The sequence below is a fragment of the Paracoccus lichenicola genome (genome assembly GCF_009708075.1).
GTDB lineage: Bacteria > Pseudomonadota > Alphaproteobacteria > Rhodobacterales > Rhodobacteraceae > Paracoccus > Paracoccus lichenicola.
Map to the genome: position 1 here is coordinate 55,197 of NZ_WMBT01000007.1, position 57,671 is coordinate 112,867.

At 69.9% G+C, this 57,671-nt stretch carries 42 protein-coding genes and 2 pseudogenes (1 of these 44 only partly in view); 25 read left to right on the top strand and 19 right to left on the bottom strand.

Annotation, left to right across the window (positions count from 1 at the left end; all coding sequences use genetic code 11):
* The 5 genes from GIY56_RS12255 to GIY56_RS12275 form a co-directional block, all read right to left on the bottom strand.
* Positions 1–780, bottom strand: the 5' portion of a protein-coding gene (locus tag GIY56_RS12255; RefSeq protein ID WP_154765222.1) for a PQQ-dependent sugar dehydrogenase. 510 nt of this gene lie to the left of the window's left edge; the window shows 780 of its 1,290 coding nt (coding positions 1–780); the start codon lies at positions 778–780; its stop codon lies off the left edge, out of view.
* A gap of 74 nt (positions 781–854) precedes the next feature.
* A complete protein-coding gene (locus GIY56_RS12260) occupies positions 855–2,681 on the bottom strand; it encodes a response regulator (RefSeq protein WP_154765140.1) in 1,827 nt (608 codons plus the stop codon).
* On the bottom strand, positions 2,674–3,534 hold the full coding sequence (locus GIY56_RS12265) for a CheR family methyltransferase (RefSeq protein WP_154765141.1): 861 nt from the start codon (positions 3,532–3,534) through the stop codon (positions 2,674–2,676). The genes GIY56_RS12260 and GIY56_RS12265 overlap by 8 nt, the downstream gene beginning before the upstream one ends.
* Positions 3,531–6,608 carry a response regulator gene (locus GIY56_RS12270; RefSeq protein WP_328288536.1) on the bottom strand — a complete coding sequence of 1,026 codons (3,078 nt, stop codon included), beginning with the start codon at positions 6,606–6,608 and terminating at the stop codon, positions 3,531–3,533. The genes GIY56_RS12265 and GIY56_RS12270 overlap by 4 nt, the downstream gene beginning before the upstream one ends.
* Before the next feature lie 94 nt (positions 6,609–6,702).
* Entirely contained in the window at positions 6,703–7,452 is a 750-nt protein-coding gene (locus GIY56_RS12275) for an SDR family oxidoreductase (protein ID WP_154765224.1), read from the bottom strand.
* A gap of 193 nt (positions 7,453–7,645) precedes the next feature.
* On the opposite strand from GIY56_RS12275, the gene GIY56_RS18770 reads away from it, so the two are divergent.
* A complete protein-coding gene (locus GIY56_RS18770) occupies positions 7,646–9,226 on the top strand; it encodes a calcium-binding protein (RefSeq protein ID WP_196053616.1) in 1,581 nt (526 codons plus the stop codon).
* 35 nt (positions 9,227–9,261) lie between these two features.
* Here the strand turns inward: GIY56_RS18770 and GIY56_RS12285 are convergent, their stop codons facing one another.
* Both GIY56_RS12285 and GIY56_RS12290 read right to left on the bottom strand, forming a co-directional pair.
* Positions 9,262–9,984, bottom strand: coding sequence for a gamma-glutamylcyclotransferase (locus GIY56_RS12285; protein ID WP_154765143.1), 723 nt, complete (start codon positions 9,982–9,984; stop codon positions 9,262–9,264).
* Between the two features lie 239 nt (positions 9,985–10,223).
* Entirely contained in the window at positions 10,224–10,538 is a 315-nt protein-coding gene (locus GIY56_RS12290; protein ID WP_230312471.1) for a hypothetical protein, read from the bottom strand.
* A 458-nt stretch (positions 10,539–10,996) separates the two neighbouring features.
* Between GIY56_RS12290 and GIY56_RS12295 the strand changes: the two genes are divergently transcribed.
* From GIY56_RS12295 to GIY56_RS12305, 3 genes are all read left to right on the top strand, one after another.
* A complete protein-coding gene (locus GIY56_RS12295; RefSeq protein WP_230312472.1) occupies positions 10,997–11,281 on the top strand; it encodes a DUF6522 family protein in 285 nt (94 codons plus the stop codon).
* Positions 11,282–11,468: 187 nt separating this feature from the next.
* Positions 11,469–12,170 carry a VIT1/CCC1 transporter family protein gene (locus tag GIY56_RS12300; protein WP_154765144.1) on the top strand — a complete coding sequence of 234 codons (702 nt, stop codon included), beginning with the start codon at positions 11,469–11,471 and terminating at the stop codon, positions 12,168–12,170.
* A 343-nt stretch (positions 12,171–12,513) separates the two neighbouring features.
* Positions 12,514–14,421 (top strand): calcium-binding protein, encoded by a 1,908-nt coding sequence (locus GIY56_RS12305; RefSeq protein WP_154765145.1) that lies wholly within the window; start codon positions 12,514–12,516, stop codon positions 14,419–14,421.
* A gap of 56 nt (positions 14,422–14,477) precedes the next feature.
* On the opposite strand, the gene GIY56_RS12310 is transcribed toward GIY56_RS12305, so the two are convergent.
* The 4 genes from GIY56_RS12310 to GIY56_RS12325 all read right to left on the bottom strand — a co-directional run bounded on the left by GIY56_RS12310 (position 14,478) and on the right by GIY56_RS12325 (position 26,004).
* On the bottom strand, positions 14,478–17,402 hold the full coding sequence (locus GIY56_RS12310; protein ID WP_154765146.1) for a calcium-binding protein: 2,925 nt from the start codon (positions 17,400–17,402) through the stop codon (positions 14,478–14,480).
* A gap of 307 nt (positions 17,403–17,709) precedes the next feature.
* Positions 17,710–22,260 (bottom strand): polysaccharide pyruvyl transferase family protein, encoded by a 4,551-nt coding sequence (locus tag GIY56_RS12315; RefSeq protein ID WP_154765147.1) that lies wholly within the window; start codon positions 22,258–22,260, stop codon positions 17,710–17,712.
* 410 nt (positions 22,261–22,670) lie between these two features.
* Positions 22,671–23,120, bottom strand: coding sequence for a hypothetical protein (locus GIY56_RS12320; protein WP_154765148.1), 450 nt, complete (start codon positions 23,118–23,120; stop codon positions 22,671–22,673).
* 58 nt (positions 23,121–23,178) lie between these two features.
* Positions 23,179–26,004, bottom strand: a complete 2,826-nt coding sequence (locus GIY56_RS12325; protein WP_154765149.1) for a M10 family metallopeptidase C-terminal domain-containing protein — start codon at positions 26,002–26,004, stop codon at positions 23,179–23,181.
* Between the two features lie 485 nt (positions 26,005–26,489).
* Between GIY56_RS12325 and GIY56_RS12330 the strand changes: the two genes are divergently transcribed.
* The 10 genes from GIY56_RS12330 to GIY56_RS12375 are packed head-to-tail and all read left to right on the top strand — an operon-like array spanning position 26,490 to position 40,449.
* Complete coding sequence (locus GIY56_RS12330; protein ID WP_154765150.1) at positions 26,490–27,704, top strand: PP2C family protein-serine/threonine phosphatase; 1,215 nt, start codon at positions 26,490–26,492, stop codon at positions 27,702–27,704.
* Positions 27,701–28,039 carry an STAS domain-containing protein gene (locus GIY56_RS12335; RefSeq protein WP_154765151.1) on the top strand — a complete coding sequence of 113 codons (339 nt, stop codon included), beginning with the start codon at positions 27,701–27,703 and terminating at the stop codon, positions 28,037–28,039. Before GIY56_RS12330 ends, GIY56_RS12335 begins: the two co-directional genes overlap by 4 nt.
* A 2-nt stretch (positions 28,040–28,041) precedes the next feature.
* Complete coding sequence (locus GIY56_RS12340; protein WP_154765152.1) at positions 28,042–28,455, top strand: ATP-binding protein; 414 nt, start codon at positions 28,042–28,044, stop codon at positions 28,453–28,455.
* Entirely contained in the window at positions 28,455–31,457 is a 3,003-nt protein-coding gene (locus tag GIY56_RS12345) for a hybrid sensor histidine kinase/response regulator (protein WP_154765153.1), read from the top strand. The genes GIY56_RS12340 and GIY56_RS12345 overlap by 1 nt, the downstream gene beginning before the upstream one ends.
* 10 nt (positions 31,458–31,467) lie before the next feature.
* Positions 31,468–33,165 carry a DUF3131 domain-containing protein gene (locus GIY56_RS12350; RefSeq protein WP_230312473.1) on the top strand — a complete coding sequence of 566 codons (1,698 nt, stop codon included), beginning with the start codon at positions 31,468–31,470 and terminating at the stop codon, positions 33,163–33,165.
* Positions 33,162–34,313: an acyltransferase gene (locus tag GIY56_RS12355; protein WP_230312475.1), complete on the top strand. Its 1,152-nt coding sequence runs from the start codon at positions 33,162–33,164 to the stop codon at positions 34,311–34,313. The genes GIY56_RS12350 and GIY56_RS12355 overlap by 4 nt, the downstream gene beginning before the upstream one ends.
* A gap of 2 nt (positions 34,314–34,315) precedes the next feature.
* Positions 34,316–36,145, top strand: a complete 1,830-nt coding sequence (locus GIY56_RS12360) for a glycosyltransferase family 2 protein (RefSeq protein ID WP_154765154.1) — start codon at positions 34,316–34,318, stop codon at positions 36,143–36,145.
* Positions 36,142–37,458, top strand: a complete 1,317-nt coding sequence (locus GIY56_RS12365; protein ID WP_154765155.1) for a DUF3131 domain-containing protein — start codon at positions 36,142–36,144, stop codon at positions 37,456–37,458. Before GIY56_RS12360 ends, GIY56_RS12365 begins: the two co-directional genes overlap by 4 nt.
* A complete protein-coding gene (locus GIY56_RS12370; protein ID WP_154765156.1) occupies positions 37,455–39,497 on the top strand; it encodes a hypothetical protein in 2,043 nt (680 codons plus the stop codon). Before GIY56_RS12365 ends, GIY56_RS12370 begins: the two co-directional genes overlap by 4 nt.
* Positions 39,498–39,522: 25 nt before the next feature.
* Positions 39,523–40,449: an alpha/beta hydrolase gene (locus GIY56_RS12375; protein ID WP_196053617.1), complete on the top strand. Its 927-nt coding sequence runs from the start codon at positions 39,523–39,525 to the stop codon at positions 40,447–40,449.
* Between the two features lie 17 nt (positions 40,450–40,466).
* Here the strand turns inward: GIY56_RS12375 and GIY56_RS12380 are convergent, their stop codons facing one another.
* Entirely contained in the window at positions 40,467–40,937 is a 471-nt protein-coding gene (locus tag GIY56_RS12380) for a hypothetical protein (protein WP_230312477.1), read from the bottom strand.
* 218 nt (positions 40,938–41,155) lie between these two features.
* Here GIY56_RS12380 and GIY56_RS12385 point away from each other — a divergent pair, with 218 nt between their 5' ends.
* A complete protein-coding gene (locus GIY56_RS12385; RefSeq protein ID WP_154765159.1) occupies positions 41,156–41,788 on the top strand; it encodes a FecR family protein in 633 nt (210 codons plus the stop codon).
* Here GIY56_RS12385 and GIY56_RS12390 read toward each other — a convergent pair.
* From GIY56_RS12390 to GIY56_RS12405, 4 genes are all read right to left on the bottom strand, one after another.
* Complete coding sequence (locus GIY56_RS12390) at positions 41,746–43,623, bottom strand: CHASE2 domain-containing protein (protein WP_154765160.1); 1,878 nt, start codon at positions 43,621–43,623, stop codon at positions 41,746–41,748. The two genes, GIY56_RS12385 and GIY56_RS12390, sit on opposite strands and share 43 nt — an antisense overlap.
* Positions 43,624–43,626: 3 nt before the next feature.
* Positions 43,627–44,343 (bottom strand): Crp/Fnr family transcriptional regulator, encoded by a 717-nt coding sequence (locus GIY56_RS12395; protein ID WP_154765161.1) that lies wholly within the window; start codon positions 44,341–44,343, stop codon positions 43,627–43,629.
* Between the two features lie 49 nt (positions 44,344–44,392).
* Positions 44,393–44,833 (bottom strand): PACE efflux transporter, encoded by a 441-nt coding sequence (locus tag GIY56_RS12400; RefSeq protein ID WP_154765162.1) that lies wholly within the window; start codon positions 44,831–44,833, stop codon positions 44,393–44,395.
* 120 nt (positions 44,834–44,953) lie between these two features.
* Positions 44,954–46,219: a calcium-binding protein gene (locus tag GIY56_RS12405; protein WP_154765163.1), complete on the bottom strand. Its 1,266-nt coding sequence runs from the start codon at positions 46,217–46,219 to the stop codon at positions 44,954–44,956.
* Positions 46,220–46,734: 515 nt separating this feature from the next.
* On the opposite strand from GIY56_RS12405, the gene GIY56_RS12410 reads away from it, so the two are divergent.
* The 6 genes and pseudogenes from GIY56_RS12410 to GIY56_RS12435 all read left to right on the top strand — a co-directional run bounded on the left by GIY56_RS12410 (position 46,735) and on the right by GIY56_RS12435 (position 51,239).
* Positions 46,735–47,010: a lipid-A-disaccharide synthase N-terminal domain-containing protein gene (locus GIY56_RS12410; RefSeq protein WP_154765164.1), complete on the top strand. Its 276-nt coding sequence runs from the start codon at positions 46,735–46,737 to the stop codon at positions 47,008–47,010.
* Positions 47,007–48,557, top strand: coding sequence for an ArnT family glycosyltransferase (locus GIY56_RS12415; protein ID WP_154765165.1), 1,551 nt, complete (start codon positions 47,007–47,009; stop codon positions 48,555–48,557). Before GIY56_RS12410 ends, GIY56_RS12415 begins: the two co-directional genes overlap by 4 nt.
* Positions 48,554–49,312, top strand: a complete 759-nt coding sequence (locus GIY56_RS12420) for a glycosyltransferase family 2 protein (RefSeq protein ID WP_154765166.1) — start codon at positions 48,554–48,556, stop codon at positions 49,310–49,312. Before GIY56_RS12415 ends, GIY56_RS12420 begins: the two co-directional genes overlap by 4 nt.
* The gene (locus GIY56_RS12425; RefSeq protein WP_154765167.1) at positions 49,309–50,343 is read left to right on the top strand and encodes an NAD-dependent epimerase/dehydratase family protein; all 1,035 of its coding nucleotides are present in this window, start codon (positions 49,309–49,311) and stop codon (positions 50,341–50,343) included. Before GIY56_RS12420 ends, GIY56_RS12425 begins: the two co-directional genes overlap by 4 nt.
* Positions 50,344–50,444: 101 nt before the next feature.
* Complete coding sequence (locus tag GIY56_RS12430) at positions 50,445–50,708, top strand: PepSY domain-containing protein (protein WP_154765168.1); 264 nt, start codon at positions 50,445–50,447, stop codon at positions 50,706–50,708.
* A pseudogene (locus GIY56_RS12435) lies at positions 50,701–51,239 on the top strand (cytochrome b/b6 domain-containing protein). The gene GIY56_RS12430 and the pseudogene GIY56_RS12435 overlap by 8 nt, the downstream one beginning before the upstream one ends.
* A 28-nt stretch (positions 51,240–51,267) precedes the next feature.
* Here GIY56_RS12435 and GIY56_RS18880 read toward each other — a convergent pair.
* Both GIY56_RS18880 and GIY56_RS12445 read right to left on the bottom strand, forming a co-directional pair.
* A complete protein-coding gene (locus tag GIY56_RS18880; protein ID WP_154765169.1) occupies positions 51,268–52,509 on the bottom strand; it encodes a histidine kinase dimerization/phospho-acceptor domain-containing protein in 1,242 nt (413 codons plus the stop codon).
* Complete coding sequence (locus GIY56_RS12445; protein ID WP_154765170.1) at positions 52,506–53,159, bottom strand: response regulator transcription factor; 654 nt, start codon at positions 53,157–53,159, stop codon at positions 52,506–52,508. Before GIY56_RS12445 ends, GIY56_RS18880 begins: the two co-directional genes overlap by 4 nt.
* A 147-nt stretch (positions 53,160–53,306) precedes the next feature.
* Here GIY56_RS12445 and GIY56_RS12450 point away from each other — a divergent pair, with 147 nt between their 5' ends.
* The 4 genes and pseudogenes from GIY56_RS12450 (at position 53,307) to GIY56_RS12465 (ending at position 56,032) form a co-directional block, all read left to right on the top strand.
* On the top strand, positions 53,307–53,600 hold the full coding sequence (locus tag GIY56_RS12450) for a DUF2934 domain-containing protein (protein WP_154765171.1): 294 nt from the start codon (positions 53,307–53,309) through the stop codon (positions 53,598–53,600).
* Between the two features lie 66 nt (positions 53,601–53,666).
* Positions 53,667–54,614, top strand: a pseudogene (locus tag GIY56_RS12455) (LLM class flavin-dependent oxidoreductase); the annotation flags it as partial.
* A gap of 5 nt (positions 54,615–54,619) precedes the next feature.
* Positions 54,620–55,414: an alpha/beta fold hydrolase gene (locus tag GIY56_RS12460; RefSeq protein ID WP_154765229.1), complete on the top strand. Its 795-nt coding sequence runs from the start codon at positions 54,620–54,622 to the stop codon at positions 55,412–55,414.
* 51 nt (positions 55,415–55,465) lie between these two features.
* Positions 55,466–56,032: a flavin reductase family protein gene (locus GIY56_RS12465; protein WP_154765173.1), complete on the top strand. Its 567-nt coding sequence runs from the start codon at positions 55,466–55,468 to the stop codon at positions 56,030–56,032.
* A gap of 39 nt (positions 56,033–56,071) precedes the next feature.
* Here GIY56_RS12465 and cls read toward each other — a convergent pair whose 3' ends face one another.
* A complete protein-coding gene (cls, locus tag GIY56_RS12470; protein WP_154765174.1) occupies positions 56,072–57,514 on the bottom strand; it encodes a cardiolipin synthase in 1,443 nt (480 codons plus the stop codon).
* Positions 57,515–57,671 lie beyond the last annotated feature (157 nt).

The following is a 57,671-nucleotide window of genomic DNA, read 5'->3' on the forward strand; positions in this document are numbered from 1 at the left end:
TTCCCAGGCCATGCCCACGGCATTGCGCAGCCCGGACGCGAAGACGCGCGCCTGCCCGCTGGCAAGGTCCAGTTCCCAGATGGCCGCGCGGCCATCCTCGGCCTCCATCCCCTTGTCGCCGATATTGCTGAGCGACCCCACGCCCGCGTAAAGACGCGTTCCGTCGGGCGAGGCGAGCAGGCTGCGCGTCCAGTGCCCCCCGGGCTTGAAGTCCACCAGCCTGCGCCCCGGTCCCGTCAGCCGCGTCTGGCCCTCCTGATAGGGGAAGGCGACGATGCCGTCGGTGTTGCCCAGGTAGAAGGTGCCGCCCGCCAGCGCCATGCCGAAGGGCTGGTTCTGTCCCTCCACGAAGACCTCGCGGATCTCGGCCACCCCGTCCCCGTCCCCGTCGCGCCACAGTGTGACGCGGTTGGCGCTGGTGCCGATGGCATGGGCGCGGCGCATGGTGGCCTGGGCGGCGCGGTCCATCAGCGTCCTGGCGGGTCCCGGCTGTTCCTTGGCCTCGGCCACCAGCACGTCGCCGTTGGGCAGCACCTCGATCCAGCGCGGATGGTCCAGGTTTGACGCGAAGGCGTTGACCGCCAGCCCCGGGGCGGCATCGGGCACATGCCCGGGCGCCCAGCCTTTCGCCGAGGGCATCTTCAGCGTCATGATGCCCTGCCTGCGGGCCGGGGGAATGGCGGGGACCAGACCCACGGCCTGCGTCCGGGGCGCGCCAAAGCGCCGCAGCGCCACCATGGTGCCGCCGACAAGGGCCGTCGCCTTGGCCAGGAAATCCATCATCCGCCCCCGCATCGTTGCCGCGCCACGCTACAGCAGCGCCGCCCGCAGTCAAACCCCAAGCGTCGGCGCCGTCACTCGGCCGCGCGGGCGGAGGGGGGAAACAGAAGGTCCGCCAGGACCCGGCGCAGGGCGGCGGGGGCGAAGGGCTTCTGGATCAGCGGCGCGTCCTCGAACCCGCCGGGCAGATGTTCCCGGCCATAGCCCGACACGAAGCAGAACGGGATGCGGGACCGGCGCAGCCGCTCCGCGACGGCATCGACGGCTTGCCCCTTGAGGTTTCCGTCCAGCAGCGCAAGGTCGAACCGGTCCCCGTCCAGCGCCGCCAGGGCGGCATCGACCGTGCGGGCGACGCGGACCGGGCCTGCGCCCGCGTCCTCAAGCTCGGACCGGATGTCCATGGCGACCAGGGGTTCGTCCTCGACCACGAGGATGGTGCATCCCTCCAGGGCCGCCGCGGGGACCAGGGCGGGTTCCGCCGGGCCGATGCCGGAACCGGTCCCGGCCTTCAGGGGGGTGACGCCTTCGCGCAACCGGATGGTCCAGACGACGCCGCCGGGCTGCCAGTCCACGGTGACGGCGCCGTCCTCGCCCCCCGCCACCGCCGCGATCAGGTCCGACCCGAAGCCGCCCTTGGCGGGCGGGGTGACGGGCGGCCCGCCGGTTTCGCGCCAGGTCAGGCGGATGCCCTTGCCTTGCAGCGACCAGTCCAGGTGGACCATCCCGTCGGGGACAGACAGCGCGCCGTACTTGGCGGCGTTGGTGCCCAGTTCGTGCAGCGCCAGCGCCATGCGCAGCATCGTGTCGGGGGTCAGTTCCACCGGCGGACCGCTGCGGCGCAACCGGTCGCCGTCCAGGGTGCCCCCGCGGATCTGGTCGTCGATCATCCGGTCCAGGGGCGCGCTGGACCAGGTCGAATCCGACAGGATCGAATGGGCGCGGGACAGGGCCTGCAAGCGGCCGTTGAAGCTTTGCTCGAAATCCTGCAGCCCGGCGGACCGGCGCAGGCCCTGGCGGGCGATGGCCTGGACATTGGCCAGGGTGTTCTTGATGCGGTGGTTCAATTCGCCCACCAGCAGCGCGCGGACCTCCTCGGCGCGCTTGCGCTCGGTGATGTCCAGGATTTGCAGCGACAGCGTGCGCTGTTCCCCCTCCACCAGGATCGAGCCGTAGATCGCGCAGGAGATCGGTCCCCGCCCCCCATGGCCCAGGGGGATTTCGGCCGAATGGCGGGGCGCTGCCCCGTCGCCGGGGCGCAGCCAGGCGCGCAGCGTGGCCGCACCCGCCGGATCCAGCCAGCCGCCGTCCAGCGCGGGGCGTCCCATCATCCGCGCCGCCGGAACGCCGAACATGCGTTCGGCCCCCTGCGACCAGTCGCGGACCGTCAGGTCCTGGTCCAGCGTCACGAAGGCCAGGGGCGAATTGTCGGTATGGGCGCGCAGCCGGTTGGCGGCGCGGTCGCGGTCGCGCGCGATCCGCTCCATCTCGTCGCGCTGGCGTTGCAGGTCGCGGGCCTGCTGGCCGATGCGGAAGAACACCTCGGCCTTGGATTTCAGCACCACCGGGTCGATGGGCTTGAAGATGTAATCCACGGCGCCCGCCTCGTAGCCCCGGAAGCGGCGCGTTTCGTCCCGTTCGGCGGCGGTGACGAAGATGATCGGCACGCCGCGCGTGCGTTCGATGGACCGCATCATTTCGGCCAGGTCATAGCCGTCGGTGCCCGGCATGTGCACGTCCAGGAAGGCCAGCGCGTAATCGTGGACCAGCATCAGTTCCAGCGCCTCGTTGGCGGAGCGGGCGTGATCGACGGCCAGCCCGTCGCGGCGCAGCAGCGCGTCCAGCGCGACGATGTTTTCGGCGATGTCATCGACGATCAGGAAGCGGATGGGGCTGTCAGGCATGTGCATCCGCAAGGCTTGCCACGCGGCGCCAGATCCGGCAAGGCTCGTCGAAGGGGGCGAAGGCCTTGGCATGGGACGAAAACCGCAGGGTTTCGTGCGACCCGAGGCCCAGAAAGCCGCCCCGCGCCAGGCCTTCGGCAAACAGGCCCAGGGCACGATCCTGCAAGGGGCTGTCGAAATAGATCAGCACGTTGCGGCAGGACACCAGATGCACCTCGGAAAAGACCTGGTCGGTGGCTAGGCTGTGTTCGGTGAAGACCGTGCGCGCCCGCAAGCCGCGGTCAAAGGCCACCCGGCCATAGGCGGCGGTATAGTGATCGGCCAGCGTCCCCGTGCCGCCGGCGCGCTGATAGTTCTGGGAAAACGCGGGCAGGCGGTCGATGGGATAGACGCCCGCCTCGGCCCGGGCCAAGGCGCGGCGGTTGATCTCGGTCGCGTAGAAGATGGTGCGCTCCAGCAGCCCTTCCTCGCGCAGCAGGATCGCCAGGGAATAAAGCTCCTCTCCGTCCGCGCAGCCTGCCACCCAGACCTTGAGCGAGGGGAAGGTGCGCAGGTGCGGGACGACGTTGCGGCGCAGCGACAGGTAATAGGCCGGGTCGCGGAACAACTCGCTGACCTGCACGGTCATCGCGTCCAGCACGTCGGGCAGCACCGCGTCGTCGCGCAGCACCCGCCCCTGCAGGTCCGACAGCGTGGCGCAGCCCAGCCGTTTGCGCGCCAGGTCCACCCGCCGGACCAGCGAGGCGCGGGAATAGGACCGGAAGTCGTAATGCCAGCGGCGGTGCAGGGCTTCCAGGAACAGGTCCAGCTCGATGCCGTCCGCGGGACCGGCCGGAACGGGCGGCAGGCTCATCGCGGCATCCACACGCGGGTCAGCGACAACAGCTTGTCCACGTCCAGCGGCTTGGACAGGTAATCGTTCGCGCCCGCCTCGATGCAGCGGTTCTGGTCCTCGGCCATGGCCTTGGCGGTCAGCATGATGATGGGCAGCGTCTTCCAGCGGTCGATCTTGCGGATTTCCCGCGTGGCGGTCAGCCCGTCCATTTCCGGCATCATCACGTCCATCAGCACCAGATCCACGCGTGGAGCGGCCCCGTCGTCGATGCGCCCAAGCGCCTCCAGCGCCTCGCGGCCGTTGCGCGCGATCTGGACGGTGGCGCCGTGGGGTTCGAAGACGCCGGTCAGGGCATAGATGTTGCGGATGTCGTCCTCGACCACCAGGATGCGGCGGCCTTCCAGCTGGGCGTCGCGGTTGAGCGACGCGGCCAGCATCTCGCGCTGGCGGGCGGGCAGGTCGGACACCACCTGGTGCAGGAACAGCGTCACCTCGTTGATGAGGCGTTCGGGCGATTTCGCGCCCTTGATGATGATCGACTTGGAATAGCGGCGCAGGCGCTGTTCCTCGGCCTCGTCCAGCGCGCGGGCGGTATAGACGATGACCGGCGGAAAGGCCGCGGTGCCGTCGGCGTCCAGCCGTTCCAGCAGGTCGAAGCCCGAGGCGTCGGGCAGCGTCATGTCCAGCACGATGCAATCGACCGTCTGGCTGCGGCAGATCCGCAGCGCCTCGGCGGCGGTGCCCGCGCCGATGGTCTCGACCTCGTCACTGGCCAGCAGGGCGCGCAGTCCCTCCATCTGGGCGGGATCGTCCTCGACGATCAGGACGCGGCGCAGGCGGTCGGCCAGGCGCTGTTCCAGATTGCGGATGATGGCTTCCAGCTGGTCGCGGGCCACGGGCTTCAGCATGTAGCTGATGGCCCCCTGGGACAGCGCCTCGCGGGTGTAATCCTCGGCCGAGATGACATGGACGGGGATGTGGCGCGTGGCGGTGTCGCGCTTCAGCCGGTCCAGCGCCGACAGGCCGGAATGATCGGGCAGGCGGATGTCCAGCACGATGGCCTGGGGCAGGAAACGCTTTGCTGCCCGCACCGCGTCGTCGGCCCGGTCCACGCAGACGCAACGGAAGCCCAGTTCATGCGCGAGGTCGTAAAGGATGCGGGCAAAGGCCGCGTCGTCCTCGACCACCAGCATCACCCGGTCGCCGGGCTGGACCCGGTCGCGGTCGTCCGCCAGGCCGGGCAGGGCGGCCAGGGGGGCGGGGGCGTCGTCAGGCGCCGCCTTGCCGGGCGCGGGCAAGGGACCCGGGGCGGGCAGGGTTTCGCGCCCCTCGGCTGCCATGGGCAGGACCAGCGTGAAGGTGCTGCCCCGGCCCTTGGCGCTGTCCAGCGTGATCCGCCCGCCCAGCAGATCCGCCAGTTGCCGAGAGATCGACAGCCCCAGTCCGGTCCCCCCGAAGCGGCGCGAGATGGTGCCGTCGGCCTGGCGGAAGGCCTCGAACACGACCGCTTGCTGGTCTTCGTCGATGCCGATGCCGGTGTCGGTGACGGAAAAGGCGATGTCGCCGCCCGCGGGCGCGACCCGCAGCGTCACCCGGCCGCGTTCGGTGAATTTCAGCGCATTGGACAGGAAGTTGCGCAACACCTGTTCCAGCCGGGCGGGGTCGGTGCGGATGGGCCGCAGCCCCGGCGCCAGGTCGAAGCCCAGTTCCAGGCCCTTTGCCCTGGCCTGTTCCTCGAAGGCGCGCACCAGCTTTCGGGCGATGCCTTGCGGATCGACCGCCTCGACGGCCATGTCCAGCTTGCCCGCCTCGATCTTGGACAGGTCCAGGATGTCGTTGATCAGCGCCAGCAGATCCTTGCCCGAGCTTTCGATCGTCTCAGCCCAGCGGACCTGTTCGTCCGACAGGTTGCGCCCGCGGTTTTCCGCCAGCAGCCGCGACATGATCAGCAGCGCGTTCAGGGGCGTGCGCAATTCGTGCGACATGTTGGCCACGAATTCGGACTTGTAGCGGCTTTCGCGCGCCAGCTCGACCGTCTTGGCCTCAAGCTCGCGGCGCGATCCGGCCAGGGCGTCGCGCTGGTTTTCCAGTTCCCGCGTCTGGCCTTCCAGCAGGCTGTTCTGCTGTTCCAGTTCGGCCTGCTGTTCCTCCAGCCGGCGCTGGCTGTCGCGCAGGGCGCGGCTTTGTTCCTCCAGCTCCTCGTTGCTGGCGGCCAGTTCCTCGGCGTGGCTGCGCAGATCCTCGGCCTGGCGGCGGGTTTCCTCCAGCAGGTCCTGCAACCGTTCGCGGTATTCGACCGACCGCAGCGCCAGTGCCAGCCGTTCCGAGACGCGGCCCAGCAGGTCGGCCGCCCGGTCGGGGGGCGGGCTGTCGAAGCCGAATTCCAGGACGCCGTCGATCCGGTCCCCTTCGCGCAACGGCACGATCAGCGCGTGCGCCGCGCGCCCGCGCGCAAGGCCCGACGACCAGCCAAGCGCCTGGTCGGGCGCCAGGGTCAGCCGCACCGCCCGGCCCTCGGCCAGGCAGCGGGCCAGATGGCCGTCGGCGGCGCCCTCGCGCCCGGCCAGGGCAGACTGGTCCACGCCCCAGGCCGAAAGCCTGCGGACATTGCCGCCGCCGGCCGACCAGGCCACCGCCGCCCGCGCGCCCACGCGGTCGCACAGCGCGGCCAGGATCCGCTGGCCCAGCAGGTCGGCCCCGGGATCGCCCTGCACGGCCTGCGACAGCGCCGCTTCGCCTTCGCGCAGCCAGGCCTCGCGCGCCAGAAGCGCGCGGTTGCGGATCAGAAGCCGTCCCGTGGCCCCCAGGATCAGGTAGACGCCGCCGGCCAGGGTGCGGTTGATGGCCGCCACATGGGTCGGGATGCCCGGCGCGCCGAAATCCAGGAAAAACCCCCCGGCCATGGCGATGCAGGACAGGACCGCCGCAAGCAGGGGGATCCAGGACCGGCTGGCCGAAAAGCTGAACGCGAGCGGGAGGATATAGAGAAGCCAGACCGCCGTTCCCAAGGGGACATAAAGGTCGAGAATGAACACGCCGCATATCACGAGGGCGATCACGATCATGATCGCCAGGTCCTTGGTCTTCGTCACGCTTTCTCCTTCGGGACCGTCCGGGCCGGCAAACGGCCCAAGCCGAACGCCTGGCCCGGGCCGCGGTTCCGTTCCCTCTTGCACGGATCGCAGGTTACGCCACAAGGCCGATGCGGCGGCGGATCCCTTCGTCGCGCAGCGACAGCTCGGCCCCCAGGAAGGCGTCGCCCTCGGGACCGCACAGCCAGACCAGCGCCCGGGCGGGCCATTCGGGCGGGACATGCGCCGACCAGTCCAGCCGGCTGACCGGGTTTATGCCGCTGTCGCGGATGGCGGCCTGCATGTCGGTGGCGACCGTGCCGGGCGACAGGCTGATGGCGCGGATGCCGTCGCCGCGCGCCTCGAGGTCCAGGGCGCGGGTCAGCATCCAGGCGCCCGCCTTGCCGGCGCAATAGGCGCTCCAGCCTTCCTGGGGGGCATGGGCCGCGCCGGATCCGACCGTCAGGACCGTTCCGCCGCCCTGGGCGCGCATCACCGGCAGCGCGGCGCGCATCCCGTGAAAGACCCCCTTCAGGTTCACGTCGATGGCCCGGCCCCATTCGTCCGCGTCGGCCGAGGCGATGCCGGCGATCGGCCCGATCAGCCCGGCATTGTTCACCAGCACGTCCAGCCGCCCCCAGCGGTCCCGCAGCCCGGCCACGGCGCGGTCCATGTCCGCGGGCCGCGCCACGTCGCCCGCCAGGGCGATGCCGCCAAGCTGGCGGGCAAGGTCTTCCACCGCCCCCTGATCCCGGGCCATCAGGCCTACGGATGCGCCCGCCCGGGCGAAGGCCCGGGCGGCGGCGGCGCCGATGCCGCGGCTGGCCCCCGTGACCAGAACAACCTTGCCGTGAAGATCGACCATCCCGTCCTCCTTGCCATGAACCACGGCCTTGCGGCCCGCGTCCGGCGTTTGAAGCATCATGGTTGCGGTCCTGTCCAGCGGCAACACGCCGCTTGCCGCCCTGCGCGCCGCCGGCAGGGACACCGGTCCCGCCGCCGTGGTATGGTCATCCTGCCGCCGGTCAGCAGCGGCGCCACAACTGGAGGGATCTGGAATGGCTACCAATCTCGTGAAGGGCACGGACGGGGCGGATGACCTGTCAGGCACCCTTGGCCGCGACATCCTGTTCGGGTTCGCAGGGGGCGACGACCTGTTCGGGGACGGCGACATCGACCGCGGCGACGGCGCGCAGGCCCGGCTGAGGGGCGCGGCCGACGCCCTGAGCGGCGGCACCGGCGACGACCGGCTGTGGGGCGACGGCCGCATCGTCCTGGGCGACAACGCCGTGCAGGCCGTGATCATCGGCGGCCACGACCTGCTTTACGGCGGCACGGGCGACGACACGCTCTATGGCGACGGCACGACCGAGGTGGGGGATCAATCCCGGCTGGCGCTGATCCGGGGCGGGCGCGACCTGCTGGCCGGCGGCGACGGCGACGACGCGCTTTACGGCGACGGCCTGGCCACGTCGTTCTTCGGCAACGACGACCAGCGGATCGAGGGCGGGGCCGACACGCTGTCCGGCGGCGACGGCAACGACCTTCTGTACGGCGACGGGGTGCTGCGGCTGGCCATCTCCTCGTCGGGCACTCTGGCGGGCGGGGCGGACCTGCTGGACGGCGGGTCCGGCAACGACACCCTCTTCGGCGACGGGGTCGTCCTGGGGGCGACCTTCGGCGTCTCGGCCCTGACGGGCGGGCGGGACCTGCTGCGCGGCGGCGCGGGCGACGACGTGCTGACCGGCGACGGCACCGTGAACACCGACCGGACCGGCCTGCCCGCATTCACGGGCGGCGCGGACACGATCTTCGGCGGCGACGGCAACGACAGCCTGACCGGCGACGGCAACGCGGGGTCCGGCAACAACGCCATGACGGGCGGGGACGATGTCCTGGACGGCGGGTCGGGCAACGACACGGTGCTGGGCGACGGCGGCATTTCCATCGCGCGGGCCGGGTCCGGAACCCTGACGGGGGGCGACGACACGATCAGCGCGGGCGCGGGCCGGGATGTCGTGCTGGGCGACGGCGTGATCGACATCTTCGCGGACGGCGCGACCCTGGCCGGGGGCGAGGACCGCCTGTATGGCGGCAGCGGCGCCGATCTTCTGTATGGCGACGGGCTGGCCGGGGACGGCAACGACAGCAACGACCTGGTGCTGGAGGGGGGCGACGACCGGATCTTCGGCGGCGACGGCAACGATACCGTCTACGGCGACGGCACGGCAGAGGGCCTGTTCCTAGCCCAGCTGACCGGCGGAAACGACCGGATCGCCGGGGGCAGGGGCGACGATGTGCTGTGGGGCGACGGCACGGCAGACGGGGGCTTCCGGTCGGTCCTGTCCGGGGGCGCGGACACCTTCGTCTTCGACGCGGGCGACGGGCTGGACACCATCCAGGACTTCCGAAGCGCGGAAGGCGACATCATCCGGTTCCGCGACGGGCGGCTGGAATGGTCGGACCTCGACACCGACGGGAACGGGACGCTGGACGGGGCCGACCGCTTCATCGACATCGCGGGCGGCGGCACCGTTCTCGATTACGGCGCGGCCCTGGGGTCCGGCGATCCCTCGCAGCACCGCCTGACGGTGGCCGATGTCACGGGCCTGACGGTGTCGGACTTTACCTTCGGCTGACGGGGGGGCGGGGGCCGACGTTGCCCTGCGCCTCCTCAGCCCTTTTCGGACGCCTCGGTGCGGGGCGCGGGGGTGGGGGACATCGCGGCCTCGATCTCCTCGGCCACATGGTGCTGGAGCGTCCAGATATAGTCGTCGTGGATGCCGTGGTCGGCCAGGCCGCGCACGGTGCGCAACAGGTATTCCGCCCCCGACCCGGCGGCGCCCGCCGCGCAGGCAAGGCGCTGCGCCTGTTCGCGCACCGTCAGCCGGGCCGTCTGCGTGCCCACCGGATCCGCATAGAAGGTCAGCGCCTCCTCGCGCCCGCGGCCGGTCTCGACGGTGATCCAGCAGGCATTGGCGGCCAGTTCATGGGCGACAAGTTCCCGGCGCAGGATGGCGCGCAGGGACTCGGCCTCGGTGTCCTCGGCGATGTCCAGCACCAGCCCCTCGCACTGCCCGCCCCGGGCCAGGGCCAGCATCAGCCCCGGCCGCTCGGGCGTGCCGCGGAAATGGTCGAGCGAGATCGAGAAGCTGCGGTGCCAGCCGATCGCCGTGGCGCGGCGGCGCGCCTGCACGGCAAAGCCCGGGTTCCAGATCAGCGAGCCATAGGCAAAGACCGGGATCGGCCGGGGCCGTCCGCGCGTCAGCCCTTCGGCCAGCCGGTCCAGGTCGGCATCCTCGAGCATCCGCCAGCGGGGATCGTGCAGCGGCCCGTCGGCCAGGGGCACAAGGGCGACATGATCGTCCGAAAGGACGATGGGACGGGGATCGGTCATCGGGGTCCTTCGGCGGCGGCGGTGCGGCACCTTGCAAGATGGACACGGACGCGGCGGGGTCAACCACGCAAATCCGCCCCCGGCGTCTTTCCGGGCAGGCGATGATCAAGAACCGGGCAGACCGGGCGCTGCATCGTCGCGGGAATGGACAGCGCCTGGCACCCGCGGCGCGCCGCGCTTGTCGGGGCGGCCCGACGGGATGGCGCCCGCCCCTCGGCCCCTTTTTCCGGCAGGGACCGTCACTCCTTCGCGGAAGGGCCTTTCGCCGGAAAGGGACCGATGGGGAACATGTCCTCGCCGCCCTGGTGCAGCTTGACGTGATGGCTGCGGCACAGCCAGCGGACGGCCAGCGGCTCGTCGTAGCGGTCGTGATGGGCATCGACCGCGTCATGGCCGCACACCTCGCAGCCCTGCTTGTGCAGCGTTCCCGACACGAGCGCCCGCTGGACCGCCAGATGGGCCGTGTACTTGGCCGGATTGGCCCGGCGCCAGTCGGCCTGGCGGGTCTGGCTTTTCAGCAGGGGCGGACGGGGTGGCTTCGCGCTGTCCGCCATCACGGCACCGCCCGCTGCGCCAGCGTCCGGTGCACGCCCGGCCGCGGCACGCCGATGGAAGGGTCGCCGGTATCATGCATGGGCCGCATCTCCTTTTGCCGGCGGGGATCCCCCCCGTGCGGCGGGATCCGGGTTGTCGGTCGAACGGCGGGCACAGCCGATCGGCACAAGCGTCATGGGGGATTTGTAACACCGGATGCCCGTTCCCTGCAAAACGATAACGAATCCCTTGCGCAAGATCCGGGCCGTTCCGGCGGCAAGAAGATCCGGGCGCGACGGTGGAGCGGCGCGCGGAAGCACATCGGCCATGCCGTCCTGCCAAGGCCTTGCCCGTTCGTGGCCAAGGCGCAGGTCTGTTCTTGCGGCCCGCGCCCTTTCGTGGGCAGCCTGCGCGAGGCCGGCATGGCTTCTTCGGTCCCGCCGACGAACCGCCTGCCGCCTGAAGAAAGGAATGCGCCATGGATCCCCGCTTTGCCATGAAGGTCGGGTTCGACGGGGACCGCCCCGTCATCGCGGCGGCCGAGATCGCACCGCTGCTGGAGCTTGACGTTCCCGCTTTCCAAGGTCTCATGCGGTCGGGGGGCATCAGAAGCACGGTCGAGCGCGGCGAGGGACAGGACGCAGGCAGGTTCCGCCTGACGTTCCAGTCGCCCCGGTGGCGCGTGCGCCTGACGTGCAACGGGGACGGGGAGGTGCTGACCCTGACCCGCCTGCGGCTGACATCGCCACCGGCAGCGCCATAGGTGCAGGGCCTTCGTGCCGGGCATCTGCCCTGGCCCGGCATCCGGCGGCACGTCACGCTGCCCCGGTCCCCGGCGCGTTTCCTTGGAAGGCGGTCGATGCCGTCATCCTTGACGCGCGGCGCGCCTTGCGCATCCGTTCCGCCCGCGCCCGAACGGCGCCGCACCCCGCCCGAGAAGGAGTCCCCGCATGAGCAGGCTGTCCCATTCCGAAGTCCACATGGTTCACCGCATCGGCTGGCTGCGGGCCGCCGTGATGGGGGCCAATGACGGCATCCTTTCCACGTCCAGCCTGGTGGTGGGGGTGGCGGCCGCCGGGTCAGGGCGGGCCGAGGTCCTGATCGCGGGCCTGGCCGGGCTGGTGGCGGGGGCGATGTCGATGGCGGCGGGGGAATATGTTTCGGTCAGCTCGCAGACCGATGCCGAGAACGCGGACCTGGCCCGCGAACGCAAGGAACTGGCCGAGATGCCCGAGGCCGAGCTTGAGGAGCTGACGCAAATCTACCAGGCGCGCGGCCTGACGCGCGGCCTGGCCCGTCAGGTGGCGGTGCAGCTGACCGCGCATGACGCGCTTGGCGCCCATGCCCGCGACGAGCTGGGGATCTCGGACACCGTGACCGCGCATCCGGTCCAGGCGGCGGTGGTCTCGGCCCTGACCTTCGCGGCGGGCGCGGGGGTGCCGCTGGCCGTGGCCCTGCTGGCGCCGCCCGCGCAGATCACGGTCGTGGTCGCGACGGCCACGCTGCTGGCGCTTGCGGTCCTGGGGGGCCTTGGCGCGACCGCGGGCGGCGCGGGCGTTTTGCGCGGCGCGATGCGGGTGGCGCTGTGGGGCGTCCTGGCCATGGGCGCGACCGCCCTTGTGGGGACGCTGTTCGGCGTCGGCGCGGGGTGACGGCCGTTTGATGCCGCCGGGACCGGGATTGTGAGCCTGGCGCAAGGTTGCGGTGCCAGTCGGGACCAAGGGGCAACGAACGGCAGGCACATGACAGCGCAAGGCGTCTGGATCGGCATCGGCTTTCTGGGGCAGGCGTTGTTCAGCGCGCGTTTCCTGGCATCCTGGCCCTTCCGGAACCCCTCGATCGCTCGGCAGAGAAGGGCCAGGGCGCAGGAACACGGCTTGCGGTCCTTGCTTCCGCCGTCCTGCAACTGCAACTTGCGCCCCGTTGCCGCGTTCCCGTGCGGCACCGGCGGGCGTCGCGCTTGCCCTGCCTTTTCTTGCGAACTGGATATTCCCGATGGACTGTGCCGACCCGAGTTTCAATTCCAGCATGGCCGACTGGCGCGCCGTTTCCTTTGCCACGCGATACGTCACCGTGGTCGATCAACCGGACCTCGTCACCACGCTGGACGGCGAAACCCTTGATCCGCAGCTGCGCGGATACGTGATGCAGAAGCTGCGGGGCGGCCAGGACCTTGCCGTCCTGAACGATCCCTTGACGGGAGAGCCGGTGCGCGACGGCGCGGGCCGCCCCCTGGTGGTGCGGCTTGACGGCAAGCCGTCGGACACGGCGGGGATGGCCAACATGGTCGGGTGGCGGACAGCGGCGGGCCTTCGCATCGCCCACGGGGGATCGGTGGCGCAGGTCCTCGACGCCTTGTCGGGGGCCTTCCCCGAGGTGAATGTCCTGCGGCTGGATCTCAACGCCCCCACGGCCCGATCCGCCGCCGCCGCCGATTGGGCGGCCTTCGCGCGCGCCGCCGCCGAACGCGGGTATCGGCTGATCATCCAGAACTCGGACGGAGAGCTGGCGGGCGGTTATGTCCGGGACCGGCCGGGGGCGCATATCCTGGGCGCCGACCAGCTTGGCCCGGCGGACGCGCTGGACCAGCCGGACGGGCCGTGGAAGATCAACCGGGTGCTGCGCGACTGGCAGGTCATGCTGGCCTGGTTCGCCCGGCCCGAGAACGCCGCCATCCTGGAGGCGGTCGCCGGGTGGGAGCTGATCAACGAGCCGATGGCCTATGGCAAGGGACCAAAGGCCGGGCGTCTCTACAGCCGGCACATCGCCGATCTTGTCGGCGCGCTGGACTGGGGCGGCAAGCGGATCCTGGTCGGGGGGTTGGGGGCCTCGGCGCAGTTCGCGGATCTGGACCACGACATGATCCGGCAGGCGGCAGGCCCGGCGCTGGTCTGGTCGGTGCACATGTATCCAGGCTGGGTGACGCCCGGCCATCCCGATCCCGGCAGGACGGGTTTTGAAACCCAGATTTGCAAGCGGCTCGGCGCGCTGCGCGACAGCGGCGACGACATCCTGATCACGGAAACCCAGTTGCACACCGCGTCGGGTTCCCTGTCGCCCCTGGGCACGGACAAGCGGGCGATCACCAGCTTCAACATGGCCCGGGAACTGCCCTGGTTGGCCGAGCAGGGGATCGGCTTTACCTGGTGGCCCCCGACCGGCCGGAAAAGCGAGCTGCTGCACTGGAACGGCAGGCATGGCGGCTATGGCGTGTCGGTCGAATCGGCGGCCTTCGCGCATTGGGGATGGTCGCGCGCCTCCGGTCCCGGCCTGTTCCGGGAAGCCTGGGCCACGGGGGGCGACGATGCGGCCGCGGTGTCCCCGCAGGCGGCATCCGACCGCGACAGGCTGACGGATGGCGTGGGCGATGCCCATGGCCTGATCTTCGGGATGGAAGGCAACGACAGCCTGCAAGGCCACGCGGGCACCGACATGCTGTATGGCGGCGCCGATGACGACGTGCTTGCGGGGGATGGGGGTGACGACTGGCTGTTCGGCGACCGCGGCGACGACGTGATCGAGGGGGGCGAGGGCGACGATGTCCTGATCGACCCCGAGGGCGGCAACCGGATGGCGGGCGGTCCCGGCGACGATCATCTGGAAGGCAGCGGCCTGCTGGACGGTGGTGCGGGCGCCGACCGCCTGATCGCCGCGAATGCCGCCGCCACGACCCTGACCGGGGGCGACGGGCCGGACCTGTTCATGCCCCCGCCCGAAGGCGAGGTGACGATCACCGACTTTTCCCCGGCCGAGGACAGGATCGACTGGACCCTGCTGGGTCCGGGGTTCCGCTGCGACCTGGGCGTGGCCCGTCAAGGACAGGATACGCTGCTGTCCTGGGGCAAGCTGCGGGTCAGGCTGGTCGGCGCCGATTGGGGTCCGGGCGAGGGTTGCGCGCGCTGACGACGGGCTGCCAGCCCGGCGGTGCCGCGATGGCACGGCCAGGCTGCCCCGCGCCGTCACAACAGGAACGAATCCCCGTTGAGCGAGGCCGCATCCTCGATCAGGAACTCGAAATCGCTGACCCGGTTGCCATCGACATCCGCCGCGATCAGGGTGCCGCCCTGGACGGCGCGCGCCGAAAGCTGTCCCGCCGTGCCCGAGAACGCGGCCGACCCGATAAAGATGAAGGCGTCATTCCCCGCAAGATCGGTCCTCGCGTCGATCGCGCCCAGGTCGATCCGGTCGCCCTGCGTGTGCTTGAAATAGGTGATCCGGTCGCGGCCATCGCCCACGGTCGATTCCGACAGCGCCAGGAAGACGAAGGTATCCGCGCCCAGGCCGCCGCTCAGCGAATCGGTGCCTGCGCCGCCGGTCAGGCGATCCTTGCCCCCATCGCCCAGCAGGAAGTCGTTCCCGATCCCGCCGGTCAGCGTGTCGTTGCCGTCCGCCCCGTCGATGGTGTCGTTGCCCGACGCGCCGTCGATCACGTTATGGCCGCCGTTGCCCAGGATCGCGTTGGCCAACGAGTTGCCCGTTCCCGCGATGCTTCCGCTGTCGGCCGCCAGCGTCAGGTTCTCGACATGCGCGCCCATCACGTGGCTGATCGCCGAGATCACGGTGTCGGTCCCGCCATTCGCGCTTTCGGACACCCTGTCGCCCGCGCTGTCCACAAGGTGGATGTCGTCGCCCGATCCGCCCGCCGTGACATCGCCGCCCGTGCCGCCGTCCAGCGTGTCGTTGCCGCCCGAGCCGATCAGCGAATCGTTGCCCGCGCCGCCGTCGATCGCGTCGTCATCGCCATTGCCGTCGATGTAATCGTCGCCATCCTCGCCGAAGATGGTTTCGTCGCCATAGCCGCCCCGGATCGTGTCAACTCCGGCACCGCCGGACAGGGTGTCGTTTCCGCCCCCTCCGGTCAGGCTGTCATTGTCGGCCTCGCCCGCCAGGAAATCGTCGCCGTCGCCCCCGTCGATGATGTCGTCGCCCAGGCCGCCCCGCACGGTGTCGTTGTCCGTGTTGCCGGTGACGGTATCGTTGCCGTTGCCGCCGGCGATCAGGTCATTGCCGCCCTCGCCCGTCAGGGCGTCATTGCCCTCGCCGCCGACCAGCACGTCATCGCCGGTGCGCCCGGCCAGCACGTCGTCGCCCGCCCCGCCGTCCAGCGTGTCGGAGGCGATGCTTCCGGTCAGGGTGTCGTTGCCCCCAAGCCCCGCGACCCACGCGCCTTCCCAGGTGAACTTGTCGCCCTCGACATCCGCATAGCCGACCGTGACGTTGTCGTTCAGGTCGGTGGCCTGGACGATCCCGTCGGGCCGGCGCATGTTCAGGAAGATGGACCGGCTGGCGCCCTGTTCGACGATCAGGTCGTCGGCAAGCCCGTCGCCGTCGTGATCGACCAGCGTGCCCGCCGCCAGCAGTTCGGCCTGGGTCCACAGGCGGCCGGCCATCGTCAGGCTGTCGCCCTGGTCAAGGCGCAGGTCGGTGACGGTGTTTTCGGTCTCGACCTCCAGCACGAAGCGGTCGCGGCCGCGCCCCCCGGTCAGCACGTCGCTGCCGCCGCCGCCGTTCAGCAGGTCGTCGCCATCGCCGCCCATCAGGACATCGCTGCCCGCCCCGCCCAGCAGCGTGTCGCGGTCCGCCTGCCCGAACAGGTGATCGCGCCCCGCGGTGCCTTGCAGCACGTCATCGCCCCGGCCGCCGTACAGCATGGCGATGGTCTGTTCGATCCCCGTCAGCGTGTCGTTGCCGTCATGGCCTGCGGCAAAGCCCATGCCGTTCAGCGCCAGGCGGACGCCGTTGTCGTCATAAACGTTCCCGGCCAGCAGGGTGGCCGTGACGGCCTCGGACGCCGCATGGGCGGGATCGGGTTCGCCCAGAAGAAACGCGTTCATGCCCTGCGCGAAGATGTCGGGATGCATGAAGTTGACGTGCCGCCCGTTGAGGATGTTCACGAAGGTCGATCGTCCGTAATCGGCGCCCGCGAACCAGCCGATGCCGATCCCGGCATCCGCGAACGCCTCGTAGGCGCGCGCCATCCAGAAGGACATCGCGGAACCGGGGTCGAGGTTGGTTTCGGTCAGGACGATGTCGTCATCCTCAAGCACCGCGAAGCGTTCGGCGATCAGGTCGACCATGCCTTGGACATCCTGGCCCGCCCCGGCCGCCCAGTCGGGATAAAGATGGACCGACCAGATCAGATCCTCGCCCACCGCGGCGCGGATCTGGTCCAGCACGCTGGTCCGTCCGTCGCCGGAGATGGTTTGCGCCAGCACGTCGAACTGCGCGGAATAGGCCCAGCCACCGACCATCAGCGGCGCGTCCGACCGGGCGTCCAGGAATTCCGACAGGGCGGCCAGGTGGTCGCCGTAAAGGCGGACGAATTCGCCGGTATTGCCGCCCAGCGTCTCGGCGCGGCTATAGGCTGCGGGTTCGTTGACCGCCTCGAAGGCGTAAACCGCGTCCCGCACGTCGGGATGCCCGTCCAGCCAGTCCAGCATCCTGTCCCAGCCGTCGATCATCCGGTCATGGGCCTGTCCGGTCAGCCCCGCGCGGAGGGCGTCCAGGCCCAGGCCGTCGCTTTCGCCAAGGCGCTGCAGGTCCCCGTCGGCATAGACGAACAGGAAATCGAAGCCCTGCGCGGTGGCGGCGGTCAGGAACCGCTCGAACATGGGGTCGAGCGAGCCGTCGGGGTTGAAGGAATAGGCGTTGAAGGGGATACGGATCGTGGTGACTTCGGGCAGGCTTTGCCGAAGCAGCTGGGCATAGGCCTCGGGGCTGTTCTCCATCCCCACCGGGCGGGTCTGGAACTGCGATTGCCAAAGGTAATACTTGCTGTCGGACGCGACATTGGCGTCATAGGTTCCTGCCGCCTTGTCGGCCACCATGGCCTTTTCGGCGGCGACCTGAAGGTTGATCATGCGGATGTCGGTCGTGGCAGACATGCCTGTCTCCTCTGCTGGTTCGTCCCTCCTTCCTTCAACATTGCACAGATTGAACCTACCGGATCACAATATGGTTCAACCCTGGGTTAAATCAACCTAAAGTTTAATTTAAAGTATTAAGCATTATCAAACTTCTTTATGGGTGATTAACCCGTAAAGGTTGTTTTTCATGCAAGGGCCGCGCATCCTGCCGCTGCGGCGGCAGATCGGCGCACGCGCCATCCAGGCGCCCGGGCAGGCGCCGGCGCGTTCTTGCGGTTGGTCATGCGGTGATGCGGTGATGCGCCCCGGCCAAGGGGGCTGCCGGTCAATCGGCGGTCTGCGCAAGCGCCCTTGTTTCGTCGGGGGCGTACCGCCCAAGCGCACGGTCCAGGATGGCGGGCGTAAGCGTGCCATCGGCCACGCGCCTGTCCAGCAGCACCAGGGCGGCCCGGACCGCGGAAACCGCGCCCTGCCGCGCGGCGCCCTGGCCCGGCCGGTCCAGGACGCCGAACGCGTCGCCATCGACCTGCGCCGATTGCTTGCGCGCGCCGGTCGCCGCGGACAGCGCGCGCAGGCAGGACCGCATCCGCCGCATGAACGCCCGGTTGTCGCGCGTTTGCCGCCAGACGCGCAGGCTTCTGGCGCGCGTGCGGTTGCGCAGCACCTGCACGACCATCTCGGCCACCGAGCTGTCGGTCAGCACGCGGGGGCGCACGAAGGGCGTCTGGCGGTCGCCGGACAGATCCTCGGACAGCAGGCGGAACTTCACGGCCTTCTGCTTGTGATTGAAGCCGCCGCCTTGCGTGCGGGCCGCGATGTCGGGCGATACTTCCTTCAACTCCAGCTCTCCGTTCGCGATGCCCTGCCGGATGATCCGGTCGGCAAGCGGGCTTCGGGTCACGACGACGCTGTTGCCCATGCCGTCCTGCTTGTATTCCGGCAGCCAGGCATCGCCCAGCGAGATGTCGGCAAGCTCGGTCATGACATCGGTGCAGAAATCGCAGGCCCGCGACTTGAACAGGCCGGTGCCCCACATGTCCCCCAGCTTCTGCATCCGCACCTGCCCCGCATGGCCGTCCGCGCCCGTGGCCGCGAAGGAATAGTCGCTGGACAGGCTGGCGGGCGACTTCACGCGGTATTCCGCATCGCGATAGCTACCCCGGACGCCTGCGGCTTGCGCCAGGAAGTCGGTATAGAACCGGCTTTTCAGCCCGCCGCAGATGATCCCGGCCAGAAACGGGATCTTGTCTTTCAACGCGGGGTCGTAATGCTGTTTCAGGCGGATGGCCTTGATGAAGCACGCCACCCCCGACACCGCGACGCGCCCCTTGATCCCGCCTATCGTCAGGAAAAGCTGCTCCATCGCGACGGGGTAATAGCGGGTCTTCGATGTGGTCAGGATGTCGTCGCTGCGGTCGAACATGCGATAGGCGTATTGCCCGTCCGGCGTCCGGCGCACGACGAAAAGGTGATCGACCTCGCCCCGTTCCAGCAGCTTGTCAAAGACGAAGGTCGCGATCCCGCCCGACGACGAACTGGGCCGGAAGGCCTTGCTAAACCCGACATAGGTGTTCACGAACCGCCCGATCCGGGGGTCGTGGCGGCCCGCGTCCGGCAGGCATTCGCCGGCGATCGCGTCCTCGTCCCGGACCGCCGCCTCGGGGGCCGGGTTGAAGGGGCAGACCCTGGCGGCACCCTGGGGGACAGGTCCGCCCGTGGCGCGGGGTTCCAGAAAGCCGTCGGGCGTCCAGGCCATCCTCAGCGCGCCGCCGGATTCGGACACGCAGGCGCCGCAGCCCGTGCAATGCAGGTCCAGCGGATGACGGTCGCTGTCCGACACGGGGATCGCATCCCCCGCGGCGACCGGGGACGGTTCGGACTGTCGAACCCGGTGCCCTTCCGGCGTATCCCCGCCCTTTCCGCCGCCCTCCGGCCCGCCCCCCAGGGCATCGGCAAGAAAGCGCAGCGAACGGGACCGAAGCGCATCCAGCCGCCGATTGACCGCAGGCCAGTCGATCGGCCGCATCAGCGCACGGGCATCGGACCCTTCCGAGGCGACGACCAGCCGATCCTCCAGCCCGACGGCCCGCAGAAGCGATTGAAACCGCGCCAGGCCGCGTTCGGCATTGCCATAGGCCAGGAACGGGCGGTTGAAGATGAGGGAAAACGCGACGCCATGGAAGGAATCCGTGACGACGTAATCGGCATTGCGAAACGCCGCCAGCCATCCCTCGACCGACTTGTCCCCGCCCTTCGAGCGCAACGGATCATCCGCCGTGAAGGGCAGCCCGCCGGTCGTGCGGGGATTTATGGCCAGGGCCGAGGAGATCCGGTCGATGACGGCCACCTTGTCGGGGGTCGCGTCCAGCACATAGGCCAGCATGTAGCTGCCCTTGTCGGCGCGCTGCTCATCGGACAGAAGCTCGGAATAGTCGTCGCGGGTCAACAGAAGCGTGGGATCCAGGACATGTCGGGCATCGACGCCGAACATGTCCCGGCACAGGTCCACGGCGCTGTCCTCGCGAACGGAAACCGCATCGAAGGATTGCAGAAGCGGCGCCACGATCGCCTTGTCCGCCGGGCCGTATTCGTCATGCTCGCTGCCGAAGGACGCGGCATACGAGATCTTCCGGGTATTCTTCCGGCTGTCGGACAGAAAGCCCAGGAAAAAGTCGCCCAGAAGGCTGCGCGCATATTTCGGGCGCCAGACCTGGTCGCTGCCGACGATGACCGCGCCGAAATCATAGCGGTCAACCTCGGCCGCCAGGGCCGCGCTGCTGTCGAACGGGCGGGAGATCGGCGTCAGATGCTTCTCGACGAAGATGCGGTTGGGAACGTTCTGGCCCAACCCGATCCGGTCCGAGAAAAGCGGCGTTTCGGCATCCCGCGCCGCGTCCCCGGCGTCAGGCCCGGCGTCCTTCGCACCGTGGCGGCGGTTCACGAGCACCGGATGGTGGCCCATGTCGCGCAGCTTGCGCATCAGCGCATAGGCTTGCAGGTTGCCGCCATAGTTCCGATTCATCGGCAGCGTCAGGATCCCGATCCGCATCGGTTCGGCGGCTGGCCGCGGCGGACGGGCCGGGGCGGCGGCTGTTGTCCCTTCCGCGGCCTCTTCGGCCTTAGCCGGCTGGCGTTTTTCCTCCTTCGGCGCGGAACGGCCTTTCTTCTTGCCGCCCTTCGGATCGGACGGATCGTCCTTGGCCATGCCAAGCGAATCGCGCAACAGCCTTGCCGCCGCCTCACCCGCCGGCGCGCGCGCCGCAAGGTCGTCCAGGGCCGCGTCAACCGCCTCGGGGTGATCGAGGTTCAGGACGATGGCGTCGGGGTTTGCCTTCAGATAGGCCTTCAGGCGCTGCCTGGGATCCAGAAGCCGGCCGTCCGAGATCAGCGCCTCGACCTCTGCCGGGGTCTCGGTGCCGGTCAGAACCTCCCGCAAGGAAGGTCGATCTTTCCCCTGCGGCCTTTCGACATGCTTCGACCTGGAGGCCGCGACATGGGCGGGAAAGCCCGCGATCAGGCTGTCGTCGTCGCGCGTCAGGACCACAAGGATTTCCTCGTCCAGCGGCCAGCTGTCCTGGGCCGCCGCGCGGGCATAGTTGTTGAACCAGCGCACGCCCAAGCTGAACGAGGCTTCGCGTTTCTGCGCGCGCTTCAACCCCTCGACAAGCCGCGTGATCGGACGCGACCCGAATTTCTTTTCCGGCCAGAACATCGTGCCGTGATGGCGCGCCTTCTTGAACATCCGCCACGAAATGGCGCCGGCATCCGCAAGCCCCGCGTCGGTGATGCTGACCAGGGTGGAATGGGGGATGTCGCCGTCGATCAGCTTTGCGGTGGATACGGCCGGGGACATCTGCTTGACCAGATCGCGCGAGGTCTGGACATCCTCGGGTTGCAGGCCGCCCTCGGTGCTTTTCTTCAGGATCGTGCGCAACCTTTGCACGTCGGGATTTGCCAAGATCCCGGCCAGTTTCTCGAACCGCGCCGCCACCGCCTTGCGGTGCAGGCCGGACAGGACCGGATCGGCGAACAGCCGGTCGCGTTCCTCGGTGAAACCCGACACGTTGTCCGCCACGACCAGGTCCGAGACCTGGTTGTGGTCGCCGTTGCGCCAATAGTCGATCCCGTGCCGGTTCGAGTTCATCAGCCCGTCGCCCCGGAAGATCTTCAGCAGATATTCGTCAAGGCTCTTGATCATGAAATGCGCGACCTCGGCGTGGTCGCGGTGGATCGTCTGCTTGCCGCCGTTCCAGGTCAGGCCCTGCTGGATCAGGGGCCGGCCGCCCGCGTCGATCCATGCCGCGTCCGACCGGGTGACGGGTTCGCCGGCCTTCTTGACGAACTTGGGGAAATGGATGGCAAGGCGGACGTTGTCGGCCTGGCGGAACAGGGTCTTGACGCCGACCTTGGGCAGGTCGGCGGCATCCATCGACTGCGTGAACCGCTCGATGACGGGGCGGTCCTGAAACTCGATGTTGTGGGACGATCCGAACAGCCGCCACGGAATGACCATCATGCCCGCCGCCTTGTCATCCATCAGGTCCAGCAGGACATCCAGGGTATGGGGCGGGGACTTGACGACCAGGAATTCGTCCGCGTCCAGAACCATCACGAAATCGGCGGTCTTCACCTCGGGCGCCTGATTGGCGATCTTGAGCGCGCGCGAATGCGGCTTGGCCCCGACCGGCACCACGTTCTCGTAGTAAGAGATCGCCCCCATCTCGTGCAGGCGCGTCAGCATCTCGTGCGTGCCGTCGGTGCAGTCGTTGGCCAGAACCACGACGCGGTCGAAACCGAGCGCCCGATGATAGGCGACCCACTCGATCACATAGGGGGCCTCGTCCTTCATGGAGGTGACGACGGTCGATATCGGCATGAAAGTCTGCGCTCCTGGGGTTTTGCGGCAAAGGTCGCTGACTAGGCCGTCCGGGCCGACGGATCAGCTGTGGATGGGGTGAAAGGGGCCAACAGTCGAAATCCCGGCATCGTCAATGGGAACAAGCGAGCGCAACCTACAACCGCTCAACCTCTGGTGCAAGGCGCGACCGTGCCGGCGGGACGGATCACCCCGGCACGGACGGCAGACCGGGCGGATGCGCCCTTCGGCCCCTTGCGACCGGATCGTCGATGGGATGGAGGCGCTGATGAAGTTCACCCTTCCGGCCCGCGACCGGGGCGATCATCTGCCGGACCGCCATTGGGAACGCAAGGAAACCGCCGAGGCGCTGAGGACGCGGGTGAACCTCCCGGCAGCCCCCCTGGACGGGTCCGGGTGGCGCCCCCGCGTCACCGCCCCTGCCAGCGGGCGGCCTCGGCGGCAAGGGGGTGAGAGCCATAGTGCGCCGTGAAATCCGCCCATGCGGCGGGGGTGCCGGAAAGCCGCGCCGCGTCGAAGGCCCCAATGACGGCGGCCTCGCCCCCCGCGACGGCCATCGCGTCGGCAGGCGTGACCGGCTCGCGCCGTCCGGCCAGGGCCGCGCGCACCCGCGGGGCCGCCGGATCGGCGGGATGGCGGGCCAGGAACAGGATCAGCGCCGCGCTGTTGCCCGCAGCCAGGGCGGCGGCGGCTTCGGCGGCCTCGGGGGCGCCTTTGGGGGCGGGCGGGGGCAGGGGGTCGGACCGGATGGGCATGTCCGCGGGGCCGCCCCCGGGATCGTCGGGGGCGGCCCCCGAAGGGCCGGCCTCGCCCAGGCAGCCGGCCGTCAGAAGCGTGGCGATCAGGGCAAGCCGGGTCATGGCGCGTTCCTTGTCCTTGCGCCCCGCCCGGCGGGATGCCGGGCGGGGCGGCGTGATCTCAGACGAACAGGATATCGTCGGCGAGCCACAGGCGCGAGGCGACGTTTTCGACCAGCAGCGTGTTTCCGCCGCCGAAGTTGAAGAAGACATCCCCCGCGATCTCGGTTCCCAGGGCCAGGATCTGTCCGACCGTCCTGGGCACCCCGCCCCACAGCGCGTCGTCCAGCGCGATGGTGTCGATGTTGTTGCCGAAATCGGCGATCCGGTCGCCGCCGCCGCGGAAGATCAGCGTGTCGGCCCCCAGGCCGCCCCACAGCGCGTCGCTGCCCGGTCCGCCGTCCAGCCGGTCCGCGCCGGTCCCGCCGCGCAGCGTGTCGCTGCCCGCGCCGCCCAGCAGGGTGTCGTTGCCGTCGCCCCCGGCCAGGACGTTGTTGCCGCCGTTGCCGGTGATGCGGTTGGCCAGGGCGTTGCCAAAGCCGTTGATGCCGGCGGCCCCGGTCAGCAGCAGGTGTTCCAGGTTGGCGCCCAGCGTCACGCCCGCCGTGCTGCGCACCGTGTCCACCCCGCCGCCGATTCCTTCGGACAGGCTGTCCAGGCCGTCGGTGACATAGGTGTCGTTGCCCCCGCCCCCGATCATCGTGTCGCTGCCCCCAAGGCCGTTCAGCCAGTTGTTTCCGGCGTTCCCGGTGATGCGGTTGGCCAGGCCGTTGCCGGTGCCCGCCAGTCCGGCGGTTCCGGTCAGCGTCAGCCGTTCGACATGCGCCGCCAGCGCCAGGGAGGCGGAACTGAGGACAAGGTCGTTGCCCTGCCCCGCGGTTTCCCAGATGGCGTCGCCGCCGTCGGTGACATAGACATCGTCGCCGCCCTCGCCCATCAGGCTGTCGCTTCCGCTGCCCCCCGCAAGGGTGTCGCTGCCGTCCGCGCCGCGCAGCGTGTCGTTGCCGCCCCCGCCGTTGATCCGGTTGGCGCCCGCCGTGCCGGTGACGGAATCGTTGCCGCCGCCCAGGACGGCGCCCTCGAAGTTGGTGTAAAGCTCGCCGCCATAGTTGGAACTGCCCGTGCCCAGGTCCAGCACATAGTCGCCCGACCAGCGCGCGGTATCCAGGGTGTCGAAGCCCGCGCCGCCGTCCAGCGTCTCGGCGCCGATCTCGGCCACCATCCTGTCGTCGCCGGACTGCCCGTAATACCGGTGCCCGTCCCCGTCCGAGATGACGGTATCGCCGCCCGAGCCGCCGTAGAAGGTCTCGATCCCGGCCAGCGTGCCCAGGATCGCGCCGCCCGGGGTGCGGGCCTGGCCCGTCTCGAAGTCGAAGACGCGGCCCACGGTCAGGAAGGACATGCTGAGCGTGTCGTTGCCGTTGCCGCCGTCCATCACCGCATCGACATCGCCGCCCCAGCTTCCGATGAGGTAATCGTCGCCGTCGCCGCCATAAAGGGAATCGGCGCCCTCGGCCCCGTACAGCGTGTCGTTGCCGATATAGGCCCAGACATAGTCGTTCCCGGCGCCGCCCTGGTTGTAGTCGTCGCCCTCGGCCCCATACAGCGTGTCGTCGCCGTCGCCGCCATACAGCGCGTCGTTGCCGGTGCTGGTCCAGATATAGTCGCCCCCGGCATTGCCGGTCATCACGTTGGCGGCCCCGTTGCCATACAGCGTGTCGCTGCCGCTGCCGCCGGTGGCGTTCTCGATCAGGGACCGGGTGTCGCCGCCGAACAGCAGGGCGTTGTAAACGTTGCCCCGGGCATAGTTGCCGCCCCCCAGGGAAGCCTGCTGGGTGCTGGACAGCAGGGACGATCCCCCCGGCGCCAGGTTGACGGTGACGCCCGTCGCATAGGCCGACAGGTCATAGGTGTCGATGCCGCCGCCGTCCCAGACGGTCATGAAGATGCGGTTGGCCCCCGGCGTGATCGCGGCCGATCCGTTGATCACGGTGTTGCCGGTGGTCGGATCCCAGGCATAGGTGGTGTTGCCGGAATTCACGCTGTAATCGGCGCCGTACATGTGCTGCAGGGCGGCGATGTCATACATCATGAAGGTCTGGGCATAGCCGAATTCCTCGTTGGTGTATCCGGTGGTGGGACCGCCGACATAGCTGCGATAGGTCATCACCGTGTATTCCATGGCGTCCAGATAGCTGGGCATGGCGCCGAAGCCGCCGGTTTCCTGGCCATGCTTCAGGCCCAGGGCATGGCCCGTCTCGTGCAGCATGGTGTGCCAGTGATAGTTTCCCATCACCGGCGTGCGGCCGGAATTGCCGTAGAAGGAATCGCCCCCATAGGTGGCGCCGTCCGGGTAATAGGCATAGGCCGTGCCCGGATCCGAGGTGTTGGCATAGCGCAGCGTGCCGCTGGCGTCGGCGGTGGTGAAGTCGATCGTCAGGTTGGTGAAGCCCTCGACGGAAAAGCCCGCGGCGGCGGAAGGCTGGGTATAGGCGACCGAGTTCAGCGCGAAATGCACGGCAAGCTGCTGGGCCGCGTTGATCTGCTGGAAGTTGTTCAGCGACTCGATATAGCCCGCGCCATAATCCGAGGCGGCATCCGGGAAGGAATAGGTGATATAGCCGTCGGCCCAGCGGTTTCCGGCGATCAGGCCGTCGATGCCCGCGTCGCCGCTGGCGGCGACCGCCACCGTCGCGTCGCCCGACCCGTTGCGGACCGGCCCGCCGGACGCTGCCGCATCCGCAGGCGCGTCGAACCCTGCGTCGGGCGGGCCGGCATCGTCGGACAGCAGATCCGTGGAATCAAGGGATTCGCGGATGTCGCGAAGCGTGTCGGACAGGGACGGAAGGGACGGCTGGCGCAGGCCCGAAAGGGCGTCGGAAACCGTCGGTGCAGACGCTTGCGACGGGAACTGCGCAAGCAGCGATTGTACACGAGAGCGGGACATGGTTCCTCATTACAACCCAAGAATGACATGCGGGACGATCGGAGAGTGGGCGGCTCGATCCGAAGCCCGAAGGACAGGGCGGAGTGGCGTGCCTTTCTTGCAATCGGGAAAACTCAAATCGTAATCGGCAACTCATCCGCAGAATAATATTAATTCCTTATTAATATTTAATCAACATATATTCAAATCATTCTTCTTAATAATCGCAAGCGGTTGTTTTTATTTTCAAGTCCCGTCATTTGCGAACATTCATGGCGGATGAATACCCTATATGCGGAAACCCGCTGTCGCAAGGCATCATCCGGCCCCTGGGCGAAAGGCCCTGGCCGCTGCCGAAACCGGACGGACCGCGGGACAGGACGTGCGGACCACCCGGGGAAAGGGGATTTCTTTCGTCTCGACAGGAACAACCTGGACTTGTTAAGAATGGTTAACGATAAACCCCCGGACGAAATCCGATTCCCGTTCCGAAGACAGTCATCGCCATGCCTCTCGACCAAGACCGCGCCCGACAAAGGCAATTGTCCGACCGGGTCGTCATTGCCGACGACGATGCGACGCAACGCATCTTCGCATCGACCGTCATCAGCCGCATCGGCTTCACGCCCGTCCTGGCCCGCGACGGGCTGGAGGCGCTGGAGATGATCGAACGCAGCGGCGCCTCGATCCTGGTCTGCGACCTCGACATGCCGGGCATCGACGGGCACGAGGTCACGCGCCGGATCCGCGCCGCCGACCTGGGCCGCTATATCCATGTCGTGATGCTGACGGCCGCGGGCCAGGCCGAGCAGCGGCGCCTGGCGCTGGAGGCGGGGGTGGACGACTTCATGACCAAGCCCCTGGACGCGGCGATGCTGACGGCGCGGATCCGGGCGGCCGCGCGGCTGGTCGATCACGAACAGGCCCTGTCCGACAAGAACCGCGCGCTGCAACTGGCGAAACGGCGCATCGAGCACGACCTGAACGTCGCCGCCGAGGCGCAGCGGCGGCTTCTTCCCGGACCGACGCGCGACATCGGCGGCTGCCGGTTCGGCACGGCCTTCCAGCCCTCGGCCTATGTTTCGGGCGACATGTTCGGGTATTACCCGCTGCCCGGGGACAGGCTGGGTTTCTATGCCGTCGACGTGGCGGGCCACGGCGTCCATGCCGCGCTGCTGTCGGTGGCCATCGGCCATCTGGTGACGGCCCAGTATTTCGCGGGACAGGTGGGCACCGATCCCGGCGCGCCCGACCCGGCGGCGATGGTGCGCGACCTGAACGGCCGTTTCTACCGCAGGGACGGGACCGACTATTTCACCATGTTCTGCGGCGTGCTGGACCAGCGGGACGGGCGGCTTTCCTTTTGCCAGGCGGGCTATCCCAGTCCGATCCTGGCCCGGCGCGACGGCACGACCGCCGTGGTGGGCGACGGCGGCTTTCCCGTCGGCCTGCTGAATGCGGCCGATTTCCACAACGGCACGATCGACCTGGGTGCGGGCGAAACCCTGGTCCTGTGTTCGGACGGCGCCATCGAGGCGGAAGGCCCGGACGACGCCCCCTTCGGCGAGGATCGCCTGCGCGGCCTGGTCGCCGGGCACGGGCACGAGGATGTCGAGGCCCTGCCCGGCGCCATCGTGGCCGCGCTGGCGCAATGGCGGAACGGCCGCCCCCTTGAAGACGACCTGACCGTTCTCGCCCTGGCAAGGAGTCCTTCCGCATGATCCATTCGCATGTCCGCCCCCACGGCATCTGCATCATCCGCCCCGAGGGGGACCGGCTGACCGCGCTTGGCGCCAACGCCTTCCGCCAGGAAGCGTCCGACCTGATCGACGCCGGAAGCAACAGGATCGTCATCGACCTGTCCGCCGTGCGCTTTGTCGATTCCTCGGGGCTTGGCGCGATCGTCGGCCTTCTGAAGAAGGTCGGCAACCGGGGCGAGGTGGTGGTCTGCGGCCTGGGCGATGCCGTGCGGCAGATGTTCCGCGTCACCCGGATGGAACGGGTCTTCCAGATCTTTCCCGACGCGGACGCGGCGGTGGCCGCCCTGGACGGATAGCGATGGACAGCCGCGGTTTCCATGTCGAATGCCGTCTTGACGCGGTCGATGCCGCGATGGCCGCCGTCTGCGCCTTCGCGGGCGACGCGCTGGCCCCCGACGACCTGATCCGGCTGGAAATCGCCCTGACCGAGGCGCTGACCAACATCGTGCTGCATGGCGGCCTGCCGCCCGGCGCGGGGATCGGCGTGACCGTCCGCAAGGTCCCGTCCGGCGTGTCGGTGGAAATCCGCGACCCCGGGCGGCCCGTCCCGGCAGACCTGTTCCAGGCCGCGCGCGACCCCGCCGACCTGGACCCGCTGGCCGAAAGCGGCCGGGGCATTCCCCTGATCGTCGCCCTGTCCGACGCCCTTCATTACGAAGGCCGGGACGGGGCGAACCGCCTGACCCTGCGCTTTGGCGGGCGGGACGCGTGATGATGAAGGGGGGGCGCGTCGTGCCGGTCTGGCAGCAGCGGCTGCTGCATGTCTGCCTGACGCTGATCGCGCTGGCGGTCTTTTCGGCGCTGGCGCTGGCGCCCTTCGTGCTGTCGCGGAACATGGAAACGGCGGACACGTCCTCGATGCGCAGCGAGATGTTCGAGCTTCACCTGAGCATCGACGCGATGCGCGCCGCGCTGCTGGACTGGCAGGCCGCGCGCGCCGGGGGCGGGACCCCCGACGAAAGCCTGGGGTTGCGGCTGGACGAAAGGACGCAGCTTCTGGTCCACCGGATGGGCGTGGTGCTGGCCTATCCGGGCGCGCGGGCGGTGCTGCCGGAAAACGCCGAAACGCTGGGGCGCATCCGCGACCGCGTGGCGGCCCTGCTGGCCCGGGGCGACGGACCGGCGGGCGATGCCGCGCGGTCGCGGGACCGGGTGGCGGACCTGCTGGGACCCGACCTGGTGCAGCTTGACCGCTATCTGACGGACGCTTTCCGCAGGCTGGGGCGGATCACCGCGAACGACCGCTGGCAATTGACCCGGATCAGCCTGATCGCGCAGCGGCTGGCGTCCTTCCTGCTGGTGGTGGGCGTGCTGACGCTGATCGTGCTGTGGATGCAGAACCGCGTCCTGCGCCGGGCCGAGACATCGCTGAACACCGTCATGGGCGACCTGGCCGAGGCGCAGCGCATCGCCAATATCGGCAACGTGCGCCGCGACTACGGGCGCGACATCGTGACCTGGTCGCCGGAATTCGCCCGCATCTACGGTCTCGACCCCGAGGGCCAGATGACCGGCGCCCGGTTCGAGGCCCTTTTGCTGCCCGCCGATGCGGAAAAGGTGCTGGACAGCGAACGCCAGGCCCTGGCCCGCTCGGCCGAGACACGGGCGCCGGTGCGCCGCGACCTGACCTTCCGCGCCCTGCGCGCCGACGGAGAGGTCATCGAGCTGGAGGTCCAGTCGGAGCTGACCGCCAATCCCGACGGCACCCCGCACAGCATGGTGTCCACCGTCCGCGACATCACCGTCGAGGCCCGCGCCCGCCGCGCCTTGCGCGAAAGCGAACGCAGCCTGGCCGCCGCGCAGCGCATCGCCCATCTGGGCAGCTTCCGCCACAACTACAGCACCGGGCGGACCAGCTGGTCGTCGGAACTGTACGTGGTGCTGGGCTGCGATCCGGCGGACGGGCCGCGCCCCCTGCGCCAGATCGTCCACCCCGAGGATTTCGGGGGGGTCGAGGCCCTGTTCACCGAGCTTCTGAAGGGCGGGCCGGCGGGCGGGCAGCGGCAGGTCAGCTTTGACTGCCGCGTGCTGCTGCCCTCCGGCGCCGAGCGGTTCATCCGCGGCACCGCCGAGATGAACTATGACGACGCGGGCGCGCCCGACAGCCTGACCGGGTCCCTCCAGGACGTGACCAGCGACATCGAGCAGGAGCGCGCCCTGCGCGACGCCCTGGCCGAGGCCGAGCGCGCCAACACCGCCAAGTCCGAGTTCCTGGCCGTGATGAGCCACGAGCTGCGCACCCCCATGAACGGCGTCCTGGGGATGCTGAGCGCGGTCGAGGCGACCCCGCTCGACGACCGCCAGCGAGAGCAGATCCGCGTCGCCCGCACCAGCGCCAGGGCGCTTCTGGCGATCCTGAACGACGTGCTGGACATGTCCAAGATCGAGGCCGGCCGGATGGAGCTGGAGGAACGCCCCTTCGAGCTGCGCCCCCTGGTGGGCAGCGTGGTGGATCTGTATTGCGAATCCGCCTGCGCCAAGGGCGTGACGCTGACCGCCCGTGTCGGGGACGATCTTCCCGCCTGGATTACCGGCGATCCGCTGCGCATCCGCCAGATCCTGGCCAACCTGGTCAGCAACGCCGTCAAGTTCACCCATGCGGGGCAGGTCACGCTGGACGTGGACCGCGCCCCGGACCGCCTGTCGCAAGGGGGCGGGCTGTGGCTGCGTTTTTGCGTGACGGACAGCGGCATCGGCATCCCCCTGGACCGCCAGCAGCAGGTCTTCGACCGCTTCAACCAGCTGGACACGTCCTATACGCGACGCTTCGGCGGCAGCGGCCTGGGGCTGGCCATCAGCCGGTCGCTGGCGGACCTGATGGGCGGGCGGATCGGCTTTGCCAGCATGCCGGGGCAGGGGTCGTCCTTCTGGCTTGACGTGGAAGCCGCCCCCGCCGGACCCGCGCCCGCCGCCCATGCCGCCCACCCCGAGGCCGTCCTGCCCCGCCGGTCCGTCCTGGTGGCCGAGGACAACGCGACCAACCGCCTGGTCGCCCGCTCGATGCTGGAACGGCTGGGGCAAGAGGTGGCCTTTGCCGAAGACGGCCTTGCCGCGCTGGAGGCCGTGTCGGCCGGGGGGGTCGACCTGGTGCTGATGGACATCTCGATGCCCGGAATGGACGGGATCGAGGCGACCCGCCGCATCCGCCGGATGGACGGCCCGGCATCAAGGCTGCCGGTCCTGGCGCTGACCGCCCATGCGGGGGCCGCCGAACGCAGCGCCTGCCTGGACGCCGGCTGCAACGAGGTGCTGACCAAGCCGCTGGACCTGGACGCCCTGCACCTTGCCCTGCATCGCTGGCTGCCGCGCGATGCGCAGGCTGCGGCATCCCCGGACCCGTCCGAAGATGCCGTGCTGCAAGACCGGCTGGCCGATCTGGCCCGGCAGATCGGACCCGAGGCCCTGCCCCTGCTGATCGTCGCAAGCCTGGAGGATCTGGCCCGTCACCGCGCCACCCTTGAAGGGGCCGAGGCGGGCCGGCCGGTCGATCACGCGGCCACCCTTCGGGCCTGCCATTCGCTGGTGGGGATCGCGGCGACCCTGGGCCTGACGGACACCGCCGATGCCGCGCGGCGCGCCGAGGCGGCCCTGAAGGACGCACCGGCAAGACCCGGCGATCTTGCCCCCCTGCTGGACCTTGTCCGGGGAATGGAGTCCGCGCTGTCCCGCGCGGCGGAACCGTTCAGGCAGGATGCGGAAACGGCAGCGCCATGACGGAGGACCGATGACCCCTTCCCGCACGCTTTCCCTGGCCCTGGGCGCGGCTGCCGTGGTCCTGCTGATGGGGCAGGGCGCGACAACCCCTGCCGAGGCCCCCGGTCCGGGCCTGTTCCAGCGCCTGTTCGGGACCGCCGCCACCCCGGCTGCCGCCCAGCCTGACGCGGCACCCGGCGCGGCGGAACCCGCGACCGCCCCGGCGGAGGATCCCGCCTTTGCCACCCCCTTCGGCCGCCACGGTCCCCTGACCCCGCGCGAACGCAGGATGGCCGAAACCGCCTGGGCCTATTTCGAACAAAGGCTGCAACCCGAAACCGGCCTGGTCAACGCGGTGGGCGCCTATCCGTCCACGACGATGTGGGACACGGCGTCCTATGTCAGCGCCCTGGTCGCGGCTTATGAGCTGGGCATCATCGACAAGCGCACCTTCGACCTGCGCGTGAACCAGCTGATCGGCACGCTGCGCAACCTGGACCTGTTCGGGGGCGAGCTGCCCAACAAGGTCTACAACACCAAGACCGGCGAAAAGGTGAACTATGCCAACAAGCCGGGCGAGGTCGGGTTTTCCGTCCTCGACATCGGGCGGATGCTGGTCTGGCTGAAGATCCTCAAGGAACGCTATCCCTATCTGGCCCCGGGCATCGACAACACGGTGCTGCGCTGGAACTTCTGCAACGCCATCACCGAGGACGGGCGGATGCGCGGGTCCGTCGTCACGGGCAAGGGCGAGACCCGCTATGTCCAGGAAGGCCGCCTGGGATACGAGGAATACGCGGCCAAGGGATTCGCGCTGTGGGATTTCGACGTGGCGGGCGCGCTGTCGCCCGAGCCGGTGACATACACCGAGATTTACGGCGTGCGCGTGCCCGTTGATGCCCGCGACCCGCGCGTCTTCCAGAACATGAACTATGTCCTGACCGAAAGCTATCTGCTGGACGGGCTGGAACTGGGCTGGAAGCTGCCCACCGACCGGCAGGGCGGCCGCCCGGGCCTGGCGACCCAAGGCTGGCGCGCCGAATTCGCCAACCGCATCTATCTGGTCCAGCAGCGCCGGTTCGAGCAGACCGGCATCATGACCGCCAAGTCCGAACACCAGGTCGAGGGCGCCCCCTTCTTCGTTTATGACGCGATCTGGGCCAACGGTTTCGCCTGGCACACGCTGGACCCCAGCGATGTCTATCAGCCCGACCGCGCGGCCATTGCCGCCAAGGCCGCCATCGGCATGTGGGCGCTGTGGGACACGCCCTATACCGACCTTCTGCTGGATTCGGTGGCCGATCTCTCCGCCGACGAGGGCGGCTTCTACGAGGGCCTTTACGAGAACGGCAACGGCATCATCCCGGTCCAGAGCGCGAACAACAACGGCATCATCCTGGCCGCGCTGCTCTACAAGGTGCAGGGACCGCTCCTGCAACGGCTGAACGGCAACACGCAGTTGTGGGACACGGCCTATCCCTATCAGGAAACGCGTGTCAGCCGCTGCCTGCCACGGCCCCGCCCGGAACCCGTCTGCTGCAACTGCCAGGCGCTTCCGGTCGAACCCCCGGTGCCTGTGACCGAATTCCTGTATTGCCGCCCCGTGCCGCAGCCCGACGGCACCATCGCCGCCACCCAGTGCAGCCTTGAACAGCACGGCCTACCCGCGCCCGCGCCCGCGCCGATCTCGGCGCAGGCCAGCCAATGCCCCATCCCCGGAGAGCCATGATGGAAAAGCAAGCCAAGCCGCGTCTGGTCTGGTTCGACGCCAACCGGGTCTGCGCCGCCATGGGCGTGGTGCTGATCCACTGCACCACCGATTTCTCGGGCGGTGTCTTTCCGAAAGCCGACGCGGCCGACCGCGCGGTGCCGGTCTTCCTGCGCTCCGTCGCGGAATTTTCCGGGTCCGAGATGTTCTTCTTCTTCTCGCTGTTCCTGATGGCGATGCGCATCGACCGGCGCAGCCCGCCCTATGGCCACGCCATTCGCGAACAGGCCCGCCGCCTGCTGGTGCCCTTCGCCTTCTGGACGGTGTTCTATGCCTTCTTCCGGCTGCTCAAGGCCGACGTGGCGGGATACGCCCCCCAGATCTGGGCGCAGCTGGGCGATCCGTGGACCTGGCTGGGCTTCTTCGTGCTGGGCAAGTCGCAATACCACATGCACTTCCTGCCGACGCTGTTCCTGCTGTTCCTGTTCTATCCGGTGATGCGCCTGGCGCTGCGCTTTCCCATCCTGGGGATCGCGCTGTTCGCCACGTTGGGAGCCATGCACCACATCCAGGACTACATCTGGTCGCTGGGGCTTGACCCCGGCCTGCGCGACTATTTCATCCGCGCCACCAAGGTGATGGGATACGTCGGCTATGGGCTGGCGGCCTTCGCGCTGTACGGGTTGTGGCGCGACGGCATCCCGCGCGGCGAATCCCGGCTGATCCGCAAGGGGGCGCTGTATTTCGCGGCCATGGCCTATGTGGCGACGCTGCCCTTCTTCGGCGCGGCGCTGTTCTCGGGGTCCTGGGGCGTGCGGCAGGACTGGTCCTTCTACGGCCATTTCCTGATGCCGCTGATGATGTTTTCCCTGTTCATGGGCGCGCAATATCAGGACTGGTCCCCGCGGTGGAGCTGGCTGGCGCAATTCACCTTTGGCGTCTATCTGGTCCATCCGCTGGTGATCGACCTTTACGACGCGGCGGTCATCAGCGCGGGGCTGTCGCCGCTGATGGCCCCCTGGATGGTGGTCACCAGCCGCTTCATCCTCGTCCTGCCCGCCTCGCTGCTGCTGGCCGTCGGGCTGTCGCGCGTGGGGGCGCTGGCCTGGACCATCGGCCTTGGCCCCGCCCCGTGGGAGGGGCGGCAGAAGCAGGTCCAGCGGGGCTGACGATGGACGATTACTTCCGCCGCTTCGAGCACCGCCGCCCGCCCGAACCGTTGCCCTATTCCGCCGGGCGCGAGGCGGTGTGGCAGGCGCTGGCCACCATCGCCGCCCTTCTGGGGGGATGGTATCTGTGGTGGCGCTGGACGCAGTCGCTGAACCCCGACGCCCTGTGGTTCGCGGTGCCGCTGGTGGTGGCGGAAAGCTGCGCCTTCCTGGGGCTGCTGTTGTTCATCTACAACCTGTGGCAGGACCAGCCGGTCGCGATCCCGGTGCCCGCCGTCACGCTGCGCGACACCCTGGCCCCGGGCAGCGAGGCGCCCGACCGGCCCATCGCGGTGGACCTGTTCTTCGCGACCTATAACGAGGATCCCGACCTGGTCCGGCTGGGCATCGTGGATGCCAAGGCCATCACCTATCCCCATCCCATCGACATCCGCATCCATGTCTGCGACGACGGCCGCCGCCCGCAGATGCAGGCGGTCTGCGCCGCCGAGGGCGTGAACTACATCACGCGCGCCACCAACGAGGGCTTCAAGGCCGGCAACCTGCGCCACGCGATGGAACAGACGGGGGGCGATTTCATCGTCATCCTTGATGCCGACACCCGGCCCTTCCCGACGATCCTGGAACACACCCTGGGCCATTTCCGCGACCCCCGGATGGCCTGGGTCCAGACGCCGCAATGGTTCTATGACCTGCCCGAGGGGGTGACGCTGACCGACCGGCTGTCGCGCAGGCTGGGGACGCCCGGGCGCCTGATCGGGCGGGCGGTCGAGGGCGTGGCGGGAGAGATCCGCCTCGGCCGCGATCCCTTCGTGAACGACGCCGAGATGTTCTACCAGATCATCCTGCGCCGCCGGAATCGCGCCAACGCGGCCTTCTGCTGCGGGGCCGGGTCGATCCACCGGCGCGAGGCGGTGATGGAGGCCGCCCTGCGCAGCTTTGCCGCCAGCGTGGAACGCCGCGTCATCGCCGCCGAGGAGGAGATCACCCTGACCAGCCGCGAACCGGCGGTGGACGCGTCCCTGCTGTCGGCCATCCGCACCGAGGCCGTGGTGGCCGAGGTGCTGGCCCCCTATCGCTTCCACGTGTCCGAGGACATCTATACCTCGATCCTGCTGCATTCCGACCGGGAACGCGGCTGGAAATCGGTCCTGCATCCCACCTATGAATCGCGGATGCTGTCGCCGCAGGATCTGCTCAGCTGGTCGGTGCAGCGGTTCAAGTACGCGGGCGGCAGCTTGGACATCCTGTTCAACGACAACCCGCTGTTCCGGCGCGGGCTGACGCTGCCGCAGCGGCTGATGTATGCCACGACCTTCTGGTCCTATCTGGCGCCCCTGTGGAACGTGGTCTTCCTGGCCGCCCCCGTCGTCTATCTGGCGACCGGCATCGCGCCCGTGTCGGCCTATACGCTGCCCTTCTTCCTGCACGCCATGGCCTTCCTGGTCGCGCTGGAACTGGCGATGATGGCGGGCACCTGGGGGATCGCGGGCCATGCCAGCAAGTCCAGCTATCTGTCCTTCTTCCCCCTGGGGCTGCGCGCCATCGGCACGGTGCTGTCGGGGCGCAGGATTTCGTTCCCGGTCACGCCCAAGGACCGCCAACTGGGCCGCCACCTGCGCCTGGTGCGGCCGCAGATCGCGGTGGTCGGGCTGACCCTTGCGTCCCTGCTGTGGGCCGGCGCGGCGCTGGTCTGGGCCGATACCGGCCACAGCGTCACCGGCGTCGTGACCAATGCCCTTTGGGGCCTCAACAACTGCCTCGCCATGTCGGGGATCATCAGGGCGGCGATGTGGACGCCCGAACCCGAACCGACCGGAGAATCCGAATGAGCCTGCCCATCAACCTGACGCGCGCGCGCAGCCACATCATCTTCATCGCGGCCCTTTTGCTGGGGGTGACGCTGATCTTCTATCTGGAAAGGGCCGGACACATGCCCGACCGCCAACCCGACGCCCTTGCCGCCTTCGACGAGGTCGTGCCCCTGCCGCTGGCCGACGGGCTTGGCCGGGCGCAGCAATCCGACGACCACGCCCGCATCGCCTGGACCTATTTCCGGAACAACACCGATCCCGACACGGGGCTGGCGGGATCGGTGGACAAGTATCCGTCCACGACCATGTGGGAAACGGCGTCCTATATCGTGGCCATCGTCTCGGCCCAGCGGCTTGGCATCATCACCGACGCCGAGGCCGAAGGGCGCGCGGCCAAGGTGGTGGACGCGCTGTCGCGCCTTGTTCTCTTCGAGGACAGCCTGCCCAACAAGGCCTATGACATCCGCACGTTGCAGATGGTGGATTACGCCAACCGCCCGACCTCGGTCGGGCTTGGCTGGTCGGCGCTGGACATCGGGCGGCTGATGACGGCGCTGAAGATGGTCCAGTTGCACTATCCCGACCTGGCCGACGAGGTCGAGGACCTGGTGGCCGGATGGGATCTGGACCGCGTGACCCGCGAAGGCCGCCTGAACGGCGCGACCGTGGTGGACGGGTCCGTGCGCGAGAATCAGGAAGGGCGCATCGGCTACGAACGCTATGCCGCCAAGGGGATGATGCTGTGGGGCGCGGACGCCACGGCGGCGATGGAGGTCGCGCCCACCCTTCAGGTCGTCCGGGTCGAGGGCGTGCCGATCCCCGTGGACACGCGCCTGAACCGCAACAGCACGCCCGCGCTGACCACCAGCGAACCCTATGTCATGGACGGGCTGGAATTCGGCTTTGACGCCCTGACGCATGTCTTCGCGACCGTGGTTTATCGCGCGCAGGAAATGCGTTATCGCAACACCGGCACGCTGACCGGCGTCAGCGAGGGCCATCTGTCGCAGGACCCCTATTTCGCCTATGCCACGGTCTGGGGCGGCGGCTCGCCCTGGGCGGTGCTGACCTTCGGCGGCGACCGGATCGACAGCCGCCGCACCCTGTCCACCAAGGCCGCCTTTGGCTGGGACGCGCTGTTTTCCACCGAATACACGCAGGAAATGGTCGCCGCCGTGGTGCCCTTTGCCGATCCCGCGCGCGGCTGGCCCGAGGGCCTCTACGAGGCAGACGGCACCGTCAACGGATCCTTCACGGCCAACACCAACGCCATCGTGCTGGCGGCGCAGGCGTTCCGGGCCACGGGACCGCTGATGCACGTGCCGCGGTGAAGCCCGGGGCACTCGGCGCCGTTTTGCTGCTGGCCGCCGTGCCGGCCGCGGCGCTGAGTGCGCAATCCTGTCCCGGTCCCGACCTGTCCGTGGCCCCCGCCGGCGCCACGGCGGTCGAGCTGCGCCACGCCGATGTCCCGAGCGCCCGCTTTCCCGGGCAATGGCAGCAGGGCCGTTTGGGCGATCTGTCCTATCGCCTGTATCCCGGCGGCTTCGGCGCGATCGGCGAGGGGACGCACATGGAGACCTGGCGGATCGAGATCTCCTGCGATCCCGACAACCGCACCTGCACCTATCGGTCCTTCGGCGCGGTGCCCGAGGGGATGCAGCCCCGCGCCCGGCAGCTTGGCCGCTGCCTGCTGGGTCCCGAACCCCCGGCGACGCCTGCCGCCCCGGCTAAGGAAAGCGCCCCGCCCGCCGCCGAACCCGAGGCCCCCGCGCGCCAGCCCGCGCCCGCCGCGCCGAAGGCGGCAACGCCCGTGTCCCCGGAACCCGCCGCGCCAGGAACACCGGCACCAGAGCCAGCGCCCGCGTCCCCGCAAGCCGCGTCACGCCCTGCCCGCGAAACGGCCCCGGTCCCTGCGGCACCAAGGACGCTGACCCGTGAACCCGCCCCCGCTGCCCCGCAAGCCGCAGGGGGACCAGCCCCTGCCGCGCGGGAAACGGCGCAATCCTCCGCAACGCCGGGGGCGCTGACACGCCAGCCTGCCCCCGCCGTCCCGAACGCGGTAACGCCTGCGGAAGCAAGGTCCCTGACGCGCGAACCCGCCCCTGCGCCTGCGGCCCGCGAACCGGCCACGCCACCGGCAGAGCCAAGGCCACCCGCGCGCCGCCAAGCCGCGCCGCATCCTGGGGAACCAAGGGCGTTCCTGTGCTGGACCGTCCCCGAGGTCGGCGGAACCGGCACGCCCGAATCCGAGGTGCTTGTCTGCCGCCCCGCCCCCGTGCCGCCGGATGTTTCGGCCGCCCCATCCCCGGCGCGGGAAACGGCCGCCCCGCCGCCGGTTCCGCCAAATCCGGCCCCCCGTTCGGCAGGGCCGGAAAGCGGTCCCGGGACCGCGCGCCCGCCTGCCGATCCGGCGGGGTCGCAAGGCCAGCCAGGGCCTGCCCCCCAGGGGCCGCCCGGCGGTCCCGATGACCGGCCCGCCCCGGCAAAGGACGGGGCGGATGCCGCCCCCCGGGACGACCCTCCGCCCCGCCCGCGCGCGGCAGCCGCGCCCCCCACGCCGGACCGCATCAACCTTCTGCCGCTGTCCCGGCCCCGGCGCGTCCCGGACCGCCCCGAGGCCCCGCCGTCCGGGGGAACCGTGATCGCCCGCCCGTCGGCCCTGTTCACCCCCCGCCCAGCGTTTCCGCCCCCGGGGGGTCACCCCCGCCCGCAGCCCCCGGCCGCCCCGCCGCTGGCGCTGACGCGCTGCGCCCTGGGCAGCGCCATGGCGCTTGGCCGCGAGGAGATCGGCGAGATCGGCCAGATCTCGGTCAACCTGGGGTGCAGCGGGCGGTTCGGCGACCGGCTGACCTTCAGCGCCGGCCTGACCGCCTATCCCATCCGGGGCGACCGGCACGGCGGCGACCTGGCCTACAGCTATGCGCTGAACTGGCGCGTCACCGACCGGGTGACGCTGACCTATGCGAACTATGCCGCCGCCCTGGCCGGGGGCCGCGCGCTGGCCGGCCTGGGCGAGGGGCGGCTGCAACTGTCCGCGCCGGTCGCCAAGGTTCCGCTGGGGGACCGGACCCTGGCCTGCACGGGCTTCGTCAGCCTGGCGCGGTCGGCCCCCTCCAATGCCGGGGTCAACTGCGGCCTCGACGTGACCGAACGCCTGACGGTCCGCTTTTCCGCCCTGGCCTATCCGCCCGGCACGCAGCGGGAAGGCGATACGGATTTTTCCTATTCCGCCAGCTATGCGCTGAGCGACCGGGTGACGCTGACCTATTCGAACTATGCCAACAACCGCTGGCCCTGGAACCGCTCGCCCGATCAGGTGGACCTGTTCCACGGCGGCGCGTTGGGCCTGTCCTATCGCCGGGATTTCTGACGACGTGACGATGCAGGAGGATCATGTGCCCGGATTCACAAGGCGCGGCATTCTGGCCGCAGGGCTTGCCATGCCCTTCCTGGGCACCCGCGCATGGGCGGGCACCGTGCACGAGGCGAAGATCCTGCAAAGCGAAATCCTGGGCCATGTGGTGGGTTATTCGCTGTATCTGCCGCCCGATTACCGGGGGGGCAGCCGCCGCTATCCGGTGATCTACCTGCTGCACGGGGCGGGGGACGGCCAGCCCGCCGACTGGTTCCGCATGGCGGGGATCGACATCCTTCTGGACCGCCTGATCGGGGACGGCCGGATGCCCCCCTGCATCGCCGTGGCCCCCGACGGGCGCAGGCCCGGGGGCGATCCGCGCGCCACCTATTTCCTGGACGACGCCGACGGCGGCTATCGCTGGCGCTCGATGTTTTTCGACGAGTTCGTCCCCAGGGTCGAGGCGACGCACCAGGCCATCGGCACGGCAGGGACGCGCGCCCTTCTGGGATTGTCGATGGGCGGCCATGCGGCGATCCTGAACCAGCTTCAACGGCCCGACCTGTTCGCGGGCGCCGCCGCCCTCAGCGCCGCGCTGCGCACGCCCGCGCAGTTGGCGGCGATGGACCCGCAGGCCTTCGACCTGCGCTTCGCCGGGGCCTACGGGCCGGGCCTGCTGGGCGAGGACCGCCTGAACGAGGCCTGGCGGATCTCCGATCCCGTCGAGGCCGCGGCCCGGGTCGATCCCAAGCCCTTCCGCCGCATCCCCCGGCTTTACCTCGACCTGGCCTCGGGCGATCCCTTCTTCGAGGGCAATGCCGCGGCCCATGTCGCGCTGGACCGGGCGGGCATCCTGCACCGCTTCCAGGTCCGCGAAGGCGACCACGACTGGATCTTCTGGCGCAACGCGCTGCCCGCCGCGCTGGAGCATGTGGGGCGGATCTTCACGCGCGGCTATGGCGAATAGCTGCCGCCGGCAAAGGGTCAGTGCCGGAAGCGCGGCGCCAAAAACAGGATCCTGCGGTCGGGCCTTTCCGTGCCGTCGCCTTCCTGCGGCGGGGGGGTCCGGTCCTCGATCGCGGGACCGCTGGCCTGCAGGACATCCAGCATGTCGGGAAAGCCGCTGGCGACCTCGGGCATTCCGGCGATCTCGTAGGCGGTCTGCCCCAGGCCGGCGTAATGGACGACCGTTCCCCCTTGCCGGGTCAGCCGGGCCGCGAAGAAGGCGCAGGAAATCAGGCATTCGTCCCCGATCTGGCGTGATTCGCCCTGCCTGGCGCGCCTGCGGGCCGCGTCCATCAGCCGGACCGTCAGCCGGTCGGGCGCAATGGGACGGTGCATGTAGCGGGCCAGGGTCGCGGCCAGGTGGAATTCCAGATCGGCGGACAGCACGACCTGGCTTTCGCGCATCCCCTCGACCACCAGATCCCGCGCCGCGGAAAGATATGTGTCCATCATGAAGCCCCTGCCATCGACGTGACCGAACCATTCATCGCCCTGAAAGTTTGCCCCAGTTCCGGCACAGGTCAAGCCGTCTCATGGGACAGCGGGCTGAATTCACACGATATTGCGGGACGTTTCCCTTTCCGGGCAGACACCATGCCCGGTTGCCCGGATTTTGCGCCCTGTCCTGAAACCCGAAAACGTTGCCGCGCGGGGCCATTGCTGCCACGATGGCCCATCGCTGGTTCGTCCCGGGGGTCGCCATGCCTCTTTCCCGCCGCCTTGTCCTTGCCGCCGCCGCCGCGGCGATGCTGTCCCGGCAGGCCCGGGCGGCAGGCCGGATCGGCCATGCGGTCCGCACGGCGGGCGCGCCCAGCCTGCAACGCGCGCAAGGCCTCTATCCCCTGCGCGCTCGCGACGCGGTGTTCGAGGGCGACACCGTGCGCACCGACCCGCGCAGCCTGGCCGAACTGATGCTGGGCCGGGCGACGCGGATCAGCCTTGGCCCGAACAGCCAGCTGGTGATCGACCGCTTCACGGCGGATCTGGGCGGGCAGGTCAGCCTGGGCGGCGCGATGGTCTTCGACCGGCCCGAGGATCTGCCCCCCATCGACCTGACCGTCCGGTCGGCCTTCGCCCGCATCGGCGTGCGCGGCACCCGGTTCTTCGCCGGTCCCAGCAACGGCGTCTTTGCCGTCTTCGTCGCGCGCGGATCGGTCGAGGTGAGGACGAACAACCAGGTCGGCGGGTTCACGCTGCTGGGTCCGGGCGAGGGGGTGGACATCGCGGCCGGCAGGACCGGCCCGGTAGTCCGCTGGGGTCAGGCGCGGGTTGATGCGGCCTTCGCCAGCGTCGGGCTGTGATCGGGGGCAAAGACCTGCAAGGGGCCGAAGCTGCGGATCTCCACCACCCCCAGGGACCGCAGCGGCAGGCTTGCCGCCCTTGCCGCCGCCGGGCCGACGCAGATGGTCGATCCCAGGGCCTTGTTCGCCTCTTGCAGCCGGGCGGCCAGGTTCACGGCGTCGCCATGGGCGGTATAGTCGATGCGCGCGCCCGATCCGACATCGCCCAGCACCGCAGGCCCGGTCTCGATCCCGATGCGGGTGCGGCCCAACCCCCCCGCCACCGGGGCGGGCAGGCGGCGGAACGCCTCGGTCGCGGCCCGGATCTCGCACGCGCAGGCCAGGGCCGCATCGACATGGCCGGGCTGGTCCAGGGGCGCGTTGAACAGGGCGTGGACGGAATCGCCCACCAGCTTGTCGATCATGCCGCCGTGCTTCAGCACGATGGCGCAGGTCAGGCCGAAATAGGCGTCCAGCACCCGCACCAGGTCGCGCGGGCCAAGGCGGTGCGTGGTGCGGCTGAAATCCTCGATGTCGGTAAACAGCGCGGTCACGACCCGCGCCTCGCCTTCCAGCTTCAGAAGCTGCGGCTCCTCGGCCAGCCGGGCGACCACGGCGGCGGGAAGAAGCTGGCCCATCCGGCGGCGCAGCAGGCGTTCGGCCCGCCCGGTCTGCGCGGCGCGCCCGATCAGCGTCAGAAGCGCCGTGGCCAGGACCGCCAGGGCCGGGGTCGCCGGGTCGATCAGGCTGCCGGTCTGCCGCTGCACCGCCAGGCAGGCGGCGGCCCACAGCAGCGCGGCCACCGTTGCGACAGCCATGGCGGGCAGGGCGGGCAGCGCCAGAACGGCGGCGACGGCGATCAGGCCCGCCGCGGCGACGAAAGCCGCCTCAAGCCGGGATGACGCCGCGTCCCGATGCGGCGCGGTGCCCGACAGCAGGGCATGGGCCAGGTCGGCATGGATCTGCACCGAGGGCTGCAAGGGGCTGGCGGCGGTCGCCCGCAGCCCGCCGCGTTCGGGCAGGCTGCTGCCGACAAGAACCACCGCGCCGCGCAGGGAGGCCCCACCGGCGCCCGCCAGCACCGCATCCGCCCGCAGCGTCCGGTTCCCCCAGGCTTGCGGGACCGAGGGGCGCAGCCGGATCTGCCCGTCGCCGTCCAGCGCGATGCGCCTGCCGCCGACCCGCAGCCAGGGCGCGGGCGGCGGTCCCAGCAGCACGGCGGTGTCGCCAAGCGCCACCCGCACCGCCTCGACCGCCAGCGACGGAAAGGGGGCCGCGCCGACGATCACCCCCACGGGGACCTTGCGCAGCCTGCCGTCGCCGTCCGAGGCCAGCGCCACCGACGCGGCGGTGGCGGCGGCGCCGAAGGCCGGGCAGGCGGCCTCGGCCCCCGGCGCGCGCCACAGCAGGCGGGCCGCGCCTTCGGCGAAGGCCAGCGTCGGGCGGGCAGGGGGCGCAGGTCCCCCCTCGGCCAGCAGGAAGCCCAGCACCGACGGCCCCCGTGCCAGCGCCGCCGCCAGCGCGTCGTTCACGCCGCCCGCCGCGCAATCGCCGGAAAAGACGATATCCCAAGCCACCACCGCCGGATCCGCATCGGCCAGCCGCGCCGCCAGCCGCGCCGTGTCGCCCCGGTCCCATGGCGCGCCGGTGTCATCCGTGGCGCCGATATCGATCACCCGCACCAAGGGCACCGGACCCCGTGCCGGGGGCAGCGCCAGGATCATCGCGTCGAACACCCGATCCTGCCACGCCTGCAGGACCGGGGGCGGGTCCAGCACCAGCAGGGCAAGGCCCAAGGCCACCGCCGCGCCTGCCAGAAAAAGCCCGATCCGCCTGCGGTTCAAACGGCGGGCCACCCGTCAATCCGCCGGTTCGGCGATCAGCCGCAGCGCCGCCACGTCGCACAGGATGACCCCGCCGTCGGGCCGGATCGCGCCCGCGTGGCGCAGCCCGTGCAGCGCCCCGTTCACCTTGGGGCGGCTGGCCCCCAGCACGGCGGCCAGATCCGACTGGCTGAGATCCAGCCGCAGGGCAGGGTGCGGCGGCAACGACTCGCCGTGGATCTGGTGCAGCGTGAACAGCAAGAACCGCGCCAGCCGGGGTTCCAGGTTATACAGCACGATGCCTTCCAGCTGGTCGGTCGTTTCGCGCAACCGGCGGCACAGCCAGCGCGCGGCCCCCTGCATCAGCGCCGGATCCAGGTCCGCGATCTGGCGGAAGGCGGCGCGGTGCAGGACATGGCCCGCCGTCGCCACCGCCGCCACCGCATCCGCCGACCGGGGTTGGGCGTCGAACAGCGCCATCTCTCCCAGCAGGTCGCCCGGTCCGGCGTGGCGCAGGGTCAGCTCGCGCCCCTGCGGCGTGGTGATCGCCAGCCGCACCCGCCCCGAATCCAGCGCCACCAGATAGTCGCCCCCGTCGCCGCGCTGGAACAGCAGGGCGCCTGCCGCCCATCGCTGCGGGCTGGCGGCGGCGGCGATGCGCGCCAGGGTCTGCGGTCCCAGATCCTCGAAGATCGGGAAGGACCGCCAGAAGGACGCCTTTCCTGGTGCCGTGCCGGGCCGTTCCGCCGCCATGCCGTCCCCCGCGTCCGTTCAGGCCCTCAGGGTAGTCGGCGCGGCGCGTTCAGGCAATCGCCGCCGATGGCCGGACAGGGCGCAGCCGGTCATAGGCCAGGTGGAAGACATAGGCAAAGGCGGTATAGAAGACGGTCAGCGCCAGGTCGAAGACCAGCGCCTGCCGCAAGCCGCAGCCCGCCAGATGCATGATCACCGGCACCGTCACGACAAGGGCGCTCAGTTCCAGCAAGGCGGCATGGACCAGCCGCAGCCGGTGCGGGCGGTCGCTGGCGACGCGGCCCGACCAGGCAAGGTCGATCCGGTCGAAGACGGTGTTGAACAAGGGCGACCACAGCGTCACGATCACCGCCAGCGTGGCTACCAGCAGGGCCGAGCTGTCGGCGGGCGTGTGCGAAACCTGGGCATGGATCGGCACCACGATGGCCAGGCCCAGGGTCTCGAACGTGGCCGTCTGGACCATCCGCTCGCGTCCCGATCGCAATGACATCCTGTCCTCCTGACTGTTTGGGGGGGTTGCTGATGAGAGACTGCGCCGGACGCGGGCCGGGCGCTGTTTCCCGCGGAACAGGTGGGGGGGACCGCGCCGATGCGGTCCCCCCCGCTGTCGTCAGATGATGTCGAAGTGCGCGCTGCTCAGCGCCAGTCCCGCGTCCAGGACGGCAAAGCGGGTGGCCGCCGCGCCGCCCGCGCCGTCGGCGTCATAGGACAGGGTGCCGGTGTTCGCGTTGTAGATGACGCGATCCTCGGCATCCGTCGCCACAGCCCCGATGCGGAAGGCGTCCGGGTCCAGCGCGCCCGCGCCCAGGGCGGGCATGAACAGATTCTCAAGCTGGATGCTGTCCTGCGCGGTGTTGAAGTCCAGCACGGTATCGACATTGGTGTTCGCGTTCAGGGCGGACCTGAAGACGAAGCTGTCGGCCCCGCCGCCCCCGAACAGCACGTCGTTGCCCCCGAACCCGATCAGGACGTTGGCGGCCGCGTTGCCGGCGATGGTGTTGGCCCCGTCGCCGCCAAAGCCGTTGATCGCCGCGTTGCCGGCCAGCACCAGGTTTTCCACCACGTTCTGCGCGCCCGCGACCTGCGCGCCCCGCAGGTTGAAGGTCACGGTCGAGATGACCAGGTCGGTGCCGCCCGACCCGGCGGCGCCCTCGTCCACCACGTCGCCGCCGCTGTTCACGACATAGGTGTCGTCGCCCGCGCCGCCGATCATCGTGTCGGACCCGATGCCGCCGTCGATCTCGTTGTCGCCGCCGTTGCCGCGGATCGTGTTGGCCAGGCCGTTGCCGGTGGCGTCCAGGTCGCCCGCGCCGGTCAGGGTCAGGTTTTCCACGTCGCCGCCGAACTGCGCGGACGACAGGTCGGCGGACCGGCTGGACAGCACCGTGTCGATGCCCGAACCGCCCGCCTCGTTCACGCGGTCGCCCGCGCGGTCGATGACATAGGTGTCGTTCCCGGCGCCGCCGGCCATCGTGTCGATGCCGGTCCCGCCGTCCAGGCGGTCGTTGCCGTTGCCCCCCGCCAGGATGTCGTCGCCGCCCCGCCCGTCCAGCCTGTCATTGCCGCCAAGCCCGGTCAGGACGTTGCCCCCGCCGTTGCCCTTGATGCGGTCCCCGAAGATCGAGCCGGTGACGTTCTCGATGCCGACCAGGATGTCGCCCTGCGCGGCGCCGCCGGTGTTGACGCCGGCCAGATCGACCTGCACGGCGGCCAGCGAGGTGGCATAGCTGGCGGTGTCGCTGCCGCCGTCGCCGCGCAGCGTGTCGGCGCCCTGGCCGCCGACCAGCGTGTCGTTGCCGCCAAAGCCGAAGATGTCGTCCGGGCCGTTGAAGCCGAACAGGAGATTGGCGATGTTGTCGCCCAGGATGGTAGCCATGATCGAAATCCTTTCATCGATGATCCGCGCCGGGTCAGCGACCTCGGGGGGCGGGGAAAGCGGTGCCGGGCACCGCGGGGGGCGGGATCGCCTGTCCTGCAGGCCAGGCCCGGTCTGGCCGGGCGTCCGCGGGGACAGGGCGATGAACTCAAGGTGCCCCAACCGCCCGCCGGGGTCTGTTCCCTGCGGAACAGGGCGTTTTTCACCCCCAGTGACCGGGACCGGGTTCCCGCAGGCTGGTCATCATCGCCATCGCGCGCGGTTCCGGGACCAACGGGGGGATTGAGGTCTGGTGTGCGGCCCGGCACGATGCCCTGGGCGGCCATGTCCGCGACGAACCGGGACATTCCGAAACGGTGACACCCCCATCCGATCCAGGCGCGACCGCCCTTGTGGGCACGCTGTTCGGGGTCGGCGCGGGGTGACGGCCGTTTGATGCCGCCGGGTCCGGGATTGTAAGCCTGGCGCAAGGTTGCGGTGCCAGTCCGGGCCAAAAGGCAGCGAACGGCAGGCACATGACAGCGCAGGGCGTCTGGATCGGCATCGGCTTTCTGGGGCAGGCGTTGTTCAGCGCGCGCTTCGTCATTCAATGGCTGGCCAGCGAACGGTCGGGCCGCAGCGTCGTGCCGCTGGCCTTCTGGTGGTTCTCGCTGGCGGGCGGGGCGACGCTGCTGGCCTATGCGCTGTGGCGGGGCGATCCGGTCTTCGTGCTGGGCCAAGGCCTGGGGCTGGCCGTCTATCTGCGCAACCTGGCCTTGATCCGCCGCTCTGCCCGGACCGCCGCCGGATGAGGGCCGTCCTGTCCGCCGCGCTGCTGTTCGCGCTGACGGCGCTGACGCTGATCCTCTTGCGGCCCTTGATGCCCGTGGACGAGACCCGCTACCTCGCCGCGGCGTGGGAGATGCGGATCGGCGGGTCCCCCTGGGTGCCGCATCTGAACGGTGCGCTGTATGGCCACAAGCCGCCGCTGCTGTTTTGGCTGATCAACCTCGTCTGGGCCTTGGGCAGCGTGGCCGCGTTTCCCGCGCGCCTTGTGGCCCCGGCCTTCGCGGTCGCCTCGGTCGTGCTGACGGGGCTGCTGGCGCGGCGGCTGTGGCCGGACCAGCCCGCCCGCGCCGGGGCGGCGGCGCTGATCCTGGCCGTGTCGCCGGTCTGGCTGGTGTTCGGTTCCACCACGATGTTCGACGCGATGCTGACCTGCGCCACGCTGCTGGCCATGCTGGCCTTGTGGTCGGCGGCGCGGCGGCCCCGGCGGTCCGCCTTCGTGGCCCTGGGCGCGGCGGTGGCCTTTGGCGTCTATGCCAAGGGTCCGGTGATCCTGCTGCACGTCCTGCCCGCCGCGCTGGCCATGCCGCTTTGGGCGGGACCGGGGCGGCCCTCGGGGCGTGCCTGGGCAAAGGGCCTGGCGCTGGCGCTGCTGGCCGCGCTGTTGCTGGTGGGGCTGTGGCTGGTCCCGGCGCTGATGGGCGGCGGCGCGGAATACCGGACCGAGGTCCTTTGGCGCCAGAGCGGCGGGCGCATGGTCGCCTCGTTCGCGCATCGCAAGCCCTGGTGGTTCTTCTTGGCGCTGCTGCCCCCCATGGCCTGGCCCTTCGGCTGGACGGTCCCGGGCCTGGCCGCCCTGCATCCGCGCAGGCTTTGGGCGGATCCGGGCGCGCGGCTGGCAGCGCTGTGGGCCGCGGGGGCTTTCGTCGCCTTTTCGCTGATCAGCGGCAAGCAGGCGCATTACCTGCTGCCGGAAATGCCCGCCCTGGCGCTGCTGCTGGCCGGCGGCCTTCCCGCCCGGCGGTGGCGCCGCCGCGACCTGTGGCTGGCGCTGCCGCTGGTCGCCGCGCTGGCCGGTTTCGGGGCGGCGGCGGCCGGGCTGATCCCCGCGCTTGTCCGGCTGGGCGATCCGCTGCCCGTCTGGTCGCTGGCCTTGGGCGCGGCCTGCCTGCTGGCGGGCATCGCGGGGTTCGGGCGGTTGCGGTCCGCGCCGGTCGCCCTGGCCGCGCTGCCCCTGGCGCTGGTGATCGGCCTGCACCTGGCGCTTGGCCCGCTTTTGTTCGCGCGCCACGACATGACGGCGCTTGGCCGGGCGGTCGCGCCCTTCGACGCCCGGGGCATCGCCGTCACCGACGGCAGCTATCATGCCCAGCTGAACTTCGCGGGCCGCTTGCGAAACCCCGTCGCCCGGCTGGCCGGTCCCCAGGCCGTCGAAACCTGGCGGCAAGCCCATCCGGGCGGGCTGCTTCTGGACCAGACCGGCCTGCCGGTCCCCGGGATGCGCGCGGTTGCCGCGCTGCCCTATCGCGGCGGCACCTATACCCTTCACCGTTCACAGGAGGTCGCGCCATGACGCCCGACATTTCCGTTGTTCTTCCCGCCCGGGACGAGGCCGGCAACATCGCCGCCCTGCTGCACGGCATCGCCGCCGTCCTGCGCGACCGCCCGCACGAGATCATCGTGATCGACGACGCCTCGACCGACGGGACGCGGCAGGAACTGGCGGCCTTGCAACCCGTCCTGCCGCAGCTGCGCGTGATCTGCCACGACCGGTCCTGCGGCCAATCCGCCGCGATCCGCAGCGGCGTGCTGGCCGCGCGCGGCGCCCTGATCGCCACGCTGGACGCCGACGGCCAGAACCCGCCCGAGAACCTGCCCGCGCTGCTGGCCCCCTTCCGGCAGGGCAACCCGGCGATCGGCCTGGTGCAGGGGCAGCGCGTCGGGCGGCGCGACCGCTGGACGCGGCGGCTGGCCTCGCGGCTGGCGAACCGCATCCGGGGGGCGCTGCTGCACGACGGGGTGCAGGACAGCGGCTGCGGGCTGAAGGCCTTTCCGCGCGCCGTTTACCTGGCCCTGCCCTATTTCGACCACATCCACCGCTTCATGCCCGCCATGATCGCGCGCGAAGGGCTGGTCGTCGTCACCGTTCCCGTCACCCACGCCCCGCGCGCCTTCGGCCGGTCCAAATACGGCAACCTGCAACGTGGCCTGGTCGGCATCGTCGATCTGATGGGCGCGGCCTGGCTGATCCGCCGCCGCCGCCTGCCGCAGGCCCGCGAACTGCCCCCTGCGGCGGCGGCGGCGTCCGGCATCCGGGGTGCGGCATGACCGTGCTGATCACCGGGGCCGCGGGATTTATCGGCTTTCACCTGGCCCGCCGCCTGCTGGCCCAAGGCGCGCGCGTCATAGGCCTGGACGACCACAACCCTTACTACGACCCTGCCCTGAAGGCCGCCCGCGAGGCGCAGCTTCTGGCCTTTCCCCGCTATCACCCCGTCCGCGGCGGGGTCGAGACGCCGGGCCTGCTGGCCCGGGTCATGGAACGCCACCGTCCGCGCGTGGTGGTGCATCTTGCCGCGCAGGCCGGCGTGCGCCATTCCATCGAGGCGCCGGGGGCCTATGCCTCGGCCAACCTCGCCGGAACCTTCCAGCTGCTGGAGGCCGCGCGGGCTTTTCCGCCCGATCACCTGATCATGGCGTCGAGCAGTTCGGTTTACGGCGGCAGCGACGGGATGCCCTGCCGGGAAACCGACCCCACCGACCGGCCCTTGTCCTTTTACGCGGCGACCAAGAAGGCGTCCGAGGCGATGGCCCATTCCTATGCCGCGCTTTACGGCCTGCCGATCACGATGCTGCGGTTCTTCACCGTCTATGGTCCCTGGGGCCGGCCGGACATGGCGCCGTTCCTGTTCACCTCGGCCCTGTTCGAGAACCGGCCCATCCCGCTGTTCAACCACGGCCGGTTGCGGCGCGACTTCACCTATGTCGATGACCTAGTCGAGGCGATCGACGCCCTGATCGGCGTGGTCCCGCATCATCCCGCGATCCCGGTCAAGGGCGACAGCCTGTCGCCCGTGGCCCCCTTCCGCGTGGTCAACATCGGCAACGGAGAGCCGATCCCCCTGATCGATTTCATCGCCGCGCTGGAGGCCGCGACCGGGCGCAAGGCCGCCCTGCGGATGCTGCCGATGCAGCCGGGCGATGTCGAGGCGACCTGGGCCGACACAAGCCTGTTGCAGCGCCTGATCGGGCCGCGCCAGCGAACCCCCGTCGCCCTGGGCCTGCGCCGCCATGTCGAGTGGTTCGCCAGCCATTATCCCGCGGTCCGGCCGGATGCGCGGGTTCTGCTGGATCACTAGGGCGCGGCGGGATCATGGCAGCCGCCGCCCCGCCTGCAAGGTTGCCGCAAGCCTGGCCTGCTTCAAGACCGACATCGAACACCGCAAACGGAGACCCCTTCATGCGCAAGACCCTGATCCCCGCCGCCGCCCTGATGATCGCCGCCGCCGGGGCCGCCGGAGCCTCCGACCGCTGCACCGCCCCGCAGGCCGACTGGCGCCCGGTCGAGGAGCTGAAGGCCCGACTGACCGACAAGGGCTGGACCATTGGCAACGTCAAGACCGAGGACGGCTGCTACGAGGTCTATGGCAAGGACGAAACCGGCAAGCGGGTCGAGATCTTCTTCGACCCCGCCACCTTCGAGGCCAAGGGATCCGATGACTGACGCGGTCCGTGTCTGGGACGGCTTCGTGCGGCTGTTCCACTGGTCGCTGGTCGGGCTGATCGCCGGGACCTGGCTGACCTCGGACGGGCCGAAGCCATGGCACGAAGGGATGGGCCATGCCGTCGCCGCGCTGGTCGCGGCGCGGCTGGTCTGGGGTTTCGTGGGTCCCCGCCATGCGCGCTTCGGCGATTTCGTGCGGGGACCGCGCGCCGTGCTGGCCTATCTGCGGGCGCTGCGGGCGGGGCGCGAACCGCGCTATCTGGGCCACAACCCGGCGGGCGGGGCGATGATCGTGGCGCTGCTGCTGGCCGTGGGGGGCACCGCCCTGACCGGCTGGTTGCAGACCACCGACGCCTTCTGGGATCGGCGGCCATGGAGGAGATCCACGAGGCCCTGGCCACGCTGATCCTGGTGCTGGCCGCGCTGCATGTGGCGGGGGTCGCCGTGGAAAGCCTGCGCCACCGCGAGAACCTGGTCCTGTCGATGCTGACCGGCACCAAGCGGCCGCTGGCGGCGGACGACCGTTCCTGACCGGCGGCCCCTCCCAAAGCCGCAGCCGTCATGCCGCCGGGGCGCCCGGTTCCCGCGGAAAACGCAGGGTCACGGACGCGGTGCCGCCGGCCATCGCGTAATCCACCGCGATGCCCTGCGCCCGCGCCACCCGGGTGACGATGGCAAGGCCAAGCCCCACGCCCTTCGAGTCGGCGGACTTGTCGAACATCCCGTGGCGGAAGCTCGCCCCCGGCGGAACGGCGTTGCCGACCGTCACCGCGGGATCGGGCGACAGGACGATGCGCGGCCTGCCCGTGCCGTGGTCCGCCGCGTTGCGCAGCAGGTTGCGCAGGATCAGGGCCAGCGCATCGGGATCGGCGGAAACGGCAAGCGTTTCCATCTCGCCGTCGTCGAACAGCACCGGCGTGCCCAGGTCGGCCACCACCATCCGCGCCACCCGCACCAGGTCGGACGACCCGCCCCCCGCGGCGGCCGCCTCGGCCCGCGACAGTTGCAGCAGCCGGTCGATCAGGTGGCTCATCCGGCCAAGCGCGCCCGCCAGCCGTTCCGGCGCGGCCGCGTCGGCCAGCCCCGCCGCGATCAGCTGCGCCTGCCCCGAGGCCGCGGCGACCGGCGTGCGCAACTCGTGCGCCGCATTGGTGGCGAACTGCCGCTCGGCCTCGACCCGGGCCCGGATGTCTTCCAGATAGCCGTTCAAGGCCTGCGGGATGGGGGCCAGCTCGACCGGCAGGTGATCTTCCCCCACCGGCGACAGATCCTGCGCCGACCGGCTTCGCACCGTCTGGGCGAACCGCATCGCGGGCCGCAGCGCCGAGGCGACGGCCCCGCGCACGGCGACAAGCGCGGCCAGCAGCACCGGCAGCATCAGGGCCACCAGCCACCCCACGCTTTCCACAAGCTCGTCGCGGCGCCAGGCATCGCTTTGCCCGACCTCGGCGACAAGGCGGCCCCCGGGGTCGGACAGGCGGAACACGCGCCAGCCGGTGACATCGTGGCCGCCATCGCTGCCCAACGGGGGCCAGGGGGCGCCCGACACCTCTCGCCCGTCCTCGACGATGCGGATCGTTCCGGTCGAACGCGCGACCGCCCCGATCCCCTCGGCGTCCCCGGCGTGGTGATAAAGGTCCAGCGACAGCCGGGCCGAGCCTTTCAGGGTCTCGTCCATCAGTTCCGACATCTCGTGCGCGATGACCAGGGCGGCAAGGCCCACGCCCGCCAGCCAGGCAAGACTGGCGCCCAGCACCACCCGGCGCACCAGCCTGCCGCGCAGGGACCAGGGGCGGGTCACGGGATCAGGTATCCCAGGCCACGGCGGGTCTGGATCGCGCCGGGTCCCAGCTTGGTGCGCAACCGCGAGACATAGACCTCGACCGCGTTGCCCTCGATGGCGTTGTCGAAGGCGTAAAGCCGATCCTCCAGCACCTGCTTGGACAGCACCCGGCCGCGCGCCGACAGCAGGGCGTCGAACAGCGCCCATTCGCGCGAGGTCAGGCGGATCTCGTCCCCGTCGCGGAACACCCGCCCGCCCGCGCGGTCCACCGTCAGCGCGCCGATCCGGCTTTCCGGGGCCGGATCGCCCGAAGCGCGGCGAGCCTGGGCACGCAGCCGGGCCTCGACCTCGGCCAGGTCATAGGGCTTGAGGACGTAATCGTCGGCCCCCGCATCCAGCCCCGCGATCCGGTCCGAGATCCGGTCCCGCGCCGTTGCGATCACCACCGGCACCCGGTTGCCGGTGCGGCGCTGTTCGCGCAGCAGGTCCAGCCCCGACCCGTCCGGCAGCGCCAGATCCAGCAGGATCGCCCCGTAATCCGCCACGTCGAAGGCGGCCCGCGCCGTCGCCAGGTCGGCCGCGTGATCGACCGCATGGCCCTGCGCGCGCAGGAAGCGCAGCACCGCGTCGGCGATGTCGGCCTCGTCCTCGACCAGCAGAACCCGCATGAACGCCCCCATGATGACGGGCCAGACATGCCGGGAAGACGCGGGCCGATCAACGGCAAACCGCATCGCGGCAGGCGGGTTGCGGGTCCGGACAGGAACATTCGCCGCGGCGACGCGTTCTGGGGGGACCACCGCTTGGAGGACGAGATGATGGACGATGACCGGATCAGCCACCGCGCGCATCAGATCTGGGAGGCGGAGGGACGCCCCGAAGGCCGCGACGCCCAGCACTGGGCGCAGGCCCAGGACGAGCTTCGCCGCGAAGGCATCCTGGGCGACGACAGCCTGTCCGAACTGGACGCGGACACGGTTCCCGACGACAACGGCAAGGCCGACGGCCGCATCATCGAGGCGGGCGAGGGCGGAACCGCCGGCGGGCTTGACGAGGCGGAAGAGGCGATCCTGTCGCCGCTTCATCCCGACAGGGGGGACGGCCGCTAGCCGGCGTCCCCAAGCCCGGGTGGGACAGGCCCTGCATCAGGTGCGGGCCGCTCGCTCGGCAAGAGCCGGGAGCCGCTTCGCGTCGCCGAAGAACAGGCGATGATCGACTGCATCAGCAACGGCCGTCTCGTTTCGGGCTTTCCCGTCGGGTTGCCCTGTGACGCCAACGTCAACAACGGCGTGCCCCCGTCCGAAACCCGGGCGCGGTTCGACGAGAACCTGGAACTGGTGCTGCGGGCCTGGAGCGAAAGGAAGCCCTTTCCGTTCAACGGCAAGTTTTCGCAGTACGGATCGGTCAACATCTGGCCGCGGCCGATCCAGGCGTCGGGACCGGCGGTCTGGATCACCGGCATCGGCAATCCCAAGACCATGGAGTTCTGCCTGAGCCGGAGCTTCGGCTTCAACTATTTCGGCTGGTTCGGGTGGAAGCTGACGGGGCGCCGGATCTTCGACCGGTTCGGATCCATCGCCGAGCAAATGGGCAAGAAGCGCAATCCGTTCCAGATCGGCTTCATGCAGACGATCGCCGTGGCCGAGACCGACGAGGAGGCCGAGCGGATCTATGGCCCGCACATCGAATACTTCTTCCGCAAGGCGCTCGGGTCGATCCCCCCGCATCGGCTGATGCTGCCCGGCGGCATAGACATCCGCGGCCTGGAATTCGTGCTGCGCGATCCGGCGGATTTCGGAATGGCCGCGAAGATGCGCACCGCCACTTTCAGGGAACTGGTTGACGCCGGCTGCGTGATCTGCGGCAGCCCCGAGACCGTGCGCGACCAGCTCGTGGCCATGTGCAAGGATTTCGGCATCGGCAATCTTCATGCGATGCTGCAGTTCGGCTCTCTGCCGAAGGAACTGACCCAAAGGAACATCGACCTGTTCTCGACCAGGGTCCTGCCCCATCTCAGGCCGATCTGGGAAGGCGAATACGATCATCACTGGTGGCCTGAACGCCTTGGCGGCAAGCCGGCAGCGTCGGAAGAAAAGGTCCGGGAAGAGGAGGCCGCCCTGTGAGCAGCATGATCGTCGAAAACCTCAAGGTGCCTGCCTGGGGCGGCCTTGTGACCATAAACGTCCAGGTCAAGGGGCAGGGACCGGACCTGATCTATTTCCATCCGGCGGCCGGCATGGCGTGGGATCCGTTCCTGGACGAGCTGGCGCGGTCCTATCGCGTCCATGCGCCCGAGTTCCCGGGCACCACGCCCGGAAACCCTTACGACATCCACAAGGTGGATTGCCTGCCCGACGCCGTGCTGATCTATGAAGAAGCGATCCGGGCGCTTGGGCTGAAGCAGCCCCTGGCCATCGGCCAGAGCTTTGGCGGCATGATCGCGCTGGAGCTTGCGTCCAGCTATCCCGACATCTTCTCGCGGCTGATCGTGCTTGACCCGATCGGCCTGTGGAAGCCCAGCCACCCCGTCACGAACTGGATCGAGGCAGCGCCCGCGGACCTGCCGAAGATCCTGTTCAAGGATCCCGCGTCCTCCGCGGCGCAGGCGATGCTGGCGGTGCCGGACGATCCGGAAACGGCCGTCCTGGCCACGGCGCAGCTTATCTGGAACCTCGGCGCCACCGGCAAGTTCGTCTGGCCCATCCCCGAAAAGGGATTGTCCAAGCGGCTGCACCGCGTGAAGGCGCCCGTGCTGATCGTCTGGGGCGAGGACGATGCGCTGATCTCCTCGGCCTATGCCGCGGACCTGGGCAGGCAGATCGCAGGCAGCCGCGTCGAGATCGTCAAGGACTGCGGCCACATCCCGCAGGTCGAGAAGCATGACGACACCATGGCGATCGTGCGGCCGTTCCTTGCGGCCTGAGTTCACCGCCGCCGGGTGCTGCCGCACCTGGCGCGAGCCTGGAGGAAGATGATGCACAGCGTTTCCGCAAGTCCCCCACCCGATGCAGGAGGCTTCGACGCAAGGGAGTTCCGGCGCGCGCTCGGCACCTTTCCGACGGGCGTCTGCATCGTCACCACCCGTTCCGGCGACGGAACCGCGATCGGCGTCACCTGCAGCAGCTTCAACTCGGTGTCGCTCGACCCGCCCCTGGTCCTGTGGAGCCTCGGCAAGGGCGCCTACAGCCGGCCGGTCTTCCAGGAGGCCGAGCACTGGACGGTGAACCTGCTTTCGGCGGATCAGGAGGATCTCTCGAACCGCTTCGCGCGGCCTGGCGAGGACAAGTTCAAGGATGTCGCCACCGAGACCGGACTGGGCCGGGTGCCGATGCTCACGCAGTGCTGCGCGCGTTTCCAGTGCCGGCGAGAGCATGTCTATGAAGGCGGCGACCACATCATCCTGGTCGGCCGGGTGCTGGCCTTCGACCGGTGCGACAGGCTGCCGCTGGTCTTCCACTCGGGGCAATACGCGCGCCAGATCGGCAACGATATCGCGCGCGCCTGCGGGATGCGCACCAGGCATCTGATCGACTGGATATAGGCCGCGACGCCCCCGGGTCTGCATCTTGACGGCCTGGCCCTAGTAGAGCGGCGACAAGAGCCGCAGCGCTGAATCGCGGAAGCGGTGCAGCCGGCTGCGGCGCGCGTATTCCTCGGGGTCGAAGGGCACGCAGTCGGCCAGGTCGCGGTCGAAGGCGGCCTCCAGGGCCTGGGCGGTGGCGGGGTCATAGATCACCGCGTTCAGCTCGTAGTTGATCGAGAAGCTGCGGATGTCCATGTTGGCCGAGCCGACCGAGCAGACCTCGCCGTCGATGCCCAGCGTCTTGGCATGAAGATAGCCGTGCCGGAACAGCAGCACCTTGACGCCCGCCCGCGCCACCTCGGCGAAATAGGTGTTGGCGGCCCAATAGGGCAGGATCTGCCCGGTGCCGCGTTCGCTGATCATCACCTGCACGTCCACGCCCCGCAGCGCCGCCGCGCTCAGCGCCTCCGACAGGCTGTCGTCGAGGATGAAGAAGGGCGACTGGATGCGCACGCGCCGCCGCGCCGCGCCGATCATGGCGAAGTAAAGCTGCCGGATCGCCGCCCAGTCCGAGTCGGGACCCGACAGGCTGACCTGGACGGGCAGGTGCGCGCCGGCGGCCTCGGGCGGCAGGGGCGCGAACTGCGCGGGCGAAAGCAGGTCCTCGTCGGTGGCGTTGCGCCAGTCCACGCAGAACACCGCCTGCAGCATTCCCACCGTGGTCCCTTCCAGCCGCAGGTGGGTGTCGCGCCAGCGGTGATGGAACTCCGGTCCCGGATCCACGTGCTCGTGGCCGATGTTCAGCCCGCCCGTATAGCCCACCCGCCCGTCGATCACCGCGATCTTGCGGTGGTTGCGGTACGAGATCGTGTGCAGCCGCCAAAGCCTGGAAAAGGGCTGCATGGCGACCCCGCCGGCGCGCATCTCGCGCAGGTAGCGCCGCTTGAGCATGAGAAGCGAACCCAGGGGGTCGTAAAGCAGCCGCACCTCGACCCCCTCGGCCGCCTTGGCCAGCAGGATGGACTTCAGTTCCTGGCCCAGCTCGTCCGACGACCAGCTGTAGTACTGAAGATGGATGGAAATGCGCGCCGCCTTCAGGTCCGCCATCAGCCGGGGATAGGTTTCGGCCGCGTCCTGCAAAAGCTCCAGCCGGTTCTGGACGGTGACCAGCGCGTTGGCGGTGCCGTTCACCAGCCGCACGAGGCCCGCCTGATGGGGCGCCTCGCGGTCCAGCCGCTCCAGCGCCCGCTCGTGCTGGGCGCGCAGCGACGCCAGCGCCCGTTCCAGGTCCTGCTCCAGATCCTGGTGCACGAGATGGCGCGACCCGGCCAGGCCCCGCATCTCGCGCCCGAACAGGAAATAGACCAGAAGCCCCAACCCCGGCACGAAGGCAAGCAGGAACATCCAGGCAAAGGTCGATTGGGGCCGGCGGTTCTCGCTGACGATGAAGACGATCATCGCCAGCACCCACAGCCCGCCAAGAAGGTAAAGAACGGTCACGGATCGGCATCCCTTGTCAAATGGCGTGTCGCGCGGACGCAAGCCGGACGGACCAAGCCAGGCCAGCGGCAATTGACCGCCACGCGACGGTTCTGGCACTACAAGCGCCCGATCCGGCCCGGCGTTCCCGCCCGGGACGGCTGACCCGCGCGCCAAG

What these genes read in the sequence shown, in the direction of transcription:
- GIY56_RS12260 (WP_154765140.1), bottom strand. Translation starts at nt 2,681, where the DNA reads ATGCCTGACAGCCCCATCCGCTTCCTGATCGTCGATGACATCGCCGAA.
- GIY56_RS12265 (WP_154765141.1), bottom strand. Translation starts at nt 3,534, where the DNA reads ATGAGCCTGCCGCCCGTTCCGGCCGGTCCCGCGGACGGCATCGAGCTG.
- GIY56_RS12275 (WP_154765224.1), bottom strand. Translation starts at nt 7,452, where the DNA reads ATGGTCGATCTTCACGGCAAGGTTGTTCTGGTCACGGGGGCCAGCCGC.
- GIY56_RS18770 (WP_196053616.1), top strand. Translation starts at nt 7,646, where the DNA reads ATGGCTACCAATCTCGTGAAGGGCACGGACGGGGCGGATGACCTGTCA.
- GIY56_RS12285 (WP_154765143.1), bottom strand. Translation starts at nt 9,984, where the DNA reads ATGACCGATCCCCGTCCCATCGTCCTTTCGGACGATCATGTCGCCCTT.
- GIY56_RS12290 (WP_230312471.1), bottom strand. Translation starts at nt 10,538, where the DNA reads ATGGCGGACAGCGCGAAGCCACCCCGTCCGCCCCTGCTGAAAAGCCAG.
- GIY56_RS12295 (WP_230312472.1), top strand. Translation starts at nt 10,997, where the DNA reads ATGGATCCCCGCTTTGCCATGAAGGTCGGGTTCGACGGGGACCGCCCC.
- GIY56_RS12300 (WP_154765144.1), top strand. Translation starts at nt 11,469, where the DNA reads ATGAGCAGGCTGTCCCATTCCGAAGTCCACATGGTTCACCGCATCGGC.
- GIY56_RS12305 (WP_154765145.1), top strand. Translation starts at nt 12,514, where the DNA reads ATGGACTGTGCCGACCCGAGTTTCAATTCCAGCATGGCCGACTGGCGC.
- GIY56_RS12310 (WP_154765146.1), bottom strand. Translation starts at nt 17,402, where the DNA reads ATGTCTGCCACGACCGACATCCGCATGATCAACCTTCAGGTCGCCGCC.
- GIY56_RS12315 (WP_154765147.1), bottom strand. Translation starts at nt 22,260, where the DNA reads ATGCCGATATCGACCGTCGTCACCTCCATGAAGGACGAGGCCCCCTAT.
- GIY56_RS12320 (WP_154765148.1), bottom strand. Translation starts at nt 23,120, where the DNA reads ATGACCCGGCTTGCCCTGATCGCCACGCTTCTGACGGCCGGCTGCCTG.
- GIY56_RS12325 (WP_154765149.1), bottom strand. Translation starts at nt 26,004, where the DNA reads ATGTCCCGCTCTCGTGTACAATCGCTGCTTGCGCAGTTCCCGTCGCAA.
- GIY56_RS12330 (WP_154765150.1), top strand. Translation starts at nt 26,490, where the DNA reads ATGCCTCTCGACCAAGACCGCGCCCGACAAAGGCAATTGTCCGACCGG.
- GIY56_RS12335 (WP_154765151.1), top strand. Translation starts at nt 27,701, where the DNA reads ATGATCCATTCGCATGTCCGCCCCCACGGCATCTGCATCATCCGCCCC.
- GIY56_RS12340 (WP_154765152.1), top strand. Translation starts at nt 28,042, where the DNA reads ATGGACAGCCGCGGTTTCCATGTCGAATGCCGTCTTGACGCGGTCGAT.
- GIY56_RS12345 (WP_154765153.1), top strand. Translation starts at nt 28,455, where the DNA reads ATGATGAAGGGGGGGCGCGTCGTGCCGGTCTGGCAGCAGCGGCTGCTG.
- GIY56_RS12350 (WP_230312473.1), top strand. Translation starts at nt 31,468, where the DNA reads ATGACCCCTTCCCGCACGCTTTCCCTGGCCCTGGGCGCGGCTGCCGTG.
- GIY56_RS12355 (WP_230312475.1), top strand. Translation starts at nt 33,162, where the DNA reads ATGATGGAAAAGCAAGCCAAGCCGCGTCTGGTCTGGTTCGACGCCAAC.
- GIY56_RS12360 (WP_154765154.1), top strand. Translation starts at nt 34,316, where the DNA reads ATGGACGATTACTTCCGCCGCTTCGAGCACCGCCGCCCGCCCGAACCG.
- GIY56_RS12365 (WP_154765155.1), top strand. Translation starts at nt 36,142, where the DNA reads ATGAGCCTGCCCATCAACCTGACGCGCGCGCGCAGCCACATCATCTTC.
- GIY56_RS12380 (WP_230312477.1), bottom strand. Translation starts at nt 40,937, where the DNA reads ATGGACACATATCTTTCCGCGGCGCGGGATCTGGTGGTCGAGGGGATG.
- GIY56_RS12385 (WP_154765159.1), top strand. Translation starts at nt 41,156, where the DNA reads ATGGCCCATCGCTGGTTCGTCCCGGGGGTCGCCATGCCTCTTTCCCGC.
- GIY56_RS12395 (WP_154765161.1), bottom strand. Translation starts at nt 44,343, where the DNA reads ATGGCGGCGGAACGGCCCGGCACGGCACCAGGAAAGGCGTCCTTCTGG.
- GIY56_RS12400 (WP_154765162.1), bottom strand. Translation starts at nt 44,833, where the DNA reads ATGTCATTGCGATCGGGACGCGAGCGGATGGTCCAGACGGCCACGTTC.
- GIY56_RS12405 (WP_154765163.1), bottom strand. Translation starts at nt 46,219, where the DNA reads ATGGCTACCATCCTGGGCGACAACATCGCCAATCTCCTGTTCGGCTTC.
- GIY56_RS12410 (WP_154765164.1), top strand. Translation starts at nt 46,735, where the DNA reads ATGACAGCGCAGGGCGTCTGGATCGGCATCGGCTTTCTGGGGCAGGCG.
- GIY56_RS12415 (WP_154765165.1), top strand. Translation starts at nt 47,007, where the DNA reads ATGAGGGCCGTCCTGTCCGCCGCGCTGCTGTTCGCGCTGACGGCGCTG.
- GIY56_RS12420 (WP_154765166.1), top strand. Translation starts at nt 48,554, where the DNA reads ATGACGCCCGACATTTCCGTTGTTCTTCCCGCCCGGGACGAGGCCGGC.
- GIY56_RS12425 (WP_154765167.1), top strand. Translation starts at nt 49,309, where the DNA reads ATGACCGTGCTGATCACCGGGGCCGCGGGATTTATCGGCTTTCACCTG.
- GIY56_RS12430 (WP_154765168.1), top strand. Translation starts at nt 50,445, where the DNA reads ATGCGCAAGACCCTGATCCCCGCCGCCGCCCTGATGATCGCCGCCGCC.
- GIY56_RS12445 (WP_154765170.1), bottom strand. Translation starts at nt 53,159, where the DNA reads ATGCGGGTTCTGCTGGTCGAGGACGAGGCCGACATCGCCGACGCGGTG.
- GIY56_RS12450 (WP_154765171.1), top strand. Translation starts at nt 53,307, where the DNA reads ATGATGGACGATGACCGGATCAGCCACCGCGCGCATCAGATCTGGGAG.
- GIY56_RS12460 (WP_154765229.1), top strand. Translation starts at nt 54,620, where the DNA reads ATGATCGTCGAAAACCTCAAGGTGCCTGCCTGGGGCGGCCTTGTGACC.
- GIY56_RS12465 (WP_154765173.1), top strand. Translation starts at nt 55,466, where the DNA reads ATGCACAGCGTTTCCGCAAGTCCCCCACCCGATGCAGGAGGCTTCGAC.